Source organism: Streptomyces sp. NPDC001941 (assembly GCF_040296945.1).
Lineage (GTDB): Bacteria > Actinomycetota > Actinomycetes > Streptomycetales > Streptomycetaceae > Streptomyces.
In genome coordinates this window covers 1-40956 of sequence record NZ_JBEOYE010000080.1, presented here as the reverse complement: position 1 = coordinate 40956, position 40956 = coordinate 1, and the positions used below count along the sequence as shown (strand labels likewise).

Genomic DNA, 40956 nt, shown 5'->3' with positions numbered 1-40956 from the left:
ACGTGGTGGTCGGTACCCGTCCGGGGCTGAACGTGCACATCGCGCGCCAGACCCGGCGCGGGGTCGTCCGGGTCGGCCAGGAACACCTCACCCTCGACAGCCACGGCCCCCGGCTGCGCCGCGAGATCGGCCACCGCTACGTCCTGCTCGACGCCCTGACCACCGTCACCGAGGCCGACGCCCGCGACTACCGGGACCGTCTGCGGCTGCCGGGGGTGCGGGTGGAGTCGGTGCCCAACAGCGTGCCCGTGCCGGGGGTCGCGCCGTCGGACTCGTCGGCGAAGTGGGTGGTGGCGGCGGGGCGGCTGACGGCGGTGAAGCGGTACGACGTGCTGGTCGAGGCGTTCGCCAAGGTCGCCGCGGTCCGTCCGGACTGGCGGCTGCGGATCTACGGGGCCGGGGACGCGACCGGCAACGAGAAGAACGCGCTGCGGGCGCTGATCGCCGAACGGTCCCTGAACGACCACGTGTTCCTGATGGGGCCGGTCAGCCCGCTGGAGCCGGAGTGGGTCAAGGGCTCCCTGGCGGCGGTCACCTCGCGCCTTGAGTCGTTCGGGATGACGATCGTGGAGGCGATGCGCTGCGGCCTGCCGGTGGTCGCGACCGACTGTCCGCACGGGCCGCGGGAGATCATCGAGGACGGCGTCGACGGCCGTCTGGTCCCGGTCGGCGACAGCGACGCGGTGGCCGCCGCCCTCCTGGAACTCATCCAGGACGACGACCTGCGCCGCCGCACCGCCGCGGCGGCCCTGGCCGCCTCCGCCCGCTACGACCCGGCCCCCATCGCCGCCCGCCACGCCGCACTCTGGACCGAACTCATCGCCGCCCGCCGGGCGCGCGGCGTCGCCCACCGCCTCCGCGACAGCCGCCACCGCGCCCGGGCCGCCGTGCTCGGCGCGGTCACCACCCTGCGCCGGACGGCCGCCGACGTCCTGCGCGGGCGCGGCAAATGACCGCGCCGCCCACCCCCGCCCGTCCCGCCCCCCCCGGGAGACCCCGTGAGCACCGCACCCGACCCCACGGCCCCCCGCGCCGACTGCCTCGCGGACTCGGCGGGCGGCGTCACCTTCGACATAGCGGACCCCGGCACGCCCCGGGCGACCCTGGTGCTGCGGCAGGACCGGGGCGACGAGGAGGTCCGGCTGCCGCTGGCCCCCGCTGGCGGCGTGCTGCGCGCCGTGCTGCCCGGCACGGTCGACCTGGCCGAGGGCTTCTGGGGCGTGTACGTCGACGACGTGCCCGTCCGGCCCGGAGTGCGGGACCTGCGCGCACTGGTGGACCGGGTCCCCGGCGGCGGCCACGTCAGCGTCCGCATCCCCTACCCCACGCCCGAGGGCGCCCTGGGCATCCGCAGCTGGGTGCGCGAACCGCACGCCGAGGCCGGGGACCTGGCGCTCGGCCCCGGCACGGTCACCGTCGAGGGCCGGCTGTACGGCGCCGTGGCCGGGCCGGACGCGGTCGCGCTCGCGCGCCTGGGCGAGGAGGTGCGCGAGGTCCCGCTGACGGCCGAAGGGCCGCGCTTCCGCTTCACCGTGGACCACCGGGAGCTGGCCGCGGCCGGCGGCGAGGGCACGCGGCTGTGGGGCCTGTGGGTGCGCCCGTCCGCGGACGCGGCGCCGGTGCGGGTGGCGCGGCTGCTGGACGACCTGTGGAACCGCAGGGACGTGTACGTCTACCCCGAGCACACCGGGGACGGCTGGCGGGCCGGGCCGCTGTACTCCACGTACAACGAGCTGTACGTCACGGTGACCGGCACGGTCGCCGGGAGCTGATCGCGGACAGCATCTGTCCGCGAGCCCTGGCAGACTCGGGCCCATGTTGGAGACCTCGGCACGACTCCTGCGGCTGCTCTCGCTGCTCCAGGCCCACCGCGAGTGGTCCGGCGCCGACCTGGCCGACCGGCTCGGCGTCACCGCCCGCACCGTGCGCCGCGACGTCGACCGGCTCCGCGAGCTGGGCTACCCCGTCAACGCCACCCCCGGCACCGGCGGCGGCTACCAGCTCGGGGCCGGTGCCGAGCTCCCCCCGCTGCTCCTGGACGACGACGAGGCCGTCGCGGTCGCCGTCGGCCTGCGCACCGCCACCGGCGGCGGCATCGAGGGCATCGGCGAGAGCTCGGTGCGGGCCCTGGCCAAGCTGGAGCAGGTCCTGCCGCACCGGCTGCGCCGCCGGGTCGGCGCCCTGACCGCCTTCACCGTCCCGATGCTGCGCACGCCCCGGGAGCGGGTCGACCCGGCCGTCCTCACCGAACTCGCCAACGCCTGCCGCGACACCGAGCGGCTGCGCTTCGAGTACCGCGACCACCAGGGCGCGTCGACCCGGCGCACCGTCGAGCCGTACCGCCTGGTGTGCACCGAGCGGCGCTGGTACCTGGTCGCCTGGGACCTGGAGCGGGAGGACTGGCGGACCTTCCGGGCCGACCGGATCGAGCCCCGCCCGCCGCACGGCCCGCGCTTCGCCCCGCGCACCCCGCCCGCCGAGGACCTGGCCGCCTACGTCTCGCGCGGGGTGTCCACGGCCGCGTACGCGGAGCGGGCGGTCATCCGGCTGCACGTGCCGCTCGCCGAGGCCCGCACCCGGGTCGGGCCGCTGGACGGCACGCTGGAGGCCGAGGGCGACGGGAGCTGCCTGCTGCGCACCGGCGGCACCGGACTGGACGTGCTGGTGGTCCACGTGGTGATGCTGGGCTTCGAGTTCGAGGTCCTGGAGCCGGCCGGGCTCGACGACCGGATCAGGGACGTGCGGGGCCTTCTGGACCGGGCTCTGGCGCGGAAGCGGCCGACGGACGCTCCTGCGCCCGCTCCTCCTTCCGGCCCCCCGTCGCGTTGACCGCCGCCTCGTAGGCCGCGAACTCCGGGTGGTGCAGGTCGAAGGCCGGGGACTCGGAGCGGATGCGGGGCAGCGTGAGGAAGTTGTGCCGCGGCGGCGGGCAGGAGGTCGCCCACTCCAGCGAGCGCCCGTACCCCCACGGGTCGTCGACCTCGACCTTCTTGCCGTACTTCGCCGTCTTCCAGACGTTGTAGAGGAACGGCAGCGTCGAGATGCCGAGCAGGAAGGCGCCGATGGTGGAGATCGTGTTGAGCGCGGTGAAGCCGTCGGCGGCCAGGTAGTCCGCGTACCGCCGGGGCATGCCCTCGGCGCCCAGCCAGTGCTGCACCAGGAAGGTGGTGTGGAAGCCGGTGAACAGCGTCCAGAACTGCAGCTTCCCCAGCCGCTCGTCGAGCATCTTGCCGGTGAACTTGGGCCACCAGAAGTAGAAGCCGCCGAAGGTGGCGAAGACGACCGTGCCGAAGACGACGTAGTGGAAGTGGGCGACCACGAAGTACGAGTCGGTGACGTGGAAGTCCAGCGGCGGCGAGGCCAGGATCACCCCGGTGAGCCCGCCGAACAGGAACGACACCAGGAAGCCCACCGCCCACAGCATCGGCGTCTCGAAGCTGAGCGAGCCCTTGAGCATGGTGCCGGTCCAGTTGAAGAACTTCACCCCGGTCGGCACCGCGATCAGGAACGAGACGAACGAGAAGAACGGCAGCAGCACCCCGCCGGTGGCGAACATGTGGTGCGCCCACACCACCAGCGAGAGCCCGGTGATGGCCATGGTCGCGCCGACCAGGGTGAGGTAGCCGAAGATCGGCTTGCGGGAGAAGACCGGGATGATCTCGGTGATGATCCCGAAGAACGGCAGCGCGATGATGTAGACCTCGGGATGGCCGAAGAACCAGAACAGGTGCTGCCACAGCAGCGCCCCGCCGCTCGCCGCGTCGAAGACCACCGCGCCGAACCGGCGGTCGGCCTCCAGGACCAGCAGCGCCGCCGCGAGCACCGGGAACGCGATCAGCACCAGGATCGAGGTGAAGAGCACGTTCCAGGTGAACACCGGCATCCGGAACATGGTCATGCCGGGGGCGCGCATCCCGATGATGGTCGCCAGGAAGTTCACCGAGCCCAGGATGGTGCCGAAGCCGGACAGCGCCAGGCCCATGATCCACAGGTCGGCGCCGATGCCGGGGGAGCGGGTCAGGCTGTTGAGCGGCGCGTAGGCGAACCAGCCGAAGCTGGCGGGGCCGCTGGGCACGAGCAGCGAGCCGAGCACGATCAGCCCGCCGAACAGGAACAGCCAGTACGCGAACATGTTGAGCCGGGGGAAGGCGACGTCGGGCGAGCCGATCTGCAGCGGGACGATCTCATTGGCGAAGCCCGCGAAGGTGGGCGTCGCGAAGAGCAGCAGCATGATCGTGCCGTGCATGGTGAACAGCTGGTTGAACTCCTCGTTCGTCAGCAGCTGCAGTCCCGGGCGGGCCAGTTCCGCGCGCATCAGCAGCGCCATCAGGCCGGCCACGAGGAAGAATCCGAAGGCCGTGATCAGGTAGAGGTGGCCGATCTTCTTGTGATCGGTGGTGGTCAGCCAGTCCACCAGGACGCGTCCCGGCCGCCGTTCCCGTGCCGGTTCGACCACGGCCTCCGCCGTCTGCGTGCCCATCGCTGCCCCCTCGCCGTCCGCGCCCGGGCTCCGGTATCGAGCAACACATCATGCGCGCGTCAGGCCCGCCTCCAACAGGGTGCGTACGCACGGGGATACGTGCTCCGGCCACGCGCTCCGGGGCGTACCGCTGTGTGAATTCTGCGGGGGATCCGTGAATTGTCCCTGGCCCGTCAATTGTCCTGAGAGCGCTCCGGGGGACATGGGGAACGCATTTATGAAGGCCGGAATTGTTCCTCGCGGACCGCTCGGGAATTGCTCGGAAGATCACCATGAACTGCACGTACGAGTGAAGCAGTTCGGACCAAACCCCTGTCGGCATCCTGTGACACAAGCGTGACCGGTGAGGTACCCGGGACGGTGAACGGGCCGGTAGGGGCGGGTTCCTCCGGCGCCCGGCGCCACCTACGGTGAGGGGCATGGCACCGACACCGCACACCCCACGAACGCCCGACGACCACCCCGACGCGTACGTCGGCCTGGGCGCCGACGACGCCGAGCGGCGGGCCCGCGGCCGGGGCTGGACCACCGTCCGCAGCCTGCCGCCGGGAGCGATCATCACCATGGAGTACCTGGTGGGCCGCCTCAACTTCGAGGTCGAGCACGGCGTCGTACGGCGCTGCTGGGCGGGCTGAGGTCCGCCCCGGCGGATCCGTACGGCCCGCGCGCACGACGAAGGCATGACGAAGGCCCCGGCCGGAGCCGGGGCCTTCGTCATGCCTTCGTCGTGTCTTCCTCGTGCGGGGGAGTGGGCGGTGCGTACCGTCCCCCGCGCCGTGGGGCGGGCGGGTCAGCCGGCGGTGGCCGGCCGCGAGCGCGGCGGGCGGCGGCTGCCGGCCGGGGTGACCGGGGTGCGCTCGGAGCGCACCGCCGCGTGGGTGCGGGGCGGTGCGAGCGTGGTGCGGGTGGCCGTACGGCCCGCGCTGCCCGCGCCCACCGGCTCGCGCACCGCGGGCTCCTCGCCCGCGGCGGCGCGGGGCCTGACCCTGGCGGGCCGGGGGCCGCCGGCCGCGACCGGCGTGGACGGCACCAGGCGGCGGCGCGCCCGCAGCTGCTCGCGCAGGGAGAAGACCAGGGCCTCGGCGCGGCCGATCAGCGGCTCGCACCAGGGCAGCGCCAGCAGGATCAGCAGGCCGGCCGCCCAGCCGAGGAGCACGTCGCTCAGCCAGTGGGTGCCCAGGTAGACGGTGGTCAGGCCGACGCCGAGGGCGACCATGGCGGAGAGCGCCGAGAGGTAGCGGCGGGCCCGCGGGGTGGTGGCCAGGTAGGCGAGGATGCCCCAGGTCACCACCGCGTTCGCGGTGTGGCCCGAGGGAAATATGTCGCCGCCGGCGAACAGCTCGGCCGAGCCGATCTGGGTCGCGTAGTGGGGGCCGAGCCGGCCGAGGCCCAGCTTGACCGCGCCCACCGTGATGTTCAGCAGCAGCAGGGCCGCGCCCAGGGCGAGCAGCGGCCGCAGCGTGTGCTGGCGCCAGGAGCGCCAGCCGAGCCAGGCCGCCACCATCACCGCGGTGGGCCCGCGCTGGCCGAGGACCACGAAGTAGTCCAGGAAGGCGTGCAGCTCCGGCCACTGCTGATAGGGCCGGAAGAGCATGATCTTCCAGTCGAGGAGCACCAGCCAGGACGGCAGGAGCACGGCCACGACGATCGCTAGATAGAACGCCGCCGTGCCGCCGAAGAGCCAGAGACGCGTGCGGGTCATCCGCGGGATCTCTATCTTCGGCGGTTCCGGCTCCCGGTCCAGTCGGGCAAAGATGTCGGTACGCACCCAATCGACGTTACAGCGAGTGAGTGACGGGCCAGGCCAATCCGGCGGCTTTGTGATGTCGCTGTGATGTGGAGTATGTCTCAGTGGCGCGCTTATTCCCGGCCAATCCGGAAAGCCGGATGACCTTGTGCCCTATTGCCGGGGCGGCCATTGCCGGAAGCGTGATAGGGGGCATCGGTAAATGCCGCGCCGTCTCCTTGTCCGGAATTCTCTCCTCCGGTGGCGGGCCGCGCCCCCGGGCCCGCCGGGCGGGCGGCGTGGCGCACGCCACACGGCGGGGCCCGCCGAGGTGAGAGCTGGACCACGCGCCGCGCGGCCCGACTCGCGTAACCTGACGGCTCACTCGCCCGTCGATGCCGGGCCGCCCCGGAGACCTCCGTCCCCGGCCGGCGCCCGCCGAGCGCGAGGGTTTCTTCTGGGAGGTAGTGCATGTCCGGGACGACCACGGCCGGAGCGCGGGTGCGCGCCGCCGGCGGCGGTGCCAACCGCTGGGTCGTCCTCTTCGTCCTCTGCGTGAGTCTCCTCCTGGTCGCGCTGGACGCCACGGTGCTGCACGTCGCGGTCCCCTCGGTGACCGAGGACCTGCGGCCGAGCTCCACGGCGCTGCTGTGGATCGTCGACGCGTACCCCCTGATCTGCGCCTCACTCCTGATCCTGTTCGGCACGCTCGGCGACCGGGTGGGCCGCCGCAGGATCCTGCTGCTCGGCTACGGCATCTTCGGCGCCGCCTCCGCGCTGGCCGCCCTGGCGCCGACGCCCGGGGTGCTGATCGCGGCCCGCGCCCTGCTCGGCGTGGGCGGCGCGATGATCATGCCCGCGACGCTGTCGATCCTGCGGGACGTCTTCCCCGACCGGCGCGAGCGCGCCACCGCCATCGGCGTGTGGACTGCGGTCGCCGCGATCGGCGCCGCCACCGGCCCGGTGCTCGGCGGCTTCCTGGTCCAGCACTTCTGGTGGGGCTCGGTCTTCCTGATCAACATCCCGCTGATGGCGCTGGTCCTGCCGGTGGGGCGCTGGCTGCTCCCCGAGTCGCGCGGCGGCGGCGACGGGCCGTGGGACGTGCTCGGCGCGCTGATGGCCGCGGCCGGCGTGCTCGGCGCGGTCCTCGGGGTGAAGCGGCTCGGCGCCGGGCACACCCCGCTGGACCCGCGCACCACGCTGCCGCTGCTGCTCGGCGCGGTGCTGCTGGCCCTGTTCGTACGCCGCCAGAGGCGCCGCGAGCACCCGCTGATCGACATGCGGATGTTCGCCCGGCCCGCCTTCACCACCTCGGTGGGCTGCATCGTGCTCGCGATGCTGGCGCTGGTCGGCCTGGAGCTGCTCGCCGTGCAGTACCTCCAGCTGGTGCTCGGCCTGTCCCCGCTGGAGACCGGGCTGCGGCTGCTGCCGCTGACCTTCGCCGCGATGGCGGCCGGGGCCTCCGGCTCGTACACCCTGCACCGGATCGGTCCGCGCCGGATGGTCGGCTGGGGCTTCGTGCTGACCGCGCTGGCGGTGCTGCTGCTGACGCTGATGGGCCAGCACGACCGGCCCGCGCTGCTCACCTGCGGCTTCGTCCTGCTCGGCTTCGGCCTGCAGACCACCCTCTTCGGGGCGTACGAGTCGATGCTCAGCGAGGCCCCCGCGGATCACGCGGGCGGTGCCGCCGCGATCGGCGAGACCTCCTACCAGCTGGGCGCGGGCATGGGCATCGCCCTGCTCGGCAGCGTGATGAACGCCGCCTACTCGCCCGCCCTGGCCCACGTCGCCGGGGTGCCGGACGCCGACGGCCACGCCGCGGGCAACTCGCTGGGCGAGGCGTACCAGATCGCCGACCGGCTCGGCGGGGTGGCGGGCGACGCCCTGCGCACCGCCGCGCGCCACGCCTTCGTCACCGGGCTGCACGTGACGCTGCTGGTCAGCGCGGGCCTGCTGCTGCTCGGCGCACTGGCCGCGCTGCGACTGCCGCGCAGCGCGGAGGCGCCGGCGCGGGCCGAGGAGCACGCCGACGTCCGGCTGCCGGGCTGCCGCACCCCGGTCGAGGCGGCCGGGTCTGGACGCACGGCACACTGAGCCGTAACGTCAGCGCCGTGCGTTAACTAGCATCGCTAGTTTCAAGCGGTGCCACGTCCTGCCCGTAGCGACCGCGCGAGCCGCCGGAGGCCACCCGCCATGCCCGCAGCACCCTTCGACCCCGCCGACCCGATCGGCATCGACGACCTCCTCGACCCCGAGGACCTGGCGATCCGCGACACCGTGCGCACCTGGGCCGCCGACCGGGTCCTGCCGCACGTCGCCGAGTGGTACGAGAGCGGCGAGCTGCCCGTGGTGCGCGAGCTGGCCCGGGAGCTCGGCTCCCTCGGCGCGCTCGGCATGTCCCTGACCGGCTACGGCTGCGCGGGCGCCACCGCCGTCCAGTACGGCCTGGCCTGCCTGGAGCTGGAGGCCGCCGACTCCGGGATCCGCTCCCTGGTCTCGGTGCAGGGCTCGCTGGCGATGTACGCGATCTGGAAGTTCGGCTCCGAGGAGCAGAAGCGGCACTGGCTGCCCGGCATGGCGTCCGGCGAGACCATCGGCTGCTTCGGCCTGACCGAGCCCGACCACGGCTCCGATCCGGCCGGCATGCGCACGTACGCCAAGAAGGACGGTACCGACTGGGTCCTCAACGGACGCAAGATGTGGATCACCAACGGGTCCGTCGCGGGCGTCGCGGTGGTCTGGGCGCAGACCGAGGAGGGCATCCGCGGCTTCGCCGTGCCCACCGACGCCCCCGGCTTCTCGGCGCCCGAGATCAAGCACAAGTGGTCGCTGCGGGCCAGCGTCACCAGCGAGCTCGTGCTGGACGACGTCCGGCTGCCCGCCGACGCGGTGCTGCCCGGCGTCACCGGTCTGAAGGGTCCGCTCAGCTGCCTCTCGCACGCGCGCTACGGCATCGTGTGGGGCGCCATGGGCGCGGCCCGCGCCTCGTTCGAGTCGGCGCTGGAGTACGCCCGGACCCGCGAGCAGTTCGGCAGGCCCATCGGCGGCTTCCAGCTCACCCAGGCCAAGCTCGCGGACATGGCCGTCGAGCTGCACAAGGGGATCCTGCTCGCCCACCACCTGGGCCGCCGCCTCGACGCCGGAAGGCTGCGCCCCGAGCAGGTCAGTTTCGGAAAGCTCAACAACGTGCGGGAGGCGATCGAGATCTGCCGGACCTCGCGCACCATCCTCGGCGCCAACGGGATCTCCCTGGAGTACCCCGTGATGAGGCACGCCACCAACCTGGAGTCGGTGCTCACCTACGAGGGCACCGTGGAGATGCACCAGCTGGTGCTGGGCAAGGCGCTCACCGGACTGGACGCCTTCCGGTAGGCCCGGCGGAGCCGGGGCCGGTCAGGCCGGAGGGCCGGTGAGCGCCCCGCTCAGCTCTGGTTGAAGAAACCGTCCTGCGCACGCCCCGCGGACTCCCCGCTGACGATCTGCGTGTCGGCGGGGGTCAGCAGGAAGACCCGCGTCGCCACGCGCTCGATCGAACCGCGCAGGCCGAAGGTCAGGCCCGCCGCGAAGTCCACCACGCGCTTGGCGTCGGAGGGCTCCATCGCCGTGAGGTTCACGATGACCGGCACGCCCTCGCGGAACAGCTCGCCGATGCCGCGGGCGTCGCGGAAGCCGTCCGGGGAGACCGTCGCGATCCGGCGGCCCTGTACCTGGGCGCTCTCGGAGGCCACCCGCACCCGCGGGTCGGTCACCCAGGCGTCGCCGCCCTCCGCGGCACCCTCGGTGTACTCGTCGTCGTAGTACCGCTCGTCGTTGTCCTCGACGAGTCCGAGCCAGGCACTCGCCTTGCGCACCGATCCCATGGACGCCTCCTTCCGGTCGCGGTCACTTGTGGTTCCGCATATCCCTATGGTCGTCCATGATGCGGATCGCGCGCCAAGTGGATAGCCGCCGCGCGTGGGATTCGTGACGGTACTGGTGCAGAACATCTGGCGTTCCGTCAAGGTTTCGCCTGTGTACGGGCCCTGAGGGGGACTCAATCCTCTCAAAATATAAATGTTGAGACAGATGGGTGAGGTGGGGGACGTACGGGTGAACGGATCACTCGATACGATGCGTGCCGCACAAGCGAACGACTCTCGGGGGAGCGCCGTGTTCGGAATCGTCAGGCCCTGTACGCACCGGCTCACCGAAGGCCTGAAGACGGAGTGGATGGCCCATCTGTGCGGCCTGTGCCTGGCACTTCGGGCCGACCACGGCCAGTTCGCCCGGGTCGTGACCAACTACGACGGCCTGCTGGTCTCGGTCCTGACGGAGGCTCAGACCGGCACGCTGCCCGCCGGACGCCGCACCGCGGGCCCCTGCCCGCTGCGCGCGCTGCGCACCGCTCCGGTCGCCAGGGGCGAGGGGGCCAGGCTGGCCGCCGCCGTCTCGCTGGTCCTGGCGTCGGCCAAGGTCCGCGACCACGTCGCCGACGGGGACGGGCTGCTGGCCCGCAGGCCGGTCGCCGCCGCCGCCCGCCGGGTGGCGCGCGGCTGGGACCGGGCCGGGGCGCGGGCCGGGCGCGCCGTCGGCTTCGACACGGCGGTGCTGGTCGACGCGGTGGACCGGCAGCTCGGCATCGAGTCCCTGGCCGGCCCCGGCACTCCGCTGCTCACGGTGACCGAACCCACCGAGACCGCCACCGCCGCGGCCTTCGCGCACACCGCCGTCCTCGCGGGCCGGCCGCACAACGCGGCCCCGCTCGCCGAGGCCGGCCGGCTCTTCGGCCGCCTCGCGCACCTGCTGGACGCGGTCGAGGACCAGGAGGCTGACGCGGCGTCAGGAGCCTGGAACCCGCTGGCCGCCACCGGCACCGCCCGCACCGAGGCGCGCCGTCTCGCCGACGACGCGGTGCGCGGCATCCGGCTCGCGCTCAAGGACGCCGACTTCGCCGAGCCCCGCCTGGTGCACCAGCTGCTCGCGCACGAGCTGGGCCGCTCGGTCGACCGGGCCTTCGGGACGACCACCTGCGGCCACGCCGGCCACGGCGACGGGGCTCCCCGCGGCGAGCACGGCCACGGCCACGGGCGCGGCCCCGTGCTGCCGCCGCACTTCGGCGGGCCGCGGCGACCGGACCCGCGCGGGCTGGTCGCCGGCTGCGGGATGTTCGCCGCGCTGTGCTGCACCTGCCAGATGTGCTGCGCGGAGGAGTACGAGGGCCCGTGGTCCCGCAAGAAGCGCGAGGGCTGCTGCCGGGACTGCGACTGCGACGGGTGCGACTGCGACTGCGGCTGCGACGGCTGCGGGGACTGCTGCTGCTGTCCCTGCGACGGCTGCTGACGCGGGGTCACCAGCCGCACGGGGCGCGGACTCCTGGGGTCCCGGGCGCCTAGGGTCCCGGGGCCCGGACCCCTACGGCCCCGGACCCCTGCGCCCGCACGGTGCCGGAGGAGGGTCAGCGGATCTCCGGCGGCGAGATCCGCGACGTCTCGATCGCGGACTCGCTCGTGCCCCACTTCTTCAGGATCCGGTCGTACGTCCCGTCGGCCTTCAGCCGGTTCACCGCGGCCTGGAAGGCGGGGGTGAGCGGGCTGCCCTTCTTGAAGGCGAAGCCGACGTCCAGGCGCTTGAACTCGTTGAGGAACCGCACGCCGCTCTGCTGCGACACCGCGTACCGCAGCCCGTTGATCGTGCTCATCACCACGTCGCTGCGGCCCTGCTGCAGCGCGATCCACTGAGCGCCCTGGTCGTTGTAGGTCTGCACCCCGTACGGCTTCTTGCCGGCCCCGGCGCACTTGTCCTTCTCGCGCTCCAGCGTCGCCTCGAAGGTGGTGCCCGCGCCCGTCGCCACGTTCAGCCCGCACAGCTGGGTGAGGTCCTTGACCTCCTTGAGGCCGCTGTCGTCGCGGACGGCGAAGCCCTGCCCGTCGTTGATGTAGGTCACGAAGTCGATGGTCCTGCGGCGCTCGTCGGTCACCCCGAAGTTGCCGGTGCCCAGGTCGTACTTCCCGCTGCCGAGCGCGGGCAGGATCACCTCGAAGCTCGCCACCTCCCGCTTCACCTTGAGGCCGAGCACCCGGGCCACCGCGTCCGCGAAGTCGATGTCCTGGCCGACCGGCGTCTTCCCGTCCGCCAGGAACGTCGCGCCGGGCGGGTTGCCGACGCTGGCCGCGACGGTCACGGTGCCCCGTGCGCGTACGTCCGCGGGCAGCAGCTTCCGGGCCGCCGGGTCCGCGCGCACCGCGGACACCACGTCCTCCTTCGGCGGCTCGGCGCCGGCCTTGCCCGCGGCCGCCGCGCCCGCGGGGGCCGCCGGGTCGCCCGAGCCGCACGCGGTCAGGGTCAGGGCGGACGCGGTGATCAGGGCGAAGGCGGCGGCGTGGCGACGGGCGGTTCTCATGGCGTGGGAGCTCCAGGTCCGGCAGGCGAACGGGCAGCGCGGAGCCGCGGCCACGGGCGGCGGGCACGGAGCTCCGCCGCGCGGCCGGAGCGGCGACGCGGAATGAGGGAGGGGAGGTTCAGCGAGGTGCTGGGCGTGTGAAGGCGCGGGGGCGCGGCGCGCGGGAACGCGGCGGGCAGCAGGCGGTCGCTCGTCGGTGCCGCGGCGCGAAGGGCGGAACCGAAGGGGAAATCAACAGGAAGAGGACCACACGCGACCGAAGTCGATGTGGGAGCGCGTGACCAGCCACTGCTGTGGATGCATGGCCCAAGTGGAACAGGCATCCGTTTCCGCGTCAACTGGCATGAGACGTACGGCTCACAGTGCGGACAGGCTTGACAGCGGACCGTCCCCACCCCATAGCCTCAAGGGCGGATCGTGCTGAGGGGCTCGGTCCGCGCTGTGAAGGCACTTCCCGTGTTCGAGCCTTGCATCCACGGAGCCTTCGCATGTCCGCGACCCTCTCCAGCCCTTCCAAAACTCCTTCCCCGGCGCCCGTCGACCCCGTCGGGACGCCACCCCGGATCGTCCCCGCCCGCCGCACCGGCCAGTGGACGGCCGCCGCGGTCGTCCTCGTCCTGGTCGGCCTCGGCCTCGACTCCGTCGTGCGCAACGAGGCGTTCCAGTGGGACGTCGTCGCCGACTACTTCACCTCCACCGCGGTGCTGCGCGGCCTCTGGCTCACGCTCTGGCTGACCGCGCTCGTGATGGTGCTCGGCTTCGCCCTCGGCACCCTGCTCGCCGTGATGCGGCTGTCCGCCAACCCCGTGCTGCGCGCGGTGAGTTGGGGCTACGTCTGGTTCTTCCGCTCCACGCCGATCCTGGTGCAGCTGCTGTTCTGGTTCAACATCGGCGCCCTCTACCCGCAGGTCTTCGGGGTCAGGACGGTCAACCTGCTCTCCGCGGTGGGCGTCGCCGTCGTCGGACTCACCCTGCACGAGGCCGCGTACGCCGCCGAGGTGGTGCGCGGCGGCATCCTCTCCGTCGAGCGCGGCCAGCTGGAGGCCGCCCAGTCGCTGGGCCTCGGCCGCTGGCGCCGGCTGCGCCGGATCGTGCTGCCGCAGGCGATGCGCTCCATCGTGCCGCCCGCGGGGAACATGCTGATCGGCACCCTCAAGGGCACCTCCATCGTCAGCGTCATCGCCGTGCAGGACCTGCTCTACTCGGTCCAGCTCGTCTACCACCGCACCTACCAGGTCGTCCCGCTGCTCCTGGTCGCCACCCTCTGGTACGTCGCCGTCACCTCGCTGCTCAGCGTCGGCCAGCACTACGTCGAGAAGCACTACGCGCGCGGCACGGCCGGTGCCCGGTGACCGCCTCCCTCGCCGTCGTCGGCGCCGGGCCGCGCGGCACCGGCCTGCTGGAGCGGCTCGCCGCCAACCTGCCCGAGCTGTACGGGAACCGGCCCCTGGAGATCCACCTCGTCGACCCCTACCCGCCCGGCGGCGGCCGGATCTGGCGCGAGGAGCAGTCGCCCCTGCTGTGGATGAACTCCATGGCCGAGGACGTCACCCTGTTCACCGACGACACCGTGGAGATCGACGGGCCCGTCCTGCCGGGGCCGACCTTCGCCGAGTGGGCCGGGCTCGACGGCCCGTCCTTCCCCAGCCGCCGGGCCCAGGGCGGCTACCTGCGCTGGGCCTACGAACGGGCCCGCGCCGCACTGCCGCCCACCGTCACCGTCCACGAGCACCGCGCCCGCGCCACCCGGATCAGCGGCCCCCGCGACGGGCGCCAGCGGGTCTGGATCGAGGGGCGCGCCGAGCCGCTGGAGGTCGACGCGGTGGCGGTCACCATCGGCCACCTGGACGCCCGGCTCGACGCGGAGCAGCAGGGGCTCGCGGACTTCGCGGACCGCCACCGACTGGTGCACCTGCCGCCCGACTTCACGGCCGACAGCGACCTGTCCGCGCTGCCCGCGGGGGAGCCGGTCCTGGTGCGCGGCTTCGGCCTCGCCTTCGTGGACCTGATGGTGCTGCTCACCGAGGGGCGCGGCGGTCGGTACGCGCCGGACGGCAGCTACCTGCCGTCCGGGCGGGAGCCGGTGCTGCACGTCGGATCGCGGCGCGGGGTCCCGTACCACTCCAAGATCGGTTACGTGCTCGACGGCGAGCGGCCCCCGCTGCCGCGCTTCTTCGGACCCGAGCAGACCGCCGGACTCCTGCGTCTCGAAAGGCCGTTGGACTTCCGGAGCGACGTGTGGCCGCTGATCGAGAAGGAGCTGGGCTTCGCCCACTACCACCGGCTCTTCCACGCGCACCCCGGGCGCACCGCGGGCGGCTGGTCCGCCTTCGAGGAGAAGTACGCCCTGTGCGAGCCCGGCGGCCCCGAGCTGGACGCGCTGGTCGGCGCCGCGGTGCCCGACCCCGCCGACCGGCTCGACCTGACGGCCCTGGACCACCCCCTGGACGGGGTGCGCCACGACAGCCACGACAGCCTCCAGGACGGGCTGCGCCGCTACGTCGAGGACGACCTGACGCGCCGTCACGATCCGGCGCACAGCCCGGACCTGGCGGTCTTCGGCGCCCTGCTCTCGGTGTACGGGCAGCTGCTGCGGCTGGGCGAGCTCGGCCCCTGGTGGCACGGCTTCTTCAGCTACCTGGCCTCGGGCCCGCCGGGCCCCCGGCTGCGCCAGCTGCTCGCCCTCTCGCGCGCCGGGGTCGTGCGCTTCCTGGGCGCGGGCATGACGGTGGAGGCCGACGAGGAGCGCGGCCTGTTCCGCGCGGGCAGCGCCACCGTCCCCGGCCGGCACGTCGAGGCGCGGGCCCTGGTCGAGGCCCGGCTGCCCGACCCCACCCTGGAGCTGACCGGCAGCCCGCTGCTGCGCTCGCTGTACGAGGACGGCGCCGAGGCCACCCCCACGGGCCTGCTCGCCGTCGACCCGGCGGACGGCCGCATCCGGCAGCGCGACGGCGGGGCCCCGCACCCGCGGCGCTTCGCGCTCGGCCCGCACACCACGGCCCGCGGCGGCGGCGCCTTCACCCGCCCGCGCACCGGCGGCGCGTCCTTCCGCCAGAACGACGCGACCGCGCGCACCGCCCTGGGCCTGCTGCGCGACGCCTCCTGTCGCAGCACGGAACACCCCGCCTCCTGAGCGCCCGGGCGCCGCACCGCGCGGCGCCCGCGGGCCCGTTCCGCCTCCCCGCCGCCCCGAAGGAACCCCATGTCGCTGACCAGCGATCCACCCGTCGCCACCACCGCCGCGGACACCGCCCCGCCCGACCGGCCCGTCCCGCTGAAGGTGGTGCCCGTGCGCCACCCCTGGCGGTGGGCCGCCGTGGCCGCCACCGCCGTCCTGCTCGCCCAGTTCGTCCACGGCCTGGTCACCAACCCGGCCTGGGAGTGGGACGTCTTCGCCCGCTTCTTCACCACCGAGACCATCCTCAAGGCCGTCTGGACCACCCTCCAGCTCACCGTCTACGGCACCGTCCTGGGCTTCGCCCTCGGCATCGTGCTCGCCTTCATGCGGCTGTCGGCCAGCCCGTTCCTGCGGGCCGTCGCCTTCGCCTACATCTGGGCCTTCCGCTCGATCCCGCTGATCGTGCAGCTGCTCTTCTGGTTCAACCTGGCCTACCTCTACAAGGAGGTGCAGATCGGCGTCCCGTTCGGGCCCGGCTTCGCCTCCTTCGACACCATGGGCCTGGTCGGGGCGATGAGCGCGGCCGTCCTCGGACTCGCCCTGCACCAGGCGGCGTACGCGGCCGAGATCGTGCGCGGCGGCGTGCTCGCGGTGGACGCGGGCCAGCTGGAGGCCGCCGCGGCCCTCGGCATCCCGCGCGCCCGGCAGCTGCGCCGGATCGTGCTGCCGCAGGCGATGCGCTCGATCCTGCCCAACGCCGCCAACGAGATCGTCTCCCTCTTCAAGGGCACCTCGATCGTCTCCGTGATGGCGATCGGCGAGCTCTTCTACCAGGTGCAGGTCATCTACGGGCGCAACGGCCGGGTGGTGCCGCTGCTGATGGTCGCCACCGCCTGGTACGTCCTGCTGACCACCGTGCTCTCCGTACTCCAGCACTACGTCGAACGCCACTACGCGAAGGGGAGCACCCGATGAGCTCCGACAGCCCGTCCCTCGTCAAGGAACCGTCCGCCTCCGGGGCGCCGGCCGCCCCCATGGTCGAGGTCCGCTCCGTGCACAAGAGCTTCGGCTCCCTCGAAGTGCTGCGCGGCGTCGACCTGGAGGTCGCCGCGGGCCAGGTCACCGTCGTCCTCGGCCCGTCGGGGTCCGGCAAGTCCACGCTCCTGCGCACCATCAACCACCTGGAGAAGGTGGACAGCGGCTGGGTCAGCGTCGACGGCAGCCTGATCGGCTACCGCCGCTCCGGGGACAAGCTGTACGAGCTGCGCGAGCGCGAGGTGCTCAAGCAGCGCACCCGGATCGGCTTCGTCTTCCAGAACTTCAACCTCTTCCCGCACCTCACGGTCCTGGAGAACGTCATCGAGGCCCCGGTCTCCGCCCTGAAGCGCCCGCGCGCCCAGGCCACCGAGGCCGCGCGCAGGCTGCTGGAGCGGGTCGGGCTCGCCGACAAGGCCGACGCCTACCCCCGCCGGCTCTCCGGCGGCCAGCAGCAGCGCGTCGCGATCGCCCGCGCGCTCGCCCTGGAGCCGAAGCTGCTGCTCTTCGACGAGCCGACCTCCGCGCTCGACCCCGAGCTGGTCGGCGAGGTCCTGGACGTCATCAAGGACCTGGCCCGCCAGGGCACCACGATGATCGTCGTCACCCACGAGATCGGCTTCGCCCGCGAGGTCGCCGACACCGTCGTCTTCATGGACGGCGGCCGGATCCTCGAACAGGGCCCGCCCTCCGAGGTCCTCGACGCCCCGCGCCACGAGCGCACCCGCGCCTTCCTCTCCAAGGTCCTCTGAAGCCCGAGGTCCTCTGAAGCCCGAGGGCTTCTGAAATCCGGGGTCCTCCGAAGCGGCGATCCCGCTCCCCGTCGACACCCCCGCTCATCCCGTACCCGATCACACCAGTAACAGGAGTCACGTACGTGTACGCACGCCGCACCCTCACCGCCCTCGTCCCGCTCGCCGCCCTCACCCTGCTCACCGGCTGCGGCGCGGGCGACGCCGCCACCGAGTCCATCAAGCCCAAGGGGCAGGCCGGTACGGGCATCAACCTCGGCCCCGACCAGAAGCGCGTCCACACCACCAAGGACGCCGCCGCGGCGGCCAAGGTCCCCGAGGCCGTCCGCAAGAGAGGCACCCTCAGGCTCGGCACCAACACCGGGAGCGTCCCGCCCCTCTCCTTCTACGCCACCGACGACAAGACCCTGATCGGCGTCGAGTCCGACATCGCCACCCTGGTCTCCGACGCGCTCGGCCTGAAGCCCGAGTTCGAGGCCGTCTCCTGGGAGAACCTCTTCGTCGGCCTGGACAGCGGCAAGTTCGACGGCGTGTTCTCCAACGTCACCGTCACCGAGGAGCGCAAGGACAAGTACGACTTCGCCACCTACCGGCTGGACTCGCTGGCCTTCGAGGCCAAGAAGGGCGGCGACTGGAAGGTGAAGGGCCCCGCCGACGTGGCCGGGAAGACCATCGCGGTGGGCTCCGGCACCAACCAGGAGAAGATCCTCGTCGACTGGAGCGAGCAGAACACCAAGGCCGGGCGGAAGCCGGTGACGATCAAGTACTTCCAGAACGCCTCCGACTACTACCTGGCCCTGCAGTCCGGCCGCATCGACGCCTACCTCGGCCCCAACCCGACCGCCGCCTACCACGTGGCCGCCGCCGGGCAGACCGAGATCATCGGGCAGTTCTCGGGCGGCGGCGCCGCCGTCCAGGGCAAGATCGCCGCCACCACGAAGAAGGGCAGCGGCCTGGCCGCGGCCTACCAGGCGGCCCTGGACCACGTCATCGAGGACGGGACCTACGCCCAGGTCCTCAAGCGCTGGGGCCTGTCCAACGAGGCCGTGCCGCGCTCGGAGCTCAACCCGCCGGGCCTGCCCCGCACCGCCAACTGACCAGGACCGCCCGCGAAAGGCACCCGATGTCCCTGCACCTGGCCGCCGAGATCGGCGGCCCCCCGTCCTGCGACGCCGAGCGGTACACCGCCCTGGCCCGCCTCGCCGAGGAGGGCCGGCTGGACTTCGTCACCCTCGACGACTCCTTCGTACGGCCCGGGCTCGACGCCCTGTCCGTACTCTCCCGGGTCGCGCCCGCCACCGGGCGCATCGGCCTGGTGCCCACTGTCAGCACCACCCACACCGGCGCGGCCGGGGCGCGGGCCGCCGTCGCGGCCCTCGACTGGGTCAGCGGCGGACGGGCCGGGTGGCGGGTCGAGGTGTGCACCAGCGCGGCCGAGGCGGCGCTGTTCGGCCGCTCCGCCGTCCCGGCCGACGAGGCCTGGCGGCGGGCGGGGGAGGCCGCCGAGGCGGCCAGGGCGGACTGGGACCGCGGGCGGCCCGGGCCGCCGCAGGGCCACCCGGTCGTCGTCGCCGACGGCACCGGGGCGGCGGGCCGGGACACCGCCGCCCGCCACGCCGACGTGGTCCTGCTGCGGGCCGGCACCCCGGAGGAGGCCGCCGCGGGCCGCGCCGACGTCCACCGCAGGGCCAGGGCGCACGGCCGCGACCCGGCCGCCCTGCGCGTCCTGGTCTCGCTGGTGGTGGACCTCGGCGAGGCGGAGGCGTCCTGCGAGCCCGGCCTGGGCGGCTGGCCCCGGTCCGCCGCGGGCGGTGCCCACTTCAGCGGCGGGCCCGTCGAGCTCGCCGACCTGGTCGCCCGCTGGCACACCGGCGGCGCGGCCGACGGCTTCCACCTGGTGCCGATCGCCCCCGCCCGGGACCTGGAGCGCATCGTCAACGGCACCGTGGCGCTGCTCCAGCACCGCGGCCTCTTCCGCACCTTCCACCCGGGCGGCACCCTGCGCGAGCACCTGGGCCTGGCGCGCCCGGCCGCCCGGTACGCGACGGCGGGGGGCCCGGCATGACCGCCCCCGCCGCCCCGATGCACCTGGCGGCCCACGTGCCGGACGCCAACGGGACGGCCGACGAGGGGAGTTCACGCCGGGGCGGCTTCGCGGCCCTGGCGGAGCTGGCCAGGACCGCCGAGCGCGGGCTCTTCGACTTCCTGCTGCTCGGCCGCGGCACGCGGCCCGACGGGGCGGCCGACGCCCCCGAACCGCTGGCCGTGCTCCCCGCGCTGGCCGCGGTCACCGACCGGCTCGGCCTGGCCGGCACCCTCGGTGCCGCCCTCGGGGCCCCGTACGACCTGGCCCGGCGCGTCGCCAGCCTCGACCACCTCAGCGCGGGGCGGGCCGGCTGGCACCTGGCGGTCGCGCCGGACGACGCCGCCCGCGCCCGGGCCGCCGAGGCCACGGCCGCGGCGCACGGCCTGTGGGACTCCTGGACCCCCGAAGGGGCGCCGCGCCCCTTCGCGCACCACGGTCAACACCACGCGTTAGAAGGCGAGTTCACCGTCCCGCGGTGTCCCCAGGGGCGGCCCGTGGCGATCCTGGCGGGCGAGGCGGGGCAGGACCGGGAGTCCGCCGCCGCGCGCGCGGACGTCCTCCTCGTGCGGCACGACACCCTGGAGGAGGGCCGCGCCTTCTACGCCGACGTCAAGTCCCGGCTCCCGAGGTACGGGCGCGCCCCCGGCGACCTCCTGGTCATGCCGGTCGTCACCGTGGTCCTCGGTGCCACCGACGCCGAGGCGCGCCGGCGCGCCGACCGGCACGGCGGTGCCCGGCCCTCCTTCGCCGGGGCGCCCGCCACCGTGGCCGCCGCCCTGGACTCCTTCGTCGCGGGCGGCGCCGCCGACGGCTTCGTCCTGGCGTCCGGCGGGGCGTCCGGCGGGCTCGACGACTTCGTCGCGCGCGTCGTCCCGCTCCTCCAGGCGCGCGGCGCCTTCCGCACCCGCTACACCGGCACGACCCTCCGGTCCCACCTCGGGCTCCCCGAGCCCGTATGGAAAGGTTGATCAGCATGAGCACCGAAGCGCACGACCCCCGGCAGGACTGGCGGGACTGGCACGCGGACCGCACCGCCGCGGTCACCGCGCCGTACGGCCCGCTCGCCCTCACCGGCACCCACTGGCTCGCCGATCACCCGGAAGGGCGAATTCCGGCCGTGCCCGGGCAGTGGCGCGAAGAGGGCGGTGAAGTGGTCCTCACGGCCACCGCCGAGGACGGCCTGAGCGTCGACGGGAAGCCCCTGACCGGGGAGGTCCGCCTCACCGCCGACAGCGGCCCGGTCGCCGACGCGCGCGTCTCGGCGGGGGAGCGGCGCCTGGTGCTGCTGGTCCGCGAAGGGCTGTGGGCGGTACGGGACTTCGACCCGGAGGCGCCCGCCCGGCGGGACTTCCCGGGCATCGCGGCGACCCCCTACGACCCGCGCTGGACGGTGCCGGGCACCTTCCGCCCGTACGGCGAGGAGCGCAGCGTGCGGGTGCCCAACGCGGACGGGCGCGAGCGCGGCCTCGGGCTCGGCGGCGAGCTCTCCTTCACCCTCGACGGCGCCACCCACGCCCTCCAGGTCACCGTCGAGGCGGACGGCGCGCTGTGGGCCGTCCTCGCCGACGCCACCAGCGGAGACGGCAGCCACCGCTTCCGCTTCCTGCGGCCCGGGATCCCCGCCGCGGACGGCTCGCTGACCGTCGACCTCAACCGGCTGCTGCTGCCCCCGTGCGCCTTCTCCGACGCCTTCATCTGCCCCTTCCCGCCCCCCGGCAACACCCTCGCCGTCCCGCTCCCGGCGGGCGAGCGGAACCTGGCGGCCTGACGGCCCGTCCCACCCCCGCGGGAGGCCCCACGGGCACCGCCGCACCCCGGCGGCAGCGGTCGCTGCCGGGGCGCGGCCGCGTGCGCCCGTGCGGCGGCCGAAAGGCGCCCTTGCGGCACAAGTTGAAGGCCCGAATACTCCCGAGCAGCGCTTGTCAGGGGGCGCCGCCGTGGCCGAAAACCGGTCCGCCGCCCGCCTTCTGGCTGCGCCTCACGGGCCCGACACCCCACTGCGGGCCCCCGTCCCCTCGGGAGGAACGAGAAGTGAGGATCAAGCGCACCACCCCCACGACCCCTACCAGCGGCATAGCCAGACGGCTCCGGATCCTCGGCGTCACCGCCACCGGTCTGGCGGCCGCCGCCGCGCTCACCGTCCCCACCGCGAGCGCCCAGTCCCAGCAGTCCTTCAGCGCGAACCAGCTCTCCGCCACCAGCAGCGCCGTCCTGGGCGCCGACGTGGCCGGCACCGCCTGGTACACCGACCCGGCCACCCGCCAGGTCGTGGTCACCGCGGACTCCACCGTCTCCCAGGCCGAGATCGCCAAGATCAAGCAGGCCGCCGGGAAGAACAGCGCGGCCCTGCGCATCGAGCGCACCCCGGGCAGGTTCAACAAGCTGATCTCGGGCGGCGACGCCATCTACGCGTCCAGCTGGCGCTGCTCCCTGGGCTTCAACGTCCAGGACAACAGCGGCAACTACTACTTCGTGACCGCGGGCCACTGCACCGACGGCGCCGGGACCTGGTGGTCGAACTCCGCCCACACCACCACGCTCGGCACCACCGCGGGCTCCAGCTTCCCGAACAACGACTACGGCCTGGTGCGCTACACCAACGGCTCCGTCACCAAGTCCGGCACGGTCGGCAGCCAGGACATCACCAGCGCGGCCAACGCCACCGTCGGGATGTCCGTGTGCCGCCGCGGCTCCACCACCGGCATCCACTGCGGCACCGTCACCGGCCTCAACGCCACGGTCAACTACGGCGGCGGCGACATCGTCTACGGGATGATCCGCACGAACGTCTGCGCGGAGCCCGGCGACTCCGGCGGCCCGCTCTACTCGGGCAGCCGCGCCATCGGCCTGACCTCGGGCGGCAGCGGCAACTGCTCGTCCGGCGGCACCACGTTCTTCCAGCCGGTGACCGAGGCGCTCAGCGCGTACGGCGTCCACGTGTTCTGACGGACGGCCGCTCCGGCGCACTCCGCCCGGACCTCCAGAGCCCCCGCCCGGATCCCGGGCGGGGGCTCGACGTTCTGCACACGTCTGGGAGGATGTGAGAGCGGTCGGGCACGCCGAGAGACAGACGGGGGTCGCGAGTCAGTGAAGCGCATCGGAGTGACCGGCCACAGATCCCTTCCCGAGGAGGCCGTCCCGCACATCCGCGCCGCCCTGCGGTCCGCCCTGTGCGGTCAGGAGGGCTCGATGGAAGCGCTCTCCAGCCTGGCGGCCGGGGCGGACCAGATCTTCGCCGACATCGCCCTCGCCTGCGGGGCCGAGCTGACCGTGGTGATCCCCAGCGGGGACTACGAGGCGGACTTCGACCACCCGGAGGAACTAGAGCGCTACCACTGCCTCAAGGAGCGGGCGTCGCGCGAGGTCCGAATGGCCTACGACCACTCGACGGACGAGGCCTACTACGCGGCGGGAACCTACATCGCCGACAACTGCGACCGGCTCATCGCCGTCTGGGACGGCCGCCCGGCGCGCGGCCTGGGCGGCACGGGCGACATCGTCGGGTACGCGCGCCGCGCGGGCACGCCGGTGACCGTCATCTGGCGGCCGGGCACCGAGCGCGCCTGACGGCACTGACGCTCCGTCAACCCCGCTGGCGCACCAGCCAGTCGGTGTGCTGCGGGGAGCAGATCCGCTCGGTCTCGTACACCGCCGCCGGCCAGTTCGCCTCCTCCGTCATCGTCTCCATCGCCGTGTGCATGGTCTTCAGGTCCTCCTCCACCAGCGAGTGGGCCGCGATCAGCGGCTGGTGGCGCCTTATCTCGCTCCACGCCACACAGGCGGCCGCGGCCGCCGAGAGGACCCCCGCCATCTGCGCGGACTGGGCCAGCGAGAACGTCTGCAGGATGCCGAAGAGCAGCGCGAGCAGGGTGAGCAGGGCGATCGTCACCGACCAGAAGGTGGTCGCGTGCCGGGAGACGACGGTGCGCCGGTGGTACCAGTTGCGCTGCTCGATCAGCCGGTCGCGCACGTACGTCTCCTTGCGCGCCCCGAACGGCTTGTCGCGCAGCATCCGCATCGGCTCGGTGACCAGCGGGGCCGAGGACAGCGAGGCGTCCGCGGTGCGCGGGTCCTGCCAGCCCACCTTGCGCAGTTCGGCGAGCCCCTGCTCCAGGCGGGTGAGGAACAGGTCCTCGGATCCGGCGTGGTCCGGGCCGCCCTCGAAGGGGGTCCCGTGCACGGAGTACCGCCAGCACATGGACTTGATGAACTCGGCCGCGGAACGGTTGAGTTGCCAATGCGACTTTGCGCGGCGCCGAGATGCGCGGAAGGTCGCGAGGAGCACGCCGGCGTACGCCAACGCGCTGAGCGCGTGGGCGAGTTGGAAAGTGCTCCCGAGCTTCCAGCCGCCCGGCAGCGCGGCGAAGCCCGCGCCCAGGACGAGGAGCAGCAGCTGGGCCCGGGTGTCGCGCACGGCCTCGCGCTGCCGGGCGATGGCGACGGCGTCCGAGCGGTGGAAGAGTTCCGGCAGATCAGCGTTTCGGAAGACCATGCTGTGAAGTGGGCCCGGGAACACCGCCATGCGCACCCCTGTCCGCGGTTTTGTCTTCACTCTTTCGATGGAATGGCTTGTTCTTCACCGTAGGGCGAATGCGCAGCAACGCTTTTGTCTCGACTCGATGTGCTGATTTGCTGCGGGTGGCCATGAGAGTAAAGTCGTGCCGCCGACACTGCAACGGTGCGGTTCTCCGAGTTCGTACACCATCACCAAGGACGGCCGTCGTGAGCTTTCAGACCTCCATCATCTTCGCCGTTGCGAAGAAGGACCGCGTGCCACTCGCCGAGATCGACCCCCGGGGCACCGTCGCCACCGAGAAGCTCAGCCGTCTGCTGCCCACCACCGACGACCGCGCCGCTCGTGCGTCGAGCTTCAACTCCGCTCTCTGAACTGCCCCTAAACTGGCGGAATGACAGGACCCCTGGTCCCTTTTCGCGAGATCGTTCTGAAGGTCCACAGCAGATGTGATCTTGCTTGCGACCACTGCTATATCTACGAACACGCTGATCAGAGCTGGCGAACCCGCCCCAAGGCAATCTCTGACGAGGCGATTTCCTGGACAGCTCTGCGACTGGCCGAGCATGCCAAGAACCATGCCCTGCCCTCCGTGTCAGTGATCCTGCACGGAGGGGAGCCTCTGCTGGCGGGGCCGGCACGGCTGCGGCGCGTGTGCGAGGAGCTCACCCGGGCCGTGTCCCCGGTGGCCGGGCTCGACCTCAGGATCCACACCAACGGTCTCCAGCTCAGCCCCCGCTACCTCGACCTCTTCGACGAGTTCCACGTGCGGGTGGGCATCTCCCTGGACGGCGACAAGGCCGCCAACGACCGCCACCGCCGGTTCGCGGACGGCCGCAGCAGCCACCCACTGGTCCTCCGGGCCGTCGAGCTGCTGCGCCAGGACCGCTACCGCCACCTCGACCTCGGCCTGCTCTGCACGATCGACGCCGCCAACGATCCGGTCGCCGTGTACGACGCCCTGATGGAGCTGGACCCGCCGCGCATCGACTTCCTGCTGCCGCACGCCACCTGGCAGGACCCGCCGCCGCGCCCCGACGGCTCGCCCACCGCCTACGCCGCGTGGATCCTCGCCGCCTACGACCGCTGGGAGGCCCAGGGCCGGCCGGTGCCGGTGCGCCTCTTCGAGTCCGTGCTCTCCACGCTCGCGGGCGGTCCCAGCCTCACCGAGTCGCTCGGCCTGGCCCCCACCGACCTCGTGGTCGTCGAGACCGACGGCACCCTGGAGCAGGTGGACTCCCTCAAGAGCGCGTACGAGGGCGCCGCCGCCACCGGCTTCGACGTCTTCCGGCACAGCTTCGACGAGGTCGCCGCCCACCCCGGCGTGCGCTCCCGGCAGCTCGGCCTGGCCGGCGTCAGCGACACCTGCCGCGCCTGCCCCGTGGTGCGCTCCTGCGGCGGCGGCCTCTACACCCACCGCTACCGCGCCGACAACGGCTTCGACAACGCCTCGGTCTACTGCACGGACCTCAGGGCCCTCGTGGACGGCGTCGAGGAGCGCTCCGGCGCCGCGCTCGTCCCGGCCGCCGTGCGCGACCCGCTCGCCCTGGCCGTCGAGGAGTTCGACCTCACCCGTATCCTGCTCGCCGACCTCAACCAGGAGCTGGCCGGGCGCGGCGGCGAGGCCTGGGCGGAGGCCTGGGAGCTGGCCGGGGCCGTGGAGGCGCGCTCGGGCGGCCTGGACGAGGTGCTGGCCCACCCCTACACCCGCAGCTGGCTCCTGGACTGCGTCACGGCCCTGCGCGCCGACGCGCCCGCCCCGGCCGGCCGCCTCGCCCTCTACGTGGCCGCCGCGGCCGTGCGCGGCGGCCTGGAGGTCCCGGTCCGCGTCCCGTACCGCGAAGGGCGCCTCCAGCTGCCCACGCTCGGCGAGCTGGCGCTGCCCGGCGCCCCGGACGGCGGCACCGCCGAGGTCCGGGTCACCGAGAAGGGCTTCCGGGTGCGCGCCGAGGGCGGCGAGCACCGGGTCGTCCGGCTCTGGGAGGCCACGCCCGAGTGGCGCCCGCTGCTGCGGCTGGGCCGGGACGGGGCGCCGGACGTGGTCCTGGACGACCTCGACCCGTACCGCGACCGCTTCGACGCCCCCGCGCTGCCCCGGCTGGGCCTGGCCGCCGCGGCCGACTGGAGCGGGCGGCTCGCCGCCGCCTGGGCGCTGCTGCGCGAGACGGCCCCGCACCAGGCGGCCGCCGCCGCGCACACCGTCACCACGCTCACCCCGATCGCCGGGTCCGGGCCCTCGGTGGGCCGGCACGGGTACGGGGCCCTGGGCCTGCCGCTGACCGGTGACGCGGCCGGGCTCGCCCGGGCGCTGCTGGCCGGCTCCCGGCGGGCCCGGCTGCGGGCCCTGCTCGACGTGACGGACCTGTACGCCCTCGACGGCGAGTGGCTGCACCCCGCGCCCTGGCACGAGGAGCCCGTCGCGGTGTCGCGGCTGCTGGCCGGGGCATACCTGCGAGTAGGGCTCGCGGCGTTCGAGCCGGGACACCACGACCACGTGTCGCGCGCCCTGGACACCCTCGAACACGCCGCCGAACTCACCGTCAGCGGAAAACTCCTCGTGGCCGAGTTGCGCAAAGAGGCCTGCCGCGCCGGAGGATGACCGAAAATCGGTGGTGATTGACTGAACGTCGGGGGGATGCAGCAAGGCCAGCTCCGGAATGATTAATTCGCCCTCACCCCGCGGGACGCGGGGGTGGGTGCTCACACAGGACGGGGGTCGTGTGCACGCGTCACCGCAGCAGCGAGCGGCGGACCATCGGCCGTACTTCTTCTTGAGTTACGCGCATACGCCGAGGTACGGCGCCGGGGTCCCCGACCCCGACATGTGGGTCGAAAGGCTCTTTCGTGATCTCTGCGATCACGTGATGAACATGACCGACCTCCCGGCCGGGGCCCAGGCGGGCTTCATGGACCGGGAGATACGCTCCGGCGAGGGCTGGTCGGAGCGCTTGGGAGAAGTACTGGCCACCTGCCGGGTATTCGTACCTCTCTTCTCCCCGCGCTATTTCGCCAGCGAGATGTGCGGAAAGGAGTGGTACGCCTTCGCCCAGCGCGCCATCTACCACCAGGCCAAGAGCAACCGGCCCGCCGAGGCCATCGTCCCCGCCCTGTGGGTCCCGGTGCCGCCCGAGCAACTGCCGGGCCCCGCCGAACGGTTGCAGTTCAACCACCGGGCCTTCGGCGACCGCTACGTCACCGACGGCCTCTACGGTCTCATCAAGCTCCGCATATTCGCCGAGGAGTACGAGCGCGCGGTCTACGAACTCGCCAAGCGCATCGTCTCCGTCGCCGACAGCTCGGGCGTGGGCCCGGGCCGCCCCGTCGACTACCGCCAGGCCCCCAGCGCGTTCGGACTGCCCGGCGGCGGGCCCCGCCCCATCCAGGTCACCGTCGCCGCGCCCACCCGCCACGACCTGCCCGAGAGCCGGCTCGACGAGTACTACGGCGACATGCCGCAGGACTGGAACCCGTACTACCCGGAATCGGCCAGACCGCTGGCCTACGTGGCCGAGGACCTGATCCGCTCCCTGAACTACCAGGCGACCGTCACCTCCTTCGACCACGACTCCGGGCCGCTGGACGCCAAGCAGCCCCCCGCCCGGCCCGAGATCCTGCTGGTCGACCGCTGGGCCCTGCTCGACGAGGACCGGCGCGAACGGCTCGCCGCCTTCGACGCCGAACACCGGCCCTGGGTCAGCGTGGTGGTGCCGTGGAACCGACTGGACCACCAATCCAGGGCCCTGGAAGCCGAGTTGAGTGAGAAGCTGGAAGCCACCATGCCCATCAAGATGGGCCAGGGAAGGGCGGCGAGCCGGGCCGCGGCCCGGGGGGTCCCCAGCATGGAGGCCTTCGGGCAGATCCTGCCGCAGGTGATCGAGGCAGCGGCGCAGCAGTACCTGAGACACGCGGCGGTCTACCCGCCGGCCGGGGGGCGGCACACCGAACGGCCCCGGCTGCGCGGGCCGATGGCCGCCGAGTACGCGACCACGCACTACATCCCCGACACGCACGAGATCGCGCCCGATGCGGAGGACCCGGATGACAGCCAGCCGTGACGGACGCATCGTCACTTTCTACTCGTACAAGGGCGGTACGGGCAGGACGATGGCCCTGGCCAACACGGCCTGGATACTCGCCGCCAACGGCAGGCGGGTGCTCGCCGTCGACTGGGACCTCGAAGCCCCCGGCCTGCACCGCTTCTTCCACCCCTTCCTCGACCCCTCCACGCTCGGTGCCACCACCGGTGTCATCGACCTGATCACCGAGTACGCCTGGGCCGCCACCAGCCCCGTCCAGCGGCCCGACGACTGGCACCGGGACTACGCGCGCATCCAGCCGCACGCCGTCTCGCTCGCTCCCGAGGCGCTCGGCTGGGAGTTCCCCGAGGGCGGCACGCTCGACTTCGTCTCCGCGGGCAAGCAGAACCGCGAGTACTCGGCGACCGTCTCCACCTTCGACTGGGACAACTTCTACGACCGCCTCGGCGGCGGGCACTTCTTCGACGCCCTGCGCGACGACATGAAGGCCAACTACGACTACGTCCTCATCGACAGCCGCACCGGCCTCAGCGACATCGCCGACATCTGCACCGTCCACCTGCCCGACGTCCTGGTGGACTGCTTCACCCTCAGCGACCAGTCCATCGACGGCGCCGCCGCGGTCGCCCGCCAGATCGACGAGCGCTACGGCGGCCGGGGCATCCAGATCTACCCGGTGCCCATGCGCATCGACGAGGGCGAGAAGGAGAAGGCCGACGCCGGACGGGCCCTGGCCCGGCTGAAGTTCGACGGCTTCCCCTCCGGGCTCACCAGCGACGACCTCACCGCCTACTGGGGCGCGGTGGAGATCCCCTACCGCCCCTACTACGCCTACGAGGAGACGCTGGCCACCTTCGGCGACGAGGCCGGGCTCTCCAACTCCCTGCTCTCCGCCTTCGAGCGGCTCACCTCCGTGGTCACCGAGCAGCAGATCACCTCCATGCCCTCGGTCGGCGAGGAGGTCCGGCTGCGCATCCGGGACGCCTTCACCCGGCGCCGCCCCGCGCTGCCCGCCGACCTCTTCCTGTCGTACGTCGCCGAGAACCGGATGTGGGCCGACTGGATCGAGTCCGTGCTCAGCCGGGCCGGCTTCCGCGTCCTGCCGCGCGACGTCTCCACCGACCCCGCGCACACCGGTGGCGAACCGCTGCCCCTGGAGACCGCCGCGCGCACCGTCGTCCTGCTCTCCAGCGCCTACCTCAAGTCCGCCCGCGCCATGGAGGTCTGGGAGCGGGCCGCCTCCGAGGACCCCAGCGGCGGGCGCCGCCACCTGCTGCCGCTGCGCGTCGGCGACGTACGCCTCACCACCCCCTACATCGACCGCAACCCCGTCGACCTCTTCCGGCTCGACGAGGTGCACGCCACCACCGCGCTGCTGCGCGCCCTGGACCGGCCCGTGCAGCTCAACGACGGGGTGCCGCCCGGCCCCCGGTTCCCCGGCACCGTCCCCAAGATCTGGAACGCGCCGCCGCGCAACCCCGGCTTCACCGGGCGCTCCGTCGTCCTGGAGCGGATGCGCGACCAGCTCGGCGGCGGCATGGCCGTCGTGCTCCCGCAGCCGCAGACCCTGTACGGCCTCGGCGGCGTCGGCAAGACCCAGGTGGCCCTGGAGTACGTGCACCGCTTCATGGCCGACTACGACCTGGTGTGGTGGATCTCCTCGGAGCAGACCGACGACGTCATCGCGGGCCTGGCCGAACTGGCCGTCCGGCTCGGCGCCCAGGGCGGCGAGGACATGGCCGCCGCCTCCCAGGAGGCCATCGACCTGCTGCGCCGGGGCGTGCCCTCCAGCCGCTGGCTGCTGGTCTTCGACAACGCCGACGACCCCGAGGCCCTCAAGCGCTTCTTCCCCACCGGCGGCCACATCCTGGTCACCTCGCGCAACCAGACCTGGTCCCAGTACGGCGACGCGCTGCCCGTCGACGTCTTCCTGCGCGAGGAGTCCATCGAGCACCTCCAGCGCCGCGCCCCCGGCCTCACCCACACCGACGCCGACCAGGTCGCCGACGCGGTGGGCGACCTGCCGCTCGCCGTCGAGCAGGCCGCCGCCTGGATCGCGGAGACCGCCACGCCGGTAGCCGCCTACCTGGAACAGCTGGAGCTCCAGGCGCCGCGCGCCCTGGCCCTCAACCAGCCGGCCGGCTACCCCGAGCCGGTGGCCGCGACCTGGAACGTCTCCATCGAGCGGCTCAAGGAGCGCTCGCCCGCGGCGGTCCGCCTGCTCCAGCTGTGCGCCTTCTTCGCCCCCGAGCCGATATCCGCGAACCTGCTGTACAGCAAGGAGATGATCGAGGCCCTCAAGCCCTACGACGCCTCCCTGCAGGAGAAGCTGGTGCTCGGCCGGGTGATCCGGGAGATCGGCCGGTTCGCCCTGGCCAAGGTCGACCAGGTCTCCAACTCCATCCAGGTGCACCGCCTGGTCCAGGCGGTCATCCGGGCCCAGCTGAGCGAGGAGGAGCAGCGCGAGGCGCGCCACGCGGTGCACCGCATCCTGGCCGGGGCCCGGCCGGACGACGACGAGCCCATCGACAACCCCGAGACCTGGCCGCGGTTCGCCACCATCTGGCCGCATCTGGGCCCGTCCGAGGCGCGCTACTGCAAGGAGCCGGAGACCCGGCGGCTGCTCATCGACCGGGTGCGCTACCTGTGGAAGCGCGGTGACATCACGACCGCCTGGTCGCTGGGCAGCAGCCTGCGCGACGACTGGCGCGAGAGGCTCGGCAACGACGACCTCCAGTACCTCTACCTGCGCTTCCACCTCTCCAACATCCTCCGCACGCAAGGGCGTTACGTGGAGGCCAGGGAGCTGGACGAGGAGACCCTGGAGCGCCAGCGCCGGGTGCTGGGCGTCTCCCACCCGCACACCTACATGACCACCAGCGGCCTCGCGATGGACCTGGGCACGCTGGGCCAGTACGGCAGTGCGATGGAACTGGCCACCGAGGCGCACGAGGGCTTCAGCCAGATCTTCCACGAGTCCCACCCGCGCACCCTGGCCGCCGCCAACAACCTGGCGCTCAACCTGCGCATGGTCGGGCAGTACGCCCGCGCCCGGGAGATCGACCAGGACGTCTTCGACCGGCGCACCGAGGTGCTCGGCCCCGAGCACCCGTACACCCTGTCCTCGGCCACCTCGCTCGCCCGCGACCTGCGCGAGGTCGGGCGGTACGAGGACTCGGCGGCGCTGCTCAGCCGTACGTACGAGATCTACAAGGAGACGATGGGCCGCACCTTCCCGGGCACCCTGGCCGCCGCCAAGTCCCTGGCGGTGTCGCTGCGCAGGGCCGGGCGGACCGAGGACGCGCGACGGCTGACCACGGCCACCCGCAACCGCTACCGGGCCAAGTACGCGGCCGCCAACCCCGACTCGCTCGCCTGCGACCTGAACCTCGCGGCCGACCTGTTCGCGGCCGGCGAGCCGGTGGCGGCCAGGGACACCGCGCAGGAGGTCGTCGACCAGTACATGAAGGTGCCGGGGGAGCGGCACCCGTACACCCTGGCGGCGGTCAACAACCTCGGCATCTACCAGTGGGGCTGCGGGGCGCCCGAGCTGGCCCTGAACCTGCTGGTGGGCGCGCACCAGGTGATGACGGAGGTGCTCGGCGACTCCCACCCGCACGTGCTGTTCTGCTCCATGAACCTCGCCAACGCCAGGGCCGACCTCGGGGAGTTCGACCAGGCCCTGGAGACCGAGCGCCGGGCGGTGACCCGGCTGCGCGAGGTGCTGGGCTCGCACCACCCGGAGGTGCTGGCGCTCACCTCCAACATGTCGGTCACGCTCAGCGCGCTGGGCCGCAAGGACGAGGCGGCGCACCTGCGCGCCGAGACGGCGGACGAGCTCTCCCGGCTGCTCGGCGAGGACCACGCCCTGACCCGGATCGCCCGCGACGAACGCCGCGCCTACCGGGACCTGGAGCCGCTGGCGGTGTGACGGCAGGAGGGGCCGGGGTCGCCGCGCGGCGACCCCGGCCCCGCCGTCCGCGGGCTCAGTCCGCCAGCAGCCAGGTCAGTACGCGCGGCAGGGCGTGCAGGGCCGCGAAGTGGGCTGCCGTGGGCTCCAGTTCGACCGTCACGTTCGGGATGCGGCCGGCCAGCCAGCGGGAGTGGCCCACCGGTGAGAACACGTCCTGCTCGCCGTGCCAGAGCAGCACCGGCCCCGTGATGTCCGCCGGGTCGAAGCCCCAGGGACTGCAGAAGGCGAGCGCGTCGTCGATCCAGCCGTACGCCGAAGTCCGCAGCGCTTCCTGGTAGTTGCGCAGCAGCATGGAGCGCACGCCGGCGTCCGCCACCACCATCCGGTCCGAGTCCGTGAGCTCCTGGCGCAGCGCGTCCAGCAGCGCCACCGGGTTGCGGCGGATCTCGTCGGCGCGCGGGATCAGCCGGTCGGCCACGGCCTCGGGGTGGTCCGAGGCGTAGGAGTACTCGGTGACGTTGTGCGTGGTCATGCCCTCGAACCAGTCCAGGCCCGGCGCGTCCCGGGGCGCGAGCGCGACCAGCGCCGCCGTCCGCGTCACCCGCTCCGGCATCAGCGCGGCGCAGGCCAGCGCGTGCGGCGCGCCGCCCGAGCGGCCCACCACGGCGAAGCGGTCGAGCTCCAGGTTGTCGGCGATCGCCCGCACGTCCTGCACCACGTCGCCGACGCTGCGCCCGGCCAGGCGGTCCGAACCGCCGTACCCGGGACGGTCGTAGGCGATCAGCTGCATCCCACGCTGGTACAGCACCATGCCCCGCGGGGCCGGTCCCAGGCGGCTGCCCGGGGTGCCGTGCAGCAGGAAGACCGGCTTCCCCCTGGGATCCCCCAGGCGCTCCACCATCAGATGCCGCCCGTCCTCCGCGCGCACCCGACGTCGCAACCCCCGCCTCCTTCGCCGAAAGTGCCCCGTGCAGGCATCGTCAGCCTGCATTCCCCGCACAGTTGATGATTACCCATCCGCTGTCCTGAACGGGACTCCCTTTGGTCTCCCTTTGGCGAGAAAGCGGAGTTACCGTCGGAAGGGCACGTCGGTGTGCCCGTACCGGACCCGAGGGGGCCGTGATGGTCGAGACTCTGTTGACGGCCGGTGCGGCCGTCGTGTCGGCGGGAATCGTCTACACGATGGCCGCGGCCCGCGTCGTCAAGCAGTACGAACGCGGGGTCGTCTTCCGGCTGGGAAGGCTCCGGGCCGCGGTGCGCGGACCCGGCTTCACCCTGGTCCTGCCCTTCGTGGACCGGCTGCACAAGGTCAACATGCAGATCGTGACCATGCCGGTGCCCGCCCAGGAGGGCATCACCCGCGACAACGTCACCGTACGCGTGGACGCCGTCGTCTACTTCCAGGTCGTCGACCCGGCCGAGGCGCTCGTCAAGGTCGAGGACTACCGCTTCGCCGTCTCCCAGACCGCCCAGACCTCGCTGCGCTCCATCATCGGCAAGAGCGACCTGGACGACCTGCTCGCCAGCCGCGAGAAGCTGAACGAGGGCCTGGAGCTGATGATCGACAGCCCGGCCATCGGCTGGGGCGTCCAGATCGACCGGGTCGAGATCAAGGACGTCTCGCTGCCGGAGACGATGAAGCGCTCCATGGCCCGCCAGGCCGAGGCCGACCGGGAGCGGCGCGCCCGGGTCATCAACGCCGACGCCGAGCTCCAGGCCTCCAAGAAGCTGTCGGAGGCCGCCAAGGAGATGGCCGACACCCCGGCCGCGCTCCAGCTGCGGCTGCTGCAGACCGTGGTGGCCGTCGCCGCCGAGAAGAACTCCACGCTGGTGCTGCCCTTCCCGGTGGAGCTGCTGCGCTTCCTGGAGCGCGCCGCCCCGCCGCCCGCCGCACCCGCACCCGCGCCCGCACCCGCCGCGGCGCCGGTGCCGCCGGTGGAGCAGGCCGTGGTGGAGAAGGGCACGGTGGAGCAGGCCGCGGTGGAGCGGGGCCCGGACGCGGCCCCGCCGTCGATCGCCCCGCCCCGGCCCGCCCCGCACGGGGACCGGCGCCCGGCCGACGACGGCGAGCGGCTGCGGGAGCCGCGCTCGGAGGTGGCGCCCTCGGAGGTGTGGGAGTAGCCGCGCCCCCTCAGCCCGCGTACCCCGTGCTCCGTACGCGAAGGGCCCGCGCCCCCTTCCGGGGACGCGGGCCCGTGCGGTTCACCGTCCGGCGGTCAGCAGCGGCCCGCCGGGCGGGCGCGGGTCACCAGGTCGGTGTGGCCCGTGGTGCCGTCCAGCCAGACCACGCGCCGGCCGGTGTCGGCGGCGGCGCCGTCCTGCTCGCCGCGGGTGCAGGAGACCCGCTGGAGGTTCCTGGCGTCCGGGTCGGCCTGGTAGACCTTGGTGAGGTGCTGGTTCTCCAGCGGCACCCACACCGGGCCCCAGCTGCGCGGCTTCCAGTACGTCAGGGTCAGCGCCTGGTCCGTGGCGTCCAGCGCCTGGTAGTGGGCGTCCTCGGTGGACTCGGGGACCAGGTCGGTCAGGCCGGTGCCGTCGAGCTTCGCCCGGCGCACGCCCATCCGCCAGTCGTCCTCGATGTCGTCGACCAGCCAGTACAGGTACGTCGAGGTCAGGACCGGGGTCGCGATGCCCGAGCGGGCGCCCTTCGGGGCGAGCGTGGTCACCTTGCCGGACCGCAGGTCGCGGATCTCCGTGGTGATCTGCCCGATGCCGTCCGCGTCCGTGTAGGCCTTGGCGTACGCGAGCCGGGTGGCGCTGACCGTGGGCAGCGCGGTGCTGACGTCGGTCCGCCCGCCGTCGGCGTAGTGCGGGACGCGCTCGCCGGTGCGCAGCCACGCCACCCGCAGGTTCCCGCCCGGCGTGCTCTCCTGCCAGGTCACCGTGGAGCCGGCCACGTGCACGTTGCCGACCTGCGCGGTCGTCGACCACAGGGTGCGGACCGGGCCGCCCTTGAGCGGCCGGGAGAGCACGGCGGTGCCGGTCGGGCCGTACGCCGCCCAAGCCGCGGTCGTGCCGTCGGTGTCCGGGTAGACGTGGAACCGGCCGTCGTTGGGGCTCAGCAGGCGCGGCGCGCCCTTGCCGTCGGTGCGGCCCGCGTACACCGAGTACGGCTCGCCGCCCTCCTCGTCGGACCTGGACGCGGCCCACCAGCCGCCGCCCGCGCCCGCCGGGGTGCCCTTGGTGTTGACGTCGCCCAGCAGCTCGTCGCTGTCGGCGCCGATCGCCTTCTCCCAGCCGGGCACGATGCCGTGCGCGTCGAACGCCCGCTTCACCGCCCGCAGTTGGCCGGCGCTGACCTTCAGCTCCCTGGCCGCGGCGACGACCGCGGTGCGCGCCTGGGTGAAGCCGTCGAGCGGGGTGAGGTAGGAGGTGAGGGCGCGGTAGACGATCCGGTCGGCGAGCCTGCCGCCCAGGTCCTCGCGGATGTCCCACAGGGCGCCCGAGACGATCGTGGAGTTGAGGTGCACGCCGCCGTTGTCGGTGCCGTACTGCACGCCGAGGAAGTCCTTGGCGGTGGTGCGGCCGTCGTTCAGGTCGCGCAGCGCGCAGTCGGCGCCCGTGCGGTCCGTGCACAGGTCCTCGCCGATCAGCGCGGCGGTGGCGGCGGGCGGCCTGGTGACGTCCACGTCGATGGCGTTGCCGAAGTAGTCGGCGATCGCCTCGTTGAGCGCCCCGGACTGGCCCGTGTAGACCAGGCCCGCGGTGTGCTCCACCACGCCGTGCGTCATCTCGTGGCCGACCACGTCCAGGTCCGCCGACATCGGCTTGTAGCCGTCGCCGCCGGAGCCGTACACCATCTTCTGGCCGTCCCAGAAGGCGTTGGCGTACGGCAGCCCGTACTCGGTGACGCCCACCAGGGAGTTGAGCGTGCCGCCCCGGCCGTCCAGCGAGTTCCGGCCGTGGTTCTTCTTGTAGTAGTCGTAGACCTGCCCGGCCGCCCAGTGGGCGTCGACCGCGCCCTTGTCGGTGGCGTCCTTGCCGAACGCCTTCGCCGCGGAGGCGACTTCGGATATGCCGGCGGGCCACTTCCCGGACGCGTCCTGGACGTCCACGCCGGTCGCGTCCCAGGTGCTGATCGTCCGCCCGCCGCCGCCGTGGTGGCGCTGGTCGCGCAGGGCGAAGCCCCCTCCGCCGCGCGTGACGTCCAGGGCCACCTTCGTGCCGTCCAGCTTCACGCCGGAGCCGGTGGCCGGGGCGCCGTCGACCGTCTGGATGCCGGAGTAGCGCAGCACCGGGAAGCCCGCGCGCGCGTCGACGTACACCTCCTCCTTCAGCGGGGCGCCGGTGACCGGGTCGGTGCCGGTGACCGTGACGTGCTGGGTGAGCACCCCGGAGCCGCGCGGCAGCACGACCAGGCCGTGGGGGACGCCCTTGAGGGGCGCCGTCCCCGCGGGCACCCGGGCCAGCTTGCGCGCCGACTGCTCCGCGCGGGTCGCCGCCACCGCCCGGGCCACCGCGGTGGCCGTCGGCACGGTGGCGGTGGCCGGGGCGTCGAGCCCGGTGAAGTACCGCCCGGAGGTGCCCGTGACGACCCGCCCGCCGCCGCGCCGCTCCATCCGCACCAGGTACTGCCCGCCGAGCACCGGCACGCCCCGGTACCGCTGCTGGAAGCGGACCGTCTCGTCGGCGCCCTCGGTGACCGTGCCCGCCGGGGCCAGGTCGCGGCCCGGGTCGGCGATCGCGTAGCGGCCCTCGCGGGCGGCCAGGTGCTCGCGCGCCGCGTCGGCCGCGCTGCCGGTGGCCCGGGCCGGTTCGGCGATGCCGTCCACCAGGGCGGGCGTGGCGGTGCCCGCGCCCGGGACCACCTCGGCGGCCGGGCCGCCCGGCGCGGCGGACGCCGGGGTGACGGCGGACAGCACCGAGGCCACCGCGAGGAGCGCGGCGACGCCGGATGCCCGCGCCCCCGCTCCGGACCTGCTTCTCCTGCTCACGTTCTTTCCTCCCACGCTCGTACCGGTCGCCCAAGGCAAGTCGTTGCGCGGGTGTTGATCAAGGAATAAGCGCTGGTCACAACTGGGGATGCCCACTTGTGTGGACCCGGGGGCGGCCCAAGAATCAGGCCCATGACCATGGAGACCACACTGGGGGAACTGGGCCTCGGCCCGGCCGAGGAGCGCGTGTACCGGGCGCTGTCACGGGGGCGTTCGGCGGGGGCCGAGCGGCTGCGGGACGAACTGGGCATGACGCGGGAGGAGTTCGGGCACGCGCTGGAGCGGCTGGGGGAGTACGGGTTCACGGTGCCGGCGGCCGGGGGGCTGCTGCCGCGACCGGTGCCCGCCGGACCCGCCGTGCGCGCCCTCGTCCACCGCCGCACCGCCGAACTGCACCGCAGGGCCGCCGAGCTGGAGCGGATACGGCTCTCGGCCGACGCGATCGCCGGGCGGCTCGCGGCGGGCACGTCCGGGCTGCCGCCCGGCGGCCTGGAGGCGGTGCACGGCGCGGACGAAGTGGCGCGCCGGGTGGAGGAGTTGATCGCGGGGGCGCGCCGGGACGTGGTGATCCTGGACCGCCCGCCGTACGCGACGGCCGAGCCGGGCCCCGCGGTGCGGGCCCTGCTGGAGCGGGGCGTGCGGGTGCGGCTCGTCCTGGGGCAGGAGGGGCTGGACCGGCCGGGGCGGCTGCGGGAGCTGCGGGAGCTGGCGGAGCTGGGGCTCGGCGTCCGGATCGCCACCCGGGTCCCGACGAAGCTGGTGATGGCGGACTGGGGCGCGGCCTCGGGGACCGCGCTGCTGCCGCCGGACGAGTACGCGGACCCGACGGCCAGCGCGCTGGTGGTGGGGGAGGGGCTGCTGCGGCCCGCGCTCGGGGGGCTGTTCGAGGCGGTGTGGGACGGGGCCGTGCCGTTCGGGGACGGGGCGGTGCCGCCGCAGAGCGCGGAGCTCCTCGGGCTGCTGGCCAGCGGCCTGAAGGACGAGGCGATCGCCCGCCGGCTGGGGGTCCACGTGCACACGGTGCGCCGCAGGATCGGCGGCCTGCTGGGCGAACTGGGCGCGGGAACGCGCTTCCAGGCGGGGCTGCGGGCGGCGATGCGGGGGTGGCTCGGACCGGACGCGTGACACTTTTCCCGAAATTCTTGTGAAAGTTTTCACAAGCTCGCAAGGGACTTTGGTCGCCTTGCATCCCCGCAGCTCAGAGCGGTGATTCCGGCGAGGTCCAGGTATTCTAAGGGACCTTCGCCCTGCCCTCCGGGGCCTTTTTCGGACCCTCCCCGAGCTTTTTCGGGTGTCGAATTGTGGTGTCGGAAAAAGGTCCCGGAGAAGGAGCACCTGCCATGCAGGCCAACGAGATGGTGGACGGACTCGTCCAGGGAGCGCTCGCGGCGCTGGAAGCGTTCGAGTCGTACGACCAGGAGCAGGTCGACCACATCGTCAAGAAGGCCTCGCTCGCGGCCCTCAGCCGCCACGGCGAGCTGGCGCAGCTGGCCGTCGAGGAGACCGGCCGCGGCCTGTTCGAGGACAAGGCGGTGAAGAACCTCTTCGCCTGCGAGCACGTCACCAACTCCATGGCCGGGCTGAAGACCGCCGGCGTCATCTCCCGCGACGAGCTGAACGGCGTCACCGAGATCGCCGAGCCCGTCGGCGTCATCTGCGCGATGACCCCGGTCACCAACCCGACCTCCACCACCATCTTCAAGGCGCTCATCGCGCTGAAGACCCGCAACCCGATCGTCTTCGCCTTCCACCCCTCCGCGCAGAACTGCTCGGCCGAGGCCGCCCGCACCGTGCGCGACGCCGCCGTCGCGGCCGGCGCGCCCGCCGACTGCGTGCAGTGGGTCGAGGAGCCCTCGATGGAGGCGACCGGGCTGCTGATGAACCACGAGGGCGTCTCCACCATCCTGGCCACCGGCGGCAACGCGATGGTCAGGGCCGCCTACTCGTGCGGCAAGCCGGCCCTCGGCGTCGGCGCGGGCAACGTCCCGGCGTACGTCACCAAGAGCGGCAAGCTCCAGCGCGCCGTGCACGACATCGTCCTCTCCAAGTCCTTCGACAACGGCATGATCTGCGCCTCCGAGCAGGCCGTGATCCTGGACCAGGAGGTGTACGAGCAGGGCCTCGCCGAGTTCCAGCGACTGGGCGCGTACGTCGTCACCGCCGCGGAGAAGACCAAGCTGGAGGAGTTCGTCTTCGGCACCACGGCCTTCGCCGCCAACTGCGCGGGCGCCAAGCTCAACGCGGCCGTCGTCGGCAAGTCCCCGCGGTGGATCGCCGAGCAGGCCGGCTTCGAGGTCCCCGAGGACACCTCCATCCTGATCGCCGAGTGCGCCGAGGTCGGCGAGGGCGAGCCGCTCACCCGCGAGAAGCTCTCCCCGGTGCTGGCCGCCCTGAAGGCCGGCTCGACCGCGCACGGCCTGGAACTCTCCGCGCAGATGGTCGAGTTCCACGGCCTGGGCCACAGCGCCGCCATCCACACCGAGGACGAGGAGCTGGCCGAGGAGTTCGGCAAGCGCGTCAAGGCGATCCGGGTCATCGTCAACGCCCCCTCCACCTTCGGCGGCATCGGCGACGTCTACAACTCCTTCCTCCCCTCGCTCACCCTCGGCTGCGGCTCCTACGGGCACAACTCGGTGTCCAACAACGTCACCGCGGTCAACCTGGTCAACGTCAAGCGGATCGGACGGCGCAACAACAACATGCAGTGGTTCAAGGTCCCGCCGAAGATCTACTTCGAGCGCAACTCCCTGCGCTACCTCGGTGAGATGGACGGCATCAAGCGCGTCAGCATCGTCACCGACAAGACGATGGGGCAGCTCGGCTTCGTGCAGAAGGTCACCGACATCCTCCAGGCCCGCCCCTCGGTCGTGGTCCTCCAGGTCATCGACAACGTCGAGCCCAACCCGGAGCTGGAGACCGTGCGTACCGGCGCCGCGATGATGCGGGACTTCCAGCCCGACACGATCATCGCGCTGGGCGGCGGCTCGGCGATGGACGCGGCCAAGATCATGTGGCTGATGTACGAGCACCCCGAGGTGGAGTTCGCGGACACCAAGGAGAAGTTCTTCGACATCCGCAAGCGCGCCTACAAGTTCCCCGGCCTGGGCGAGAAGGCACAGCTGGTCGCCGTCCCGACCACCTCGGGCACGGGCAGCGAGGTCACCCCGTTCGCGGTGATCTCCGACCCGGCGGCGGCCCAGAAGTACCCGCTGGCCGACTACGCGCTCACCCCGAACGTCGCGATCGTCGACCCGGTCCTGCCGATGGGCCTGCCGGCGACCGTCACCGCCGACTCCGGGTTCGACGCGCTGACCCACGCCACCGAGGCGTACGTCTCGGTCTACTCCAACGACTACACCGACGGGCTCTGCCTCCAGGCGATCAAGCTCATCTTCGAGAACCTGGAGCGGTGCGTGGTGAACGGGGCGAAGGACCCCGAGGCCCGCGAGAAGATGCACAACGCCTCGACGGTGGCGGGCATGGCCTTCGCCAACGCCTTCCTCGGCCTGGTGCACGCCATGGCGCACACCCTGGGCAACACCTTCCACGTCGCCCACGGCCGCACCAACGCGCTGCTGCTGCCGCACGTGATCCGGCACAACGGCCAGGTCAGCGGCAAGGCCACGCCGTGGCCGAAGGCCGAGGTCTACCGGGCGCCGGAGCGCTTCCAGGAGATCGCCAAGGTGCTGGGCCTGCCGGCCGCGACGCCGCAGGAGGGCGTGGAGTCCTACGCCCGCGCGGTGGAGGAGCTGCGCGACCGGTGCGGGATCCCCGCCTCGTTCCAGGCCGAGGGCGTCGAGGAGGAGGCCTTCATGGCGGCCCTGCCGCAGCAGGCGATGAACGCCTACGCCGACCAGTGCGCGCCCGCCAACCCGCGGATGCCGATGATCGACGACATGGAGGCACCAGCGTGACCAGGTGGTTCGCGCCGAGGGCCAGGGCCGCGTGGTAGAGCGGGCGGGCGTGCTCCTCGATCCACTCGG

The 40956-nt window shown here is 73.1% G+C and carries 31 protein-coding genes and 1 pseudogene; 24 read left to right on the top strand and 8 right to left on the bottom strand.

Annotated features, from left to right (window positions below):
- From ABT160_RS36115 to ABT160_RS36105, 3 genes are all read left to right on the top strand, one after another.
- Window positions 1-953, top strand: a 953-nt coding sequence (locus ABT160_RS36115) for a glycosyltransferase (protein ID WP_351652224.1), incomplete at its 5' end; no start/stop codon positions are given.
- A gap of 45 nt (window positions 954-998) precedes the next feature.
- On the top strand, window positions 999-1772 hold the full coding sequence (locus ABT160_RS36110) for a hypothetical protein (protein ID WP_351652223.1): 774 nt from the start codon (window positions 999-1001) through the stop codon (window positions 1770-1772).
- 43 nt (window positions 1773-1815) lie between these two features.
- On the top strand, window positions 1816-2829 hold the full coding sequence (locus ABT160_RS36105) for a helix-turn-helix transcriptional regulator (protein ID WP_351652222.1): 1014 nt from the start codon (window positions 1816-1818) through the stop codon (window positions 2827-2829).
- Here ABT160_RS36105 and ctaD read toward each other — a convergent pair.
- A complete protein-coding gene (gene ctaD / locus ABT160_RS36100; protein ID WP_351652221.1) occupies window positions 2732-4480 on the bottom strand; it encodes an aa3-type cytochrome oxidase subunit I in 1749 nt (582 codons plus the stop codon). The genes ABT160_RS36105 and ctaD overlap by 98 nt on opposite strands.
- Before the next feature lie 419 nt (window positions 4481-4899).
- On the opposite strand from ctaD, the gene ABT160_RS36095 reads away from it, so the two are divergent.
- On the top strand, window positions 4900-5115 hold the full coding sequence (locus ABT160_RS36095; protein ID WP_351652220.1) for an I78 family peptidase inhibitor: 216 nt from the start codon (window positions 4900-4902) through the stop codon (window positions 5113-5115).
- A gap of 155 nt (window positions 5116-5270) precedes the next feature.
- Here the strand turns inward: ABT160_RS36095 and ABT160_RS36090 are convergent, their stop codons facing one another.
- On the bottom strand, window positions 5271-6248 hold the full coding sequence (locus ABT160_RS36090) for a phosphatase PAP2 family protein (RefSeq protein ID WP_351652219.1): 978 nt from the start codon (window positions 6246-6248) through the stop codon (window positions 5271-5273).
- Window positions 6249-6677: 429 nt separating this feature from the next.
- Here ABT160_RS36090 and ABT160_RS36085 point away from each other — a divergent pair, with 429 nt between their 5' ends.
- Together ABT160_RS36085 and ABT160_RS36080 are read left to right on the top strand one after the other, a co-directional pair.
- The gene (locus ABT160_RS36085) at window positions 6678-8300 is read left to right on the top strand and encodes an MFS transporter (protein WP_351652218.1); all 1623 of its coding nucleotides are present in this window, start codon (window positions 6678-6680) and stop codon (window positions 8298-8300) included.
- 99 nt (window positions 8301-8399) lie between these two features.
- Entirely contained in the window at window positions 8400-9578 is a 1179-nt protein-coding gene (locus ABT160_RS36080; RefSeq protein WP_351652217.1) for an acyl-CoA dehydrogenase family protein, read from the top strand.
- A 50-nt stretch (window positions 9579-9628) separates the two neighbouring features.
- Here ABT160_RS36080 and ABT160_RS36075 read toward each other — a convergent pair whose 3' ends face one another.
- On the bottom strand, window positions 9629-10066 hold the full coding sequence (locus ABT160_RS36075; protein WP_351652216.1) for a cell division protein SepF: 438 nt from the start codon (window positions 10064-10066) through the stop codon (window positions 9629-9631).
- A 289-nt stretch (window positions 10067-10355) separates the two neighbouring features.
- Here ABT160_RS36075 and ABT160_RS36070 point away from each other — a divergent pair, with 289 nt between their 5' ends.
- Window positions 10356-11525: a DUF5685 family protein gene (locus ABT160_RS36070; protein WP_351652215.1), complete on the top strand. Its 1170-nt coding sequence runs from the start codon at window positions 10356-10358 to the stop codon at window positions 11523-11525.
- A 115-nt stretch (window positions 11526-11640) separates the two neighbouring features.
- On the opposite strand, the gene ABT160_RS36065 is transcribed toward ABT160_RS36070, so the two are convergent.
- On the bottom strand, window positions 11641-12585 hold the full coding sequence (locus tag ABT160_RS36065; RefSeq protein ID WP_351652214.1) for an ABC transporter substrate-binding protein: 945 nt from the start codon (window positions 12583-12585) through the stop codon (window positions 11641-11643).
- 488 nt (window positions 12586-13073) lie between these two features.
- Between ABT160_RS36065 and ABT160_RS36060 the strand changes: the two genes are divergently transcribed.
- The 10 genes from ABT160_RS36060 (at window position 13074) to ABT160_RS36015 (ending at window position 23143) form a co-directional block, all read left to right on the top strand.
- The gene (locus ABT160_RS36060; protein ID WP_351652213.1) at window positions 13074-13937 is read left to right on the top strand and encodes an amino acid ABC transporter permease; all 864 of its coding nucleotides are present in this window, start codon (window positions 13074-13076) and stop codon (window positions 13935-13937) included.
- The gene (locus tag ABT160_RS36055; RefSeq protein WP_351652212.1) at window positions 13934-15718 is read left to right on the top strand and encodes an FAD/NAD(P)-binding protein; all 1785 of its coding nucleotides are present in this window, start codon (window positions 13934-13936) and stop codon (window positions 15716-15718) included. The genes ABT160_RS36060 and ABT160_RS36055 overlap by 4 nt, the downstream gene beginning before the upstream one ends.
- A 69-nt stretch (window positions 15719-15787) precedes the next feature.
- The gene (locus ABT160_RS36050) at window positions 15788-16678 is read left to right on the top strand and encodes an amino acid ABC transporter permease (RefSeq protein WP_351652211.1); all 891 of its coding nucleotides are present in this window, start codon (window positions 15788-15790) and stop codon (window positions 16676-16678) included.
- Between the two features lie 59 nt (window positions 16679-16737).
- The gene (locus ABT160_RS36045; protein WP_351652225.1) at window positions 16738-17490 is read left to right on the top strand and encodes an amino acid ABC transporter ATP-binding protein; all 753 of its coding nucleotides are present in this window, start codon (window positions 16738-16740) and stop codon (window positions 17488-17490) included.
- Between the two features lie 125 nt (window positions 17491-17615).
- The gene (locus tag ABT160_RS36040; RefSeq protein ID WP_351652210.1) at window positions 17616-18587 is read left to right on the top strand and encodes an ABC transporter substrate-binding protein; all 972 of its coding nucleotides are present in this window, start codon (window positions 17616-17618) and stop codon (window positions 18585-18587) included.
- Window positions 18588-18613: 26 nt separating this feature from the next.
- On the top strand, window positions 18614-19555 hold the full coding sequence (locus ABT160_RS36035) for an LLM class flavin-dependent oxidoreductase (protein WP_351652209.1): 942 nt from the start codon (window positions 18614-18616) through the stop codon (window positions 19553-19555).
- Window positions 19552-20544 (top strand): LLM class flavin-dependent oxidoreductase, encoded by a 993-nt coding sequence (locus ABT160_RS36030; protein ID WP_351652208.1) that lies wholly within the window; start codon window positions 19552-19554, stop codon window positions 20542-20544. Before ABT160_RS36035 ends, ABT160_RS36030 begins: the two co-directional genes overlap by 4 nt.
- A 5-nt stretch (window positions 20545-20549) precedes the next feature.
- Window positions 20550-21344, top strand: coding sequence for a DUF1684 domain-containing protein (locus ABT160_RS36025; protein ID WP_351652207.1), 795 nt, complete (start codon window positions 20550-20552; stop codon window positions 21342-21344).
- Between the two features lie 263 nt (window positions 21345-21607).
- Entirely contained in the window at window positions 21608-22522 is a 915-nt protein-coding gene (locus ABT160_RS36020; RefSeq protein ID WP_351652206.1) for a S1 family peptidase, read from the top strand.
- A gap of 141 nt (window positions 22523-22663) precedes the next feature.
- Window positions 22664-23143: a hypothetical protein gene (locus tag ABT160_RS36015; RefSeq protein ID WP_351652205.1), complete on the top strand. Its 480-nt coding sequence runs from the start codon at window positions 22664-22666 to the stop codon at window positions 23141-23143.
- A gap of 16 nt (window positions 23144-23159) precedes the next feature.
- Here the strand turns inward: ABT160_RS36015 and ABT160_RS36010 are convergent, their stop codons facing one another.
- Window positions 23160-24068 (bottom strand): DUF4231 domain-containing protein, encoded by a 909-nt coding sequence (locus ABT160_RS36010; RefSeq protein ID WP_351652204.1) that lies wholly within the window; start codon window positions 24066-24068, stop codon window positions 23160-23162.
- Window positions 24069-24298: 230 nt separating this feature from the next.
- Between ABT160_RS36010 and ABT160_RS36005 the strand changes: the two genes are divergently transcribed.
- From ABT160_RS36005 to fxsT, 4 genes are all read left to right on the top strand, one after another.
- Window positions 24299-24463 (top strand): FxSxx-COOH-like cyclophane-containing RiPP peptide, encoded by a 165-nt coding sequence (locus ABT160_RS36005; protein ID WP_351652203.1) that lies wholly within the window; start codon window positions 24299-24301, stop codon window positions 24461-24463.
- Between the two features lie 20 nt (window positions 24464-24483).
- Window positions 24484-26688 (top strand): radical SAM/SPASM protein FxsBH, inactivated beta-hydroxylase extension form, encoded by a 2205-nt coding sequence (fxsBH, locus tag ABT160_RS36000; protein WP_351652202.1) that lies wholly within the window; start codon window positions 24484-24486, stop codon window positions 26686-26688.
- A gap of 97 nt (window positions 26689-26785) precedes the next feature.
- Window positions 26786-28144, top strand: a complete 1359-nt coding sequence (locus tag ABT160_RS35995) for a TIR-like protein FxsC (RefSeq protein WP_351652201.1) — start codon at window positions 26786-26788, stop codon at window positions 28142-28144.
- Window positions 28128-32057, top strand: a complete 3930-nt coding sequence (gene fxsT, locus ABT160_RS35990; protein ID WP_351652200.1) for an FxSxx-COOH system tetratricopeptide repeat protein — start codon at window positions 28128-28130, stop codon at window positions 32055-32057. Before ABT160_RS35995 ends, fxsT begins: the two co-directional genes overlap by 17 nt.
- A 55-nt stretch (window positions 32058-32112) precedes the next feature.
- Here the strand turns inward: fxsT and ABT160_RS35985 are convergent, their stop codons facing one another.
- Window positions 32113-32979, bottom strand: coding sequence for an alpha/beta fold hydrolase (locus ABT160_RS35985; protein ID WP_351652199.1), 867 nt, complete (start codon window positions 32977-32979; stop codon window positions 32113-32115).
- 182 nt (window positions 32980-33161) lie between these two features.
- Here ABT160_RS35985 and ABT160_RS35980 point away from each other — a divergent pair, with 182 nt between their 5' ends.
- On the top strand, window positions 33162-34160 hold the full coding sequence (locus tag ABT160_RS35980) for a slipin family protein (protein WP_351652198.1): 999 nt from the start codon (window positions 33162-33164) through the stop codon (window positions 34158-34160).
- A gap of 95 nt (window positions 34161-34255) precedes the next feature.
- On the opposite strand, the gene ABT160_RS35975 is transcribed toward ABT160_RS35980, so the two are convergent.
- Entirely contained in the window at window positions 34256-36973 is a 2718-nt protein-coding gene (locus ABT160_RS35975) for a M4 family metallopeptidase (RefSeq protein WP_351652197.1), read from the bottom strand.
- Between the two features lie 132 nt (window positions 36974-37105).
- On the opposite strand from ABT160_RS35975, the gene ABT160_RS35970 reads away from it, so the two are divergent.
- Together ABT160_RS35970 and adhE are read left to right on the top strand one after the other, a co-directional pair.
- Window positions 37106-38098 carry a hypothetical protein gene (locus ABT160_RS35970; RefSeq protein ID WP_351652196.1) on the top strand — a complete coding sequence of 331 codons (993 nt, stop codon included), beginning with the start codon at window positions 37106-37108 and terminating at the stop codon, window positions 38096-38098.
- Between the two features lie 215 nt (window positions 38099-38313).
- Window positions 38314-40887: a bifunctional acetaldehyde-CoA/alcohol dehydrogenase gene (gene adhE, locus ABT160_RS35965; RefSeq protein ID WP_351652195.1), complete on the top strand. Its 2574-nt coding sequence runs from the start codon at window positions 38314-38316 to the stop codon at window positions 40885-40887.
- Here adhE and ABT160_RS35960 read toward each other — a convergent pair.
- Window positions 40844-40956 (bottom strand): annotated as a pseudogene (locus ABT160_RS35960) (DUF2520 domain-containing protein); the annotation flags it as partial. The gene adhE and the pseudogene ABT160_RS35960 overlap by 44 nt on opposite strands.

Coding starts and splice junctions, on each gene's coding strand:
- ABT160_RS36050 (WP_351652211.1), top strand. CDS start 15,788: ATGTCGCTGACCAGCGATCCACCCGTCGCCACCACCGCCGCGGACACC.
- ABT160_RS36105 (WP_351652222.1), top strand. CDS start 1,816: ATGTTGGAGACCTCGGCACGACTCCTGCGGCTGCTCTCGCTGCTCCAG.
- ABT160_RS36010 (WP_351652204.1), bottom strand. CDS start 24,068: ATGGTCTTCCGAAACGCTGATCTGCCGGAACTCTTCCACCGCTCGGAC.
- ABT160_RS36025 (WP_351652207.1), top strand. CDS start 20,550: ATGAGCACCGAAGCGCACGACCCCCGGCAGGACTGGCGGGACTGGCAC.
- ctaD (WP_351652221.1), bottom strand. CDS start 4,480: ATGGGCACGCAGACGGCGGAGGCCGTGGTCGAACCGGCACGGGAACGG.
- ABT160_RS36075 (WP_351652216.1), bottom strand. CDS start 10,066: ATGGGATCGGTGCGCAAGGCGAGTGCCTGGCTCGGACTCGTCGAGGAC.
- ABT160_RS36060 (WP_351652213.1), top strand. CDS start 13,074: ATGTCCGCGACCCTCTCCAGCCCTTCCAAAACTCCTTCCCCGGCGCCC.
- ABT160_RS35970 (WP_351652196.1), top strand. CDS start 37,106: ATGACCATGGAGACCACACTGGGGGAACTGGGCCTCGGCCCGGCCGAG.
- ABT160_RS36085 (WP_351652218.1), top strand. CDS start 6,678: ATGTCCGGGACGACCACGGCCGGAGCGCGGGTGCGCGCCGCCGGCGGC.
- ABT160_RS36045 (WP_351652225.1), top strand. CDS start 16,738: ATGGTCGAGGTCCGCTCCGTGCACAAGAGCTTCGGCTCCCTCGAAGTG.
- fxsT (WP_351652200.1), top strand. CDS start 28,128: ATGACAGCCAGCCGTGACGGACGCATCGTCACTTTCTACTCGTACAAG.
- fxsBH (WP_351652202.1), top strand. CDS start 24,484: ATGACAGGACCCCTGGTCCCTTTTCGCGAGATCGTTCTGAAGGTCCAC.
- ABT160_RS36030 (WP_351652208.1), top strand. CDS start 19,552: ATGACCGCCCCCGCCGCCCCGATGCACCTGGCGGCCCACGTGCCGGAC.
- adhE (WP_351652195.1), top strand. CDS start 38,314: ATGCAGGCCAACGAGATGGTGGACGGACTCGTCCAGGGAGCGCTCGCG.
- ABT160_RS35980 (WP_351652198.1), top strand. CDS start 33,162: ATGGTCGAGACTCTGTTGACGGCCGGTGCGGCCGTCGTGTCGGCGGGA.
- ABT160_RS36095 (WP_351652220.1), top strand. CDS start 4,900: ATGGCACCGACACCGCACACCCCACGAACGCCCGACGACCACCCCGAC.
- ABT160_RS36035 (WP_351652209.1), top strand. CDS start 18,614: ATGTCCCTGCACCTGGCCGCCGAGATCGGCGGCCCCCCGTCCTGCGAC.
- ABT160_RS36065 (WP_351652214.1), bottom strand. CDS start 12,585: ATGAGAACCGCCCGTCGCCACGCCGCCGCCTTCGCCCTGATCACCGCG.
- ABT160_RS36080 (WP_351652217.1), top strand. CDS start 8,400: ATGCCCGCAGCACCCTTCGACCCCGCCGACCCGATCGGCATCGACGAC.